The sequence below is a fragment of the Pseudomonas sp. Sample_23 genome, assembly GCF_004307595.1.
GTDB lineage: Bacteria > Pseudomonadota > Gammaproteobacteria > Pseudomonadales > Pseudomonadaceae > Aquipseudomonas > Aquipseudomonas atacamensis.
In genome coordinates this window covers 527,804-585,243 of sequence record NZ_RCNX01000083.1, presented here as the reverse complement: position 1 = coordinate 585,243, position 57,440 = coordinate 527,804, and the positions used below count along the sequence as shown (strand labels likewise).

50 protein-coding genes and 1 tRNA gene (2 of these 51 running past the window's edge) are annotated in these 57,440 nt (G+C 61.2%); 40 read left to right on the top strand and 11 right to left on the bottom strand.

Translation table 11 applies throughout. The features are described from left to right. The 11 genes from D8U82_RS22635 to D8U82_RS22585 all read left to right on the top strand — a co-directional run. A protein-coding gene (locus D8U82_RS22635; RefSeq protein ID WP_071174002.1) for a TolC family outer membrane protein crosses the window boundary here: on the top strand, positions 1–1,061 show its 3' portion. The gene continues 292 nt to the left of window position 1, outside the view; 1,061 of the gene's 1,353 nt are visible here — the last part of the coding sequence; its start codon lies beyond the left edge, outside the window; its stop codon occupies positions 1,059–1,061. 33 nt (positions 1,062–1,094) lie between these two features. After that, positions 1,095–3,251: a type I secretion system permease/ATPase gene (locus D8U82_RS22630; RefSeq protein WP_125925871.1), complete on the top strand. Its 2,157-nt coding sequence runs from the start codon at positions 1,095–1,097 to the stop codon at positions 3,249–3,251. Then, a complete protein-coding gene (locus D8U82_RS22625; protein ID WP_024011116.1) occupies positions 3,241–4,608 on the top strand; it encodes an HlyD family type I secretion periplasmic adaptor subunit in 1,368 nt (455 codons plus the stop codon). Before D8U82_RS22630 ends, D8U82_RS22625 begins: the two co-directional genes overlap by 11 nt. Before the next feature lie 333 nt (positions 4,609–4,941). Then, positions 4,942–5,838 (top strand): TauD/TfdA family dioxygenase, encoded by an 897-nt coding sequence (locus tag D8U82_RS22620; protein WP_130902982.1) that lies wholly within the window; start codon positions 4,942–4,944, stop codon positions 5,836–5,838. A 17-nt stretch (positions 5,839–5,855) separates the two neighbouring features. After that, on the top strand, positions 5,856–6,716 hold the full coding sequence (locus tag D8U82_RS22615; protein ID WP_125925869.1) for an ABC transporter ATP-binding protein: 861 nt from the start codon (positions 5,856–5,858) through the stop codon (positions 6,714–6,716). A 20-nt stretch (positions 6,717–6,736) separates the two neighbouring features. Further along, positions 6,737–7,603, top strand: a complete 867-nt coding sequence (locus D8U82_RS22610) for an ABC transporter permease (RefSeq protein WP_041477414.1) — start codon at positions 6,737–6,739, stop codon at positions 7,601–7,603. 132 nt (positions 7,604–7,735) lie between these two features. Further along, the gene (locus D8U82_RS22605; RefSeq protein ID WP_016772273.1) at positions 7,736–8,653 is read left to right on the top strand and encodes a LysR family transcriptional regulator; all 918 of its coding nucleotides are present in this window, start codon (positions 7,736–7,738) and stop codon (positions 8,651–8,653) included. Positions 8,654–8,876: 223 nt separating this feature from the next. Further along, complete coding sequence (locus D8U82_RS22600) at positions 8,877–10,415, top strand: MFS transporter (protein WP_125925866.1); 1,539 nt, start codon at positions 8,877–8,879, stop codon at positions 10,413–10,415. Positions 10,416–10,442: 27 nt separating this feature from the next. Further along, complete coding sequence (locus tag D8U82_RS22595) at positions 10,443–11,510, top strand: HlyD family secretion protein (RefSeq protein WP_076564925.1); 1,068 nt, start codon at positions 10,443–10,445, stop codon at positions 11,508–11,510. Positions 11,511–11,650: 140 nt separating this feature from the next. After that, on the top strand, positions 11,651–13,102 hold the full coding sequence (locus D8U82_RS22590) for an efflux transporter outer membrane subunit (protein ID WP_130902981.1): 1,452 nt from the start codon (positions 11,651–11,653) through the stop codon (positions 13,100–13,102). Positions 13,103–13,180: 78 nt separating this feature from the next. After that, positions 13,181–13,435, top strand: a complete 255-nt coding sequence (locus D8U82_RS22585; protein ID WP_130887562.1) for a DUF2789 domain-containing protein — start codon at positions 13,181–13,183, stop codon at positions 13,433–13,435. On the opposite strand, the gene D8U82_RS22580 is transcribed toward D8U82_RS22585, so the two are convergent. Both D8U82_RS22580 and D8U82_RS22575 read right to left on the bottom strand, forming a co-directional pair. Beyond that, complete coding sequence (locus tag D8U82_RS22580) at positions 13,423–13,704, bottom strand: type II toxin-antitoxin system RelE/ParE family toxin (protein ID WP_016772268.1); 282 nt, start codon at positions 13,702–13,704, stop codon at positions 13,423–13,425. The genes D8U82_RS22585 and D8U82_RS22580 overlap by 13 nt on opposite strands. After that, entirely contained in the window at positions 13,701–13,979 is a 279-nt protein-coding gene (locus D8U82_RS22575; protein WP_016772267.1) for a hypothetical protein, read from the bottom strand. The genes D8U82_RS22580 and D8U82_RS22575 overlap by 4 nt, the downstream gene beginning before the upstream one ends. A gap of 195 nt (positions 13,980–14,174) precedes the next feature. On the opposite strand from D8U82_RS22575, the gene D8U82_RS22570 reads away from it, so the two are divergent. The 12 genes from D8U82_RS22570 (at position 14,175) to pgaD (ending at position 31,765) form a co-directional block, all read left to right on the top strand. Continuing rightward, positions 14,175–14,603: a MarR family transcriptional regulator gene (locus tag D8U82_RS22570; protein ID WP_016772266.1), complete on the top strand. Its 429-nt coding sequence runs from the start codon at positions 14,175–14,177 to the stop codon at positions 14,601–14,603. Continuing rightward, entirely contained in the window at positions 14,600–16,663 is a 2,064-nt protein-coding gene (locus D8U82_RS22565) for an FUSC family protein (RefSeq protein ID WP_016772265.1), read from the top strand. The genes D8U82_RS22570 and D8U82_RS22565 overlap by 4 nt, the downstream gene beginning before the upstream one ends. Further along, entirely contained in the window at positions 16,660–16,869 is a 210-nt protein-coding gene (locus tag D8U82_RS22560) for a DUF1656 domain-containing protein (protein ID WP_016772264.1), read from the top strand. Before D8U82_RS22565 ends, D8U82_RS22560 begins: the two co-directional genes overlap by 4 nt. Beyond that, positions 16,866–17,753, top strand: coding sequence for an HlyD family secretion protein (locus D8U82_RS22555; protein WP_076564936.1), 888 nt, complete (start codon positions 16,866–16,868; stop codon positions 17,751–17,753). Before D8U82_RS22560 ends, D8U82_RS22555 begins: the two co-directional genes overlap by 4 nt. Beyond that, positions 17,750–19,192, top strand: coding sequence for a TolC family protein (locus tag D8U82_RS22550; RefSeq protein ID WP_130902980.1), 1,443 nt, complete (start codon positions 17,750–17,752; stop codon positions 19,190–19,192). Before D8U82_RS22555 ends, D8U82_RS22550 begins: the two co-directional genes overlap by 4 nt. 93 nt (positions 19,193–19,285) lie before the next feature. Further along, on the top strand, positions 19,286–19,921 hold the full coding sequence (locus tag D8U82_RS22545; RefSeq protein ID WP_024011125.1) for a hypothetical protein: 636 nt from the start codon (positions 19,286–19,288) through the stop codon (positions 19,919–19,921). Positions 19,922–19,977: 56 nt separating this feature from the next. Next, a complete protein-coding gene (locus D8U82_RS22540; RefSeq protein ID WP_130902979.1) occupies positions 19,978–23,496 on the top strand; it encodes an AAA domain-containing protein in 3,519 nt (1,172 codons plus the stop codon). A gap of 152 nt (positions 23,497–23,648) precedes the next feature. Next, positions 23,649–25,154 (top strand): YdgA family protein, encoded by a 1,506-nt coding sequence (locus tag D8U82_RS22535; protein ID WP_130902978.1) that lies wholly within the window; start codon positions 23,649–23,651, stop codon positions 25,152–25,154. Between the two features lie 236 nt (positions 25,155–25,390). After that, positions 25,391–27,871, top strand: a complete 2,481-nt coding sequence (pgaA, locus tag D8U82_RS22530) for a poly-beta-1,6 N-acetyl-D-glucosamine export porin PgaA (RefSeq protein WP_130902977.1) — start codon at positions 25,391–25,393, stop codon at positions 27,869–27,871. A gap of 12 nt (positions 27,872–27,883) precedes the next feature. After that, the gene (gene pgaB, locus D8U82_RS22525) at positions 27,884–29,881 is read left to right on the top strand and encodes a poly-beta-1,6-N-acetyl-D-glucosamine N-deacetylase PgaB (protein ID WP_110644743.1); all 1,998 of its coding nucleotides are present in this window, start codon (positions 27,884–27,886) and stop codon (positions 29,879–29,881) included. A gap of 1 nt (position 29,882) precedes the next feature. After that, positions 29,883–31,238 (top strand): poly-beta-1,6-N-acetyl-D-glucosamine synthase, encoded by a 1,356-nt coding sequence (gene pgaC, locus D8U82_RS22520; protein ID WP_056786973.1) that lies wholly within the window; start codon positions 29,883–29,885, stop codon positions 31,236–31,238. Next, positions 31,235–31,765, top strand: a complete 531-nt coding sequence (pgaD, locus tag D8U82_RS22515) for a poly-beta-1,6-N-acetyl-D-glucosamine biosynthesis protein PgaD (protein ID WP_016772255.1) — start codon at positions 31,235–31,237, stop codon at positions 31,763–31,765. Before pgaC ends, pgaD begins: the two co-directional genes overlap by 4 nt. Positions 31,766–31,783: 18 nt before the next feature. Here the strand turns inward: pgaD and D8U82_RS22510 are convergent, their stop codons facing one another. Next, positions 31,784–33,307 carry an FAD-dependent oxidoreductase gene (locus D8U82_RS22510; protein WP_130902976.1) on the bottom strand — a complete coding sequence of 508 codons (1,524 nt, stop codon included), beginning with the start codon at positions 33,305–33,307 and terminating at the stop codon, positions 31,784–31,786. A gap of 139 nt (positions 33,308–33,446) precedes the next feature. Here D8U82_RS22510 and D8U82_RS22505 point away from each other — a divergent pair, with 139 nt between their 5' ends. Together D8U82_RS22505 and D8U82_RS28170 are read left to right on the top strand one after the other, a co-directional pair. Further along, on the top strand, positions 33,447–34,007 hold the full coding sequence (locus D8U82_RS22505; RefSeq protein WP_130887566.1) for a YbhB/YbcL family Raf kinase inhibitor-like protein: 561 nt from the start codon (positions 33,447–33,449) through the stop codon (positions 34,005–34,007). Positions 34,008–34,053: 46 nt separating this feature from the next. Continuing rightward, positions 34,054–34,323 (top strand): hypothetical protein, encoded by a 270-nt coding sequence (locus D8U82_RS28170; protein WP_177434151.1) that lies wholly within the window; start codon positions 34,054–34,056, stop codon positions 34,321–34,323. Positions 34,324–34,400: 77 nt separating this feature from the next. Here D8U82_RS28170 and D8U82_RS22500 read toward each other — a convergent pair. Further along, positions 34,401–34,477, bottom strand: a tRNA-Arg gene (locus tag D8U82_RS22500). A gap of 431 nt (positions 34,478–34,908) precedes the next feature. Between D8U82_RS22500 and gabD the strand changes: the two genes are divergently transcribed. The 3 genes from gabD (at position 34,909) to D8U82_RS22485 (ending at position 39,160) form a co-directional block, all read left to right on the top strand. Next, complete coding sequence (gabD, locus tag D8U82_RS22495) at positions 34,909–36,351, top strand: NADP-dependent succinate-semialdehyde dehydrogenase (RefSeq protein WP_024011131.1); 1,443 nt, start codon at positions 34,909–34,911, stop codon at positions 36,349–36,351. 185 nt (positions 36,352–36,536) lie between these two features. Continuing rightward, positions 36,537–37,814: a 4-aminobutyrate--2-oxoglutarate transaminase gene (gene gabT, locus D8U82_RS22490; RefSeq protein ID WP_130902975.1), complete on the top strand. Its 1,278-nt coding sequence runs from the start codon at positions 36,537–36,539 to the stop codon at positions 37,812–37,814. A 134-nt stretch (positions 37,815–37,948) separates the two neighbouring features. After that, on the top strand, positions 37,949–39,160 hold the full coding sequence (locus tag D8U82_RS22485) for a response regulator (protein WP_130902974.1): 1,212 nt from the start codon (positions 37,949–37,951) through the stop codon (positions 39,158–39,160). Between the two features lie 135 nt (positions 39,161–39,295). Here D8U82_RS22485 and D8U82_RS22480 read toward each other — a convergent pair whose 3' ends face one another. Together D8U82_RS22480 and desA are read right to left on the bottom strand one after the other, a co-directional pair. After that, positions 39,296–40,285 (bottom strand): sensor domain-containing diguanylate cyclase, encoded by a 990-nt coding sequence (locus tag D8U82_RS22480; protein WP_130902991.1) that lies wholly within the window; start codon positions 40,283–40,285, stop codon positions 39,296–39,298. Between the two features lie 195 nt (positions 40,286–40,480). Next, positions 40,481–41,665 (bottom strand): delta-9 fatty acid desaturase DesA, encoded by a 1,185-nt coding sequence (gene desA, locus D8U82_RS22475; protein ID WP_071174023.1) that lies wholly within the window; start codon positions 41,663–41,665, stop codon positions 40,481–40,483. Positions 41,666–41,812: 147 nt separating this feature from the next. Here desA and dibA point away from each other — a divergent pair, with 147 nt between their 5' ends. The 6 genes from dibA (at position 41,813) to D8U82_RS22445 (ending at position 48,235) form a co-directional block, all read left to right on the top strand. Beyond that, positions 41,813–43,732, top strand: a complete 1,920-nt coding sequence (dibA, locus tag D8U82_RS22470; RefSeq protein WP_130902973.1) for a phosphodiesterase DibA — start codon at positions 41,813–41,815, stop codon at positions 43,730–43,732. 298 nt (positions 43,733–44,030) lie between these two features. Further along, positions 44,031–44,213 (top strand): sulfur starvation response protein OscA, encoded by a 183-nt coding sequence (gene oscA, locus D8U82_RS22465; protein ID WP_007917682.1) that lies wholly within the window; start codon positions 44,031–44,033, stop codon positions 44,211–44,213. Between the two features lie 139 nt (positions 44,214–44,352). Next, positions 44,353–45,366: a sulfate ABC transporter substrate-binding protein gene (locus D8U82_RS22460; protein WP_130902972.1), complete on the top strand. Its 1,014-nt coding sequence runs from the start codon at positions 44,353–44,355 to the stop codon at positions 45,364–45,366. 172 nt (positions 45,367–45,538) lie between these two features. Further along, entirely contained in the window at positions 45,539–46,357 is an 819-nt protein-coding gene (cysT, locus tag D8U82_RS22455; protein WP_016772245.1) for a sulfate ABC transporter permease subunit CysT, read from the top strand. A 12-nt stretch (positions 46,358–46,369) separates the two neighbouring features. Continuing rightward, on the top strand, positions 46,370–47,242 hold the full coding sequence (gene cysW / locus D8U82_RS22450; protein WP_007917679.1) for a sulfate ABC transporter permease subunit CysW: 873 nt from the start codon (positions 46,370–46,372) through the stop codon (positions 47,240–47,242). Positions 47,243–47,245: 3 nt separating this feature from the next. Continuing rightward, a complete protein-coding gene (locus D8U82_RS22445; protein ID WP_122747893.1) occupies positions 47,246–48,235 on the top strand; it encodes a sulfate ABC transporter ATP-binding protein in 990 nt (329 codons plus the stop codon). 81 nt (positions 48,236–48,316) lie between these two features. Here D8U82_RS22445 and D8U82_RS22440 read toward each other — a convergent pair whose 3' ends face one another. Beyond that, on the bottom strand, positions 48,317–48,841 hold the full coding sequence (locus D8U82_RS22440) for an Mpo1-like protein (RefSeq protein WP_125925855.1): 525 nt from the start codon (positions 48,839–48,841) through the stop codon (positions 48,317–48,319). An 84-nt stretch (positions 48,842–48,925) separates the two neighbouring features. Here D8U82_RS22440 and D8U82_RS22435 point away from each other — a divergent pair, with 84 nt between their 5' ends. Next, the gene (locus tag D8U82_RS22435; protein ID WP_024011137.1) at positions 48,926–49,603 is read left to right on the top strand and encodes a Crp/Fnr family transcriptional regulator; all 678 of its coding nucleotides are present in this window, start codon (positions 48,926–48,928) and stop codon (positions 49,601–49,603) included. Positions 49,604–49,763: 160 nt separating this feature from the next. Here D8U82_RS22435 and uraH read toward each other — a convergent pair whose 3' ends face one another. Next, on the bottom strand, positions 49,764–50,174 hold the full coding sequence (gene uraH, locus D8U82_RS22430) for a hydroxyisourate hydrolase (protein WP_042610175.1): 411 nt from the start codon (positions 50,172–50,174) through the stop codon (positions 49,764–49,766). A gap of 11 nt (positions 50,175–50,185) precedes the next feature. Further along, positions 50,186–50,671 (bottom strand): heme-binding protein, encoded by a 486-nt coding sequence (locus D8U82_RS22425; protein ID WP_130887573.1) that lies wholly within the window; start codon positions 50,669–50,671, stop codon positions 50,186–50,188. A 136-nt stretch (positions 50,672–50,807) separates the two neighbouring features. Here D8U82_RS22425 and D8U82_RS22420 point away from each other — a divergent pair, with 136 nt between their 5' ends. The 4 genes from D8U82_RS22420 to D8U82_RS22405 all read left to right on the top strand — a co-directional run bounded on the left by D8U82_RS22420 (position 50,808) and on the right by D8U82_RS22405 (position 54,443). After that, the gene (locus D8U82_RS22420) at positions 50,808–51,488 is read left to right on the top strand and encodes a heavy metal response regulator transcription factor (RefSeq protein ID WP_041477440.1); all 681 of its coding nucleotides are present in this window, start codon (positions 50,808–50,810) and stop codon (positions 51,486–51,488) included. After that, positions 51,478–52,866 (top strand): heavy metal sensor histidine kinase, encoded by a 1,389-nt coding sequence (locus tag D8U82_RS22415; protein ID WP_130902971.1) that lies wholly within the window; start codon positions 51,478–51,480, stop codon positions 52,864–52,866. Before D8U82_RS22420 ends, D8U82_RS22415 begins: the two co-directional genes overlap by 11 nt. Before the next feature lie 112 nt (positions 52,867–52,978). Further along, positions 52,979–53,227 (top strand): helix-turn-helix transcriptional regulator, encoded by a 249-nt coding sequence (locus tag D8U82_RS22410; RefSeq protein WP_016772238.1) that lies wholly within the window; start codon positions 52,979–52,981, stop codon positions 53,225–53,227. Continuing rightward, positions 53,220–54,443: a type II toxin-antitoxin system HipA family toxin gene (locus D8U82_RS22405; RefSeq protein ID WP_016772237.1), complete on the top strand. Its 1,224-nt coding sequence runs from the start codon at positions 53,220–53,222 to the stop codon at positions 54,441–54,443. Before D8U82_RS22410 ends, D8U82_RS22405 begins: the two co-directional genes overlap by 8 nt. Positions 54,444–54,446: 3 nt before the next feature. On the opposite strand, the gene D8U82_RS22400 is transcribed toward D8U82_RS22405, so the two are convergent. After that, positions 54,447–55,451 (bottom strand): AraC family transcriptional regulator, encoded by a 1,005-nt coding sequence (locus D8U82_RS22400; protein WP_125918259.1) that lies wholly within the window; start codon positions 55,449–55,451, stop codon positions 54,447–54,449. Positions 55,452–55,551: 100 nt separating this feature from the next. Here D8U82_RS22400 and D8U82_RS22395 point away from each other — a divergent pair, with 100 nt between their 5' ends. Then, positions 55,552–56,622 carry a fatty acid desaturase gene (locus D8U82_RS22395; protein ID WP_130902970.1) on the top strand — a complete coding sequence of 357 codons (1,071 nt, stop codon included), beginning with the start codon at positions 55,552–55,554 and terminating at the stop codon, positions 56,620–56,622. A gap of 178 nt (positions 56,623–56,800) precedes the next feature. On the opposite strand, the gene D8U82_RS22390 is transcribed toward D8U82_RS22395, so the two are convergent. Further along, positions 56,801–57,440, bottom strand: partial view of an arylsulfatase gene (locus tag D8U82_RS22390; protein WP_130887577.1) — the final stretch only. It continues 971 nt past the right edge of the window; the window shows 640 of its 1,611 coding nt (coding positions 972–1,611); its start codon lies beyond the right edge, outside the window; it ends in the stop codon at positions 56,801–56,803.

Sequence of the window (57,440 nt, the reverse complement as noted above, 5' to 3'; positions counted from 1 at the left end):
GTCTCTCGCAAATGGTTTTTGACGGTTTCGCGACGTCCAACGAAGTTGCGCGTCAACAAGCCAACGTCAGCTCCCGTGCTTACTCGTTGCTGGGCACTTCCGAACGCACTGCGCTGACCGTCGCCCAGGTTTATCTGGACGTGCTGACCCGTCGCGAATTCGTCCGTCTGGCCGAGGAAAACCTCAAGAGCCACCAGCGCATCTACGATCAGATCCAGCTGCGCACCCAGCGCGGCGTCGGCAGCGGTGCCGACCTTGATCAGGCCGAAGCGCGTATGGCCCAGGCCCGCAACAATCTGATCACCGAACAGACCAACCTCGCCGACGCGGAAACCAACTTCCTCAGCGCCGTCGGCCAGATGCCCGACCAGCTCGAGCGCCCGGCGCCGTTCATGGCGATGATGCCGGCCAACCTCAATGAAGCCCGCGCGCAGATGCTGGAAAACAGCCCGATCCTGCGTTCCGCCGAGTCGGATATTGCCGCTGCCGAGAAGCAGTTCGCCACCGCCAAATCGACCTTTTACCCGCGCTTCGACGCCGAACTGGGCCGTACCGCCGACAACGATCTCGACGGCCAGAACGGCCACAACAATGAATGGCAGGCCATGCTGCGCATGCGTTTCAACCTGTATTCCGGTGGCAGCAACAAGGCCGATCTGGAATCCAAGTCGTACCTGGCCAACCAGGCGCTGGACATCCGCAACAACGCCCTGCGTCAGTTGAACGAAGAGCTCGGCCTGGCCTGGAACGCCCTGAACAACGCCAACGCTCAGGTGCCGATCGCTCAGCAATACGTCGATCGCAGCACTTCGGTGCGTACTGCCTACCAGCGTCAATTCAGCCTCGGCGAACGCACCCTGCTGGATTTGCTCGACAGCGAAAACGAGCTGTTCACCGCCTCGCGGCGTCTGGCGGAAATCAAGAACATTCAGTTATTTACTCAGTATCGAATCAAGGCGACCATGGGCCAATTGCTCAAAAGCCAGGGAGTGGTCGCGCCGTTGGCATCCGTTGTGCAGAACGACGTGAAGCCCAAGGTCCAGCTGCCTGGGATGAACTGAGTTATCCCTTTCAACTGTTAAAGAGTGTCGAGCGTGGAATCAGAAGTCAGTCGAGTTCAACTCAGCCATGATCCACGCGCGTTGCATGACGATCCGTTGCTGGATGGTCTGCTCGCCCTGTGCATGCTGCACCAGAAGCCTGCCAGCGCGGCGATGCTGACCACCGGCCTGCCGCTGCCCAAACAACGTTTGAGTGTCGAGTTGCTGCCGCGCGCAGCGGCCCGCGCCGGGCTGCAGGGGCGGGTGTTGCAGCGCAAGCTCGAAGAAATTCCGGCGATCGCCATGCCCGCGTTGTTGCTGCTCAAGGATGGCCGCAGTGCCGTCCTGCTCGGCTGGCAGGGCAACAACGAAGCACGAGTGCTGCTCAGCGAAAGCGACGGCGGCGAATCGGTGGTCAGCCGCGAACTGCTGAGCGACGATTACACCGGCAAAGTGTTCTTCGCCCAGCCGCAGCACAAATTCGACGTCAACCACGGCACGCTGATCCCGCGTGCACGCTCGTGGTTTCGCGACACCCTCAAGCGTTCGCGCTGGCTGTACGCCGATGCGATCGCCGCCAGTTTCCTGATCAACATCATCGCCATGGCCGCGCCGCTGTTCGTGATGAACGTCTACGACCGCGTGGTGCCAAACCAGGCCGAAGCAACCCTTTGGGTGCTGGCGCTGGGCATCACCGGCGCTTACATCTTCGACTTGATCCTCAAGAGCCTGCGCAGCCTGTGCCTGGATCTGGCCGGGAAGAAAACCGACCTGATCATCTCCGCCACGCTGTTCGAGCGCATTGTCGGCATGGCGATGAAATACCGCCCGGCGCGGGTCGGCAGTTTTGCCCAGAACATCCATGAGTTTCAGAGTCTGCGCGACTTTCTCGCCTCGCTGACCCTGACCAGTCTGATCGACCTGCCGTTTACCATCCTGATTTTCATCGTCATCGCCATTCTCGGCGGGCATCTGGTGTGGATCCCGGTCCTGGCGTTCCCGATTGCCCTGTTGATCGGCTACGCCTTGCAGAAGCCGTTGATCGCGACCATGGAGCGCACCATGGCGCTGGGCGCTGAGCGCCAGTCGAGCCTGATCGAAACCCTCGCCGGGCTGGACGCGGTCAAGGTCAACAACGCTGAAAGCGAGCGCCAGTATCAGTGGGAGCAGACCATCGGCACCCTCAGTCGCCTCGAGCTGCGAGTGAAAATGCTCTCCGGTCTGGCGATGAACATCACCTTGCTGATCCAGCAACTGGCCGGGGTGATCATGATCGTCTTCGGCGTGTACCAGATCATCGCCGGCAACCTGAGCATGGGCGGGCTGATTGCCTGCTACATGCTCAGTGGCCGCGCGCTGAGCCCGCTGGCGTCGCTGTCCGGCCTGCTCACGCGCTATCAACAGGCGCGGGTGACCATGACCTCGGTCGACCAGATGATGGAGCTGCCGCAGGAGCGCAACTTCGAGGAGCGCCCGCTGAGCCGCAAGGTGCTGCAGGGTGCGATCGAATGCCGTCAGCTCAGCTTCACCTACCCGGACCAGCAGAACCCGGCGCTGAAGAACATCAACCTGGTGATCCGTCCCGGCGAGAAGATCGGCATCATCGGCCGCAGCGGTTCGGGCAAGAGTTCGCTGGCGAAACTGCTGGTGGGCCTGTACCAACCGGACGACGGTGCCTTGCTGGTCGACGGCGTGGACATCCGCCAGATCGACGTCAGCGAACTGCGCTACAACATCGGTTACGTGCCGCAGGACATTCAGCTGCTGTCCGGCACCCTGCGTGACAACCTGGTGTCCGGCGCGCGTTACGTCGAAGACGAGCTGGTGCTGCAAGCCGCCGAACTGGCCGGCGTCCACGAATTCGCCCGTCTGCACCCGCAAGGCTACGAGCTGCAAGTCGGCGAGCGCGGGCAGAACCTCTCCGGCGGCCAGCGGCAGAACGTCGCCCTGGCCCGGGCGCTGTTGCTCAATCCACCGATTCTGCTGATGGATGAGCCAACCAGTGCGATGGACAACACCGGCGAAGAACGCCTCAAGCAACGCCTCGCAGCAGTGATTGAAAACAAGACCGTGGTGCTGGTCACGCACCGGGCATCGCTGTTGTCGCTGGTCGATCGCCTGCTGGTGATCGATCGCGGGCAGATTCTCGCCGACGGCCCGAAAGCCGCCGTGATGGAAGCGTTGAAGAAGGGGCAGATCAGTGTTGCTTAAGTCCGGTGTCAAGGAGTCGATCCGTCGCTACTTCAAGGGCTCTGCCTCGCTGCAGGGCCAGCCGCTGCCAGAGGTCAACAAGGCGCTGATAGAAGACGCCCCGCGCGTCGTGCGCCTGACCATCTGGGCGATCATCGGCTTCTTCGTGTTCCTCATGCTCTGGGCCAACTTCGCCGTGATCGACGAAGTAACCAAGGGCGACGGCAAGGCGATTCCGTCTTCCAAGATCCAGAAAATCCAGAACCTGGAGGGCGGTATCGTCTCCGAGCTGTTCGTCAAGGAAGGCCAGATCGTCGAGGCCGGCGCGCCGCTGATTCGTCTCGATGACACGCGTTTTGCCTCCAACGTCGGCGAAACCGAGGCTGATCGCCTGTCGATGCTGCTGCGGGTCGAGCGCCTGAGCGCGGAAGTCGATGATCGTCCGCTGAATTTCCCCGAGGACGTGCTCAAAGCCGTGCCGGGCCAGGCAAAAAGCGAAGAGTCGCTGTACATCAGCCGCCGTCAGCAGTTGCACGATGAAATCGGCGGCTTGCAGGAGCAGTTGATCCAGCGTCAGCAAGAGCTGCGTGAGTTCAGCTCCAAGCAGGCGCAGTACCGTCAGCAACTCGGCTTGCAGCGTCAGGAAATCAACATGTCCGAGCCGCTGGTGGCGCAGGGCGCGGTCTCGCCGGTGGAAGTGTTGCGCCTCAAGCGTGCCGAAGTGGAAACCCGTGGCCAGCTCGATGCGACCACGCTGGCCATTCCGCGCGCGGAATCGGCGATCAAGGAAGTGCAGCGCAAGATCGACGAAACCCGCGGCAAATTCCGCAGCGAAGCGCTGACCCAGCTCAACGAAGCGCGCACCGATCTGAACAAGGCCCAGGCCACCGGCAAGGCGCTGGAAGACCGCGTCAGCCGTACGCTGGTTACCTCACCTGTGCGGGGTATCGTCAACAAGTTGCTGGTCAACACCATCGGCGGCGTAATCCAGCCGGGCAGCGACATGGTTGAAATCGTGCCGCTGGACGACACCCTACTGGTCGAAGCCAAGATCCGCCCGCAGGACATCGCGTTCCTGCATCCGGGTCAGGAAGCGATCGTCAAATTCACCGCCTATGACTACACCATTTACGGCGGACTGAAGGCACAGCTGGAGCAGATCGGTGCGGATACCATCACCGACGAAGACAAGAAAACCACCTACTACGTGATCAAAGTGCGCACTGAGCGCAGTCATTTGGGCACGGATGAAAAGCCACTGCTGATCATTCCGGGGATGGTCGCTTCGGTGGATATCATCACTGGCAAGAAGTCGGTGTTGAGCTATTTGCTCAAGCCGATCATCCGCGCGCGGGCTGAGGCGTTGCACGAGCGCTAGATTTTCGGCGCTGGTGACGACCTATTCGCGAGCAGGCTCGCTCCCACAGGAGATTGCATTCCAACTGTGGGAGCGAGCCTGCTCGCGAAGGCGTCCTCCGAAGCGCTACATATTCGTCGGTAAGTGACGCAAATGGTCACCCACCCCCTCACCATTCGCCATATCGTTATTCATTAACGGTATTTAGTTTCCAATTCTTATAGCTATAAAGTCATCTCCCTGCGTACCTGCCGACCAATCGGCGCGCCGCACGACCTGAACCGACACGCAATCCAGCGTGAGTGTCTGATCGACGAGCGCGTCCATGAACGCGCCGTGCGTGGGAGATGATTGATGTCCGCCGCTACTGCCACCGAAAGCGCCGCAACTGCCGCGCCACAAGTTTTTGAAATTCGCCCCTTCAGCGGTGCCGTCGGCGCCGAGATCGTTGGCCTCGACCTGCGCCGGCCGGTCAATGATCAGGACTTCGCGCGCATTCATCGCGCGCACTTGGATTACCACGTCTTGGTCTTTCGCGATCAGCAGATCACCCCGCAACAGCAAATCGATTTCAGCCGCCGCTTCGGCGTGTTGCAGATCCACGTGCTCAAGCAATTCCTCTTGGCCAATCACCCGGAAATCCTCATCGTTTCCAACATCATCGAGAACGGCCAGAACATCGGTCTCGGAGACGCCGGCAAGTTCTGGCATTCCGATCTCTCCTATAAAGAGCTGCCGAGTCTCGGCTCGATGCTGCACGCCCAAGAGCTGCCCGCCGAGGGCGGCGACACGCTGTTCGCCGACATGCACAAAGCCTGGGACGACTTGCCCGCTGCGTTGCGCACTGCGGTCGAAGGACGTTGCGCTGCGCATTCCTATACCGCGCGCTACAGCGAAACCAAGTTCGAGGGTAACTGGCGCCCGACCCTGACCCCTGAACAGTTGGCTCAGGTCGCCGAAGTGGTGCATCCGGTGGTGCGCACCCATCCGGAAAACGGCCGCAAAGCCTTGTTCGTCAGCGAAGGCTTCACCACGCGCATCGTCGGTCTGCCGGAAGACGAAAGTCGTCAGTTGCTCGGCGAACTCTTCGCCCACAGCGTGCTGCCGCAAAACATCTACCGCCATCAGTGGGAACCGCATGACCTGGTGTTCTGGGACAACCGCTCGCTGATCCACCTTGCCGCCGGCTGCCCTGCGCATCTGCGCCGCAAGCTGTATCGCACGACCATTCAGGGCGACGCGCCTTTCTGATTTGCCGGAGATAGATCATGAACGCCCCTTTGCCAGGCCACGCGGCCAGCAACCCGATCGCCCGCAGCGAAGCGTTGCTGGCCGTCGATCACGTCAGCCTCGAATACCGCACGCCGCAACGGGTGGTGCGCGCTACCCATCAAGTCAGTTTCGCCGTCGACCCGGCTGATCGTTTCGTCCTGCTCGGCCCGTCCGGTTGCGGGAAATCGACCCTGCTCAAGGCGGTCGCCGGGTTCATCCAGCCTTGCGAAGGCGAGATCCGCTTGCAAGGCCAGCGCGTCGATGCGCCGGGGCCGGACCGCATTGTCGTGTTTCAGGAATTCGACCAGTTGCCGCCGTGGAAAACCGTTAAGCAAAACGTGATGTTCCCGCTGCTGGCCTCGCGCACCTTGAGCAAGAAAGACGCCGAAGAGCGTGCGCTGCACTACCTGGAAAAGGTCGGTCTGGCAGCGTTTGCCGACGCCTATCCACACACCTTGTCCGGCGGCATGAAGGCGCGGGTGGCGATCGCCCGGGCGTTGGCCATGCAACCAAAAATTCTTTTGATGGACGAACCCTTCGCTGCACTCGATGCGTTGACCCGCCGCAAGATGCAGGAGGAGTTGCTGCTGCTCTGGGAAGAGGTGCGCTTCACCCTGCTGTTCGTCACCCATTCGATCGAAGAAGCCTTGGTGGTCGGCAATCGCATCCTCTTGCTGTCGCCGCATCCGGGGCGGGTGCGCGCCGAAGTGCACAGCCATCAATACGACCTGCACAGCCTCGGCGGCGTGGCGTTTCAGGAGTCGGCGCGGCGCATTCATCGTCTGCTGTTCGATGAGGGCCAAGCGCCGGAGACCGAACGTGATCACGACTTCAACGATATTCGCATCGCTTATTGAGCGGTCAGGAGGACTACCCGATGAGCCATTCATCATCCGTGCGTGAAGAATTCGAAACCGTGCTCGAGCCGCTGACCGCAGTGCCGGTCGAGCGCGAATTGCCGCTTGGCACGCGCCTGTGGCAACAGGGCTGGTTGCGCAAAAGCCTGATCCTGATCGTGCTGGCGATCATCTGGGAAGTGGTCGCGCGGATTCAGAACAACGACCTGATGCTGCCGAGTTTTTTGCAAACCGCGCAGGCCCTGTTCGACGGTCTGCTCAGTGGCGAGTTGCTGGCCAAGGTGTGGATATCCCTGGTGGTGCTGATCAAGGGTTACCTGATCGGCATTGTCCTCGCGTTCGCTCTGACGACATTGGCGGTTTCGACCCAGTTGGGACGTGATCTGCTCAGTACGATGACTTCGATGTTCAACCCGTTGCCGGCGATCGCCCTGTTGCCGCTGGCGCTGCTCTGGTTCGGATTGGGGCAGAACAGTCTGATTTTCGTGCTGGTGCATTCGGTGCTGTGGGCGCTGGCGCTGAACACCTATGCCGGATTTCTCGGCGTCTCCGAAACGCTGCGTATGGCCGGGCGCAATTATGGTCTCAAGGGGTTGCGCCTTGTGTTGTTCATACTGATCCCGGCGGCACTGCCGTCGATTCTCGCCGGTTTGAAGATTGGCTGGGCGTTTGCCTGGCGCACCTTGATCGCAGCCGAATTGGTGTTTGGCGCAACCAGTGGCAAGGGCGGGCTGGGCTGGTACATCTTCCAGAATCGCAATGAGCTGTACACCGACAAGGTGTTCGCCGGGTTGGCGGTGGTGATCCTGATTGGTCTGCTGGTGGAGAATCTGGTGTTTGCCACCCTTGAGCGGGTGACGGTGAAGCGCTGGGGTATGCAGCGCTGACCTGAAAAGATCGCAGCCTTCGGCAGCTCCCACATGGGAAAACCATCCTCTGTAGGAGCTGCCGCAGGCTGCGATCTTTTGATCTGCTAGCATTGCGCCCGGATCAATCCAGATCAGCCAAGAGTGCTCAGCATGCAACTCCCGGACATGAACCTTCTGGTCGCTCTCGATGCCTTGCTCGACGAGGGCAGTGTGGTCGGCGCGGCGCGGCGGATGAACCTCAGCCCGGCGGCCATGAGCCGCACGCTGACGCGGATTCGCGAAGCCATCGGCGATCCGATTCTGGTGCGCGCCGGGCGTGGCCTGGTACCGACCCCCAAAGCCCTCGAACTGCGCGAACAGGTGCGCGATGTGGTCGAGCAGGCGGCGCTGCTGTTTCGCTCCGCCGATAGCGTCGAGCTGGGCACCTTGCGTCGACGTTTCAGCATCCGCGCCAATGATTTCTTCGTCGGCGTTTACGGCGGCAAGCTGTTCGACACCCTCGACCAGCTCGCCCCGCATTGCGAATTGCGCTTCGTCCCGGAAGGCGATGGCGACGATGAGGCGCTGCGCGAAGGACGCATCGATCTGAGCGTCAGCAACACCCGTCCGCTCACGCCGGAGGTTAAGGTACAGAACCTGTTCTCCACGCATTTCGTCGGCCTGGTGCGCGAGAACCATCCGCTGCTCGACGGCGAAATCACCGCTGAGCGCTACGCCGGTTTTTCCCACATCAGCATGTCGCGGCGTGGCATCGCTCGCGGCCCGATCGACACGGCGTTGAATGCGTTGGGGCTGGAGCGCCGGGTGGCGGTGATCGCGCCGAGCTTCCACGCGGCGATGTTTGCCTTGCCCGACTCCGACCTGATCCTGCCGGTGCCCAAAGAAGCACTGCTCAGCGTACGGCGGTTGGGCCTGAAACTGCGTTCATTCGATCTGCCGATTCCGCTGCCTATGCTGATGCTGACCCAGGCCTGGCACCCGCGCTTCGACAAGGACCCGGCCCACCGCTGGCTGCGTGAAACCCTCAAGACCTGCTGCGATGAAACGTGGCTGGCGGCACAGCCGTAAATCATCAGGCACCATCGAATCCCTGTGGGAGCGAGCCTGCTCGCGAAAGCGGTGGATCAGTCACCTCAATGGCGACTGGTCCACCGCTTTCGCGAGCAAGCTCGCTCCCACATAGGCATTCACCGTTGTGTCTGATGCACTTATAACCTGCCAATAAGTCAATTTTCGTCAGCATCAAGCCTCACTAAAATGCTCCGGTATTTCACCCCCGGAGCTTTCATTCATGACATCCCTGACGGTCCCGGCGCCTCTCGCCGCGACCAGCCCGGCGACGGCGGCTGCGCCACCGGTGTTCGGGGCGCGGATCATCATTGGTCTGGTCGGCGTGCTGTTGGCCGTGCTGGTCTCGGGCCTCAACGAGATGGTCACCAAAGTCGCACTCGCCGACATTCGCGGCGCGCTGCACATCGGTTACGACGAAGGCACCTGGCTGGTCGCCAGCTACACGGCCACGTCGGTCGCGGCCATGGCCTTCGCGCCGTGGTGCTCGGTGACCTTCTCGCTGCGTCGCTTCACACTGTGCGCCATCGGTCTGTTTACCCTGCTCGGCGTGCTGTGCCCGTTCGCCCCGAACTACGAAAGTCTGCTGCTGATGCGCATCCTCCAAGGCCTCGCCGGCGGTGCATTGCCGCCGATGCTGATGACCGTCGCGCTGCGCTTTCTCCCGGCGAACATCAAACTGTACGGACTGGCCGGCTACGCACTGACCGCGACTTTCGGCCCGGGACTCGGCACGCCGCTGGCCGGTCTGTGGACCGAATACGTCGGCTGGCAATGGACCTTCTGGCAGATCATCGTGCCGTGCCTGATCGCGATGGCCGCAGTGGCTTACGGATTGCCCCAGGATCCGCTGCGGCTGGAACGTCTCAGGGCGTTCAACTGGAAGGGCCTGCTGTTGGGCTTTCCGGCGATCTGCATGCTGGTGATCGGTCTGTTGCAGGGCAATCGACTGGACTGGTTCGAGTCGAATCTGATCTGTGGATTGCTTGGTGCCGGTTCGCTGCTGCTGGTGGCGTTTCTGATCAATGAGTGGTCGCAGCCGATTCCGTTTTTCAAACTGCAGATGCTCGGCATCCGCAACCTGTTGTTTGCGTTGATCACCCTCGCCGGGGTGCTGATCGTGCTGCTGGCGGTGGTGCTGATTCCGTCGAGTTATCTGGCCCAGGTGCAGGGTTATCGTCCGGCGCAAACCGCGCCGATCATGCTCATTGCCGCGCTGCCGCAGTTGATCGCGCTGCCGCTGGTGGCAGCGCTGTGCAATTTGCGCTGGGTCGATTGCCGCTGGGTGCTCGGCATTGGTCTGAGCATGCTCGCGCTGTCCTGCCTGGGCGGTTCGCACCTGACTTCGGCGTGGATTCGCGACGATTTCTACGTCCTGCAATGGCTGCAGATTTTCGGCCAGCCGATGGCGGTGTTGCCGCTGCTGATGTTGTCGACCGGCAGTATCACGCCGATGGAAGGGCCTTTCGCGTCGGCGTGGTTCAACACCGTCAAAGGCCTGGCTGCCGTGGTTGCCACCGGCGTCATCGAAGCGCTGACCACCGCGCGCCTGCATTTCCATTCGACCATGTTGGTCGACAGCCTCGGCAATTCGCCGCTGGCCGATCACAGCGATCCGGGTCTCGCTCACCGCGTGCATGAGCAGGCGGTGGTGCTGACTTCGTCCGATTTGTACCTGTGCATGGCCGGCGTTGCCGTGGCGTTGATCCTGCTGATTTTCTGGCTGCCGACGCGGATTTATCCGCCGCGCGCGCCGACCTGATCGCTGTACTGAAACTGAAGGTTTTTTATGACTCAATCCAAGCAAAAACTCGCGGTGGCCGTGGCTGCCGCGCTGGCGGTAGGCGTGCTGGTGTATCTGGCAATGCCCGGCCTGTTCGGCCAACGCACCGAGCAAACCACCAATGACGCCTTCGTCTCCGCCGACTACACGCTGGTGGTGCCGCGCGTGGCCGGGTTCATCAAGCAGGTGCTGGTCGAAGACAACCAACAGGTCAAGGCCGGGCAGTTGCTGGCGTTGATCGATGACCGTGATTTGCGCGCAGCGGCGGAGGCGGCGGATGCGCAAACCCTGGTCGCGCGGGCGCAGTTGCAGAACGCCAACGCAACCCTGGAGCGGCAGGCTTCGCTGATCGCTCAGGCGCAGGCCACCGTGGTCTCGGCCAAAGCGGAAATGGCTTTTGCGCAGCAGGAACTGAACCGCTACAACCATCTCGCCGGTGTCGGCGCTGGCACCGTGCAGAACGCGCAGCAGGCGCGCACGCGCATTGATCAGGCCTCGGCGCGCCTCGACACCGCGACCGCGAAGCTGGCGGCCGAACGCAAGCAGGTCGAGATTCTCACCGCCCAGCGCAACGCCGCCGAAGGCAATCTGAAACATGCGCAGGCGGCGCTGGAGATCGCCAGTTTCAACCTGTCCTATACGCGCATCACCGCGCCGCAGGACGGCATGATCGGCGAGCGTGCGGTGCGTGTCGGGGCTTACGTCACGCCGGGCAGCAAGCTGTTGGCGGTGGTGCCGTTGCAACAGGCCTACGTGGTCGCCAACTTTCAGGAAACCCAGTTGACCGATGTGCAGCCCGGGCAAGATGTGCAAGTGCGGGTCGACAGCCTCGGCGGCGAAGCCCTGACTGGCCGCGTCGAGAGCATTGCGCCGGCAACGGGCGTGACCTTCGCGGCGGTGAAACCGGATAACGCCACCGGTAATTTCACCAAGGTTGTGCAGCGGATTCCGGTGAAGATCGTGCTGGAACCGGGCCAGCCACTGGCCGAGCGGTTGCGGGTGGGGATGTCGGTCGAGGCGAGTATTGATACCGCCAGCTCAAAGGCGTCCGGGCGCGAGGTGACGCAGCGATGATCGGTGTTGAATCGGCTGGCCTCATCGCTGGCAAGCCAGCTCCCACAGGATTCATTGGCAGGCTGAACCATTTTGCACAGCCTGCACATTCCTTGTGGGAGCTGGCTTGCCAGCGATGGGGGCATTGGCAGCGACTCACCATGAGTGCCCTACTTGCAGTCAGCCTCAGCGCTTGCACCGTTGGCCCAGACTTCCAGAAACCCGAAGCCCCTCAGCCTGCCGACTGGGCCAAACCCGCCCGGTCCGCCCCAAGCCAGGCCGTCAGCGAACCCCTGAACGAACGCTGGTGGGAAACCTTCCACGACCCGCAACTTTCCGCGCTCACCCAACGCGCGCTGAACAGCAACCTCGACCTGCAACTGGCCAGCAGCCGCCTGCAACAAAGCCGCGCCGCGCGTCAGGTGATCACCGCCGAGCGCTATCCGCACAGCTCTGCCACCGGCAGCTACGGGCGCAAACGCAACAGTGGCGAAGGCTTGAACGATCCATCGGGAAATAACGGCGACGAGGCGTTCAACCTCTGGGATGCCGGTTTCTCCGCCTCATGGGAACTGGACTTCTGGGGCCGCGTGCGTCGTGAAACCGAAGCCGCTGATGCCAATCTCGAAGTGGCAGAAAATGATCGTCGCGGCGTGCTGCTGACCGTGCTTGCCGACACCGCGCAAAACTACATTCAGCTGCGCGGGGTGCAGAACACCCGCGCCGTCACCGAGCAGAACCTCGACGTCGCTCGCCACAGCCTGAAACTCTCGCAGTTGCGGCTGGCCGATGGCGTGGCCACCGACCTGGACGTCGCCGAAGCTGCCGCGCAAGTCGCCGCCATCGAGGCACGGCTGCCGGCGCTCGAGCAGCGTCAGGCGCAACTGATCAACGCGATCAGTCTGCTGATGGGCGAACCGCCGCAGGCCCTCGCTCAAGCGTTATCCACAGACGCGGCAGTGCCGCAGTCGCCACTGCAAGTCGCCATCGGCCTGCCATCGCAATTGGCCGAACGCCGCCCGGATATCCGCCAGGCCGAAGCGCGTCTGCACGCCGCCACCGCCAACATCGGTGTGGCCAAGGGCGATTTCTATCCGCGCATCACCCTGTCCGGCAACTTCGGTTCACAGGCCATGCAACTGAGCGATTTCGGTTCATGGGGCTCGCGTGCCTTTGCCATCGGCCCGCAATTCAGCTTGCCGTTGTTCGACGGCGGTCGCTTGCGCGGCATGCTGCAACTGCGTGAAGCCCAACAGCAGGAAGCGGCCATCGCCTACCAGCAAACCGTGCTGCGCGCCTGGCATGAAATCGATGATCAACTGACCGCCTACAACGCCAGCCAGCGCCGGCGCGACAGCCTCGCCGAAGCCGTGCATCAGAACCAGATCGCCCTGCGTACTGCGCAACAGCAATACGTCGAAGGCGTGGTCGATTTCGTCAACGTCCTCACCGTGCAAAGCGCCTTGCTCGCCACGCAGGAACAATGGGTAGAAAGCTCGACCGGCGTTTCCCTGGCGATGGTCGGTTTGTACAAGGCGCTCGGCGGCGGATGGCAGTCGGTCTATCCGGCAGCGCAACTGGCCGCAGGCTCACTTGACGTCGCCAGACCCTGAACCCGCCGCGACAGCTATGATCAACTCCACTGCAGCGAACGGCGCAACGCCGGACCTGAATTGCAGAGGAGTTGCATCATGGAAAATCCGCAGCACAGTCTACCGGCCCTGTTCAAACAACTCGGCCTCGATGACGATCCGACCGGCATCGACAAATTCATCGCCAGCCATTCGCCGCTCAAGCCGGAATTGCATCTGGCTGACGCGTTTTTCTGGACGGAAAGTCAGGCGCAGTTTCTGCGCGAGGAGATTCTGGATGATGCGGATTGGGCGGAGGTGGTGGATCAGTTGAATGTGATGTTGCGCAAGGGGCGGGCTGATTACTTCGGCTGAGGCCAAGTCCGTGCCGTATGCACCAGCGCCATGATCCAGACGGCATCTCTCTCCGTTTGATAGACAAGACGGTAACTGGGATGCGGAATCAGCTCACGCGTACCGGCAATGATGCCGGCACGGCCAATCAACGGATTGTCGGAAAGGCGATGAACCGCTTCGCTGAAGCGCAGATCCATTTCGATGGCCGCTCTTGGGTTGGCGGCCTGCAAGTAGTCCCAAATGTCTGCACGATCCTGTGCGGCGGCTGGCGTCCATATGATTTTCATAGGTGATCTTCTGCCTGCCTGCGCTTTGCCGCGAACGCTGCTTCTACGTCTTCGTTGTTCAATCCGTCTCCGGCACGTACGGATTCCCGAGCGATTTCAACCTTGCGTTGCAGGAACGCTTCATATTCGCGGGCCTCTCGCTGGGTTTGAACATACTGACGCATCATGTCTCGCATGATTTGCGACGCCGGCCGGTGTGCCGCTTCGGCTTCCGCCATGAACTCCTCCCGCAGTTCCGGCTCCAGTTTCATGGTGAAAACGGCTTGTTTTGACATATCAGGCTCCTGAATTTGGTGATGACAACGTATATACCTTGTCAGTATCGATGGAGAAAGCTTTGAGTCAGATAGGGCGACTAACGGAGAGATTTGTTTCAAAACTTGACTGAAATTCCCCTCCAATGCGATATTGATAGTTAGCAAACTAACAGTGTCCGTTATCCCGTGTCCGATTCCCTCGACAGTCTCCAGATGAACATCAGCAGCGCCATGGTGGTGGCCGCCCGGCATTGGCGGAAGATCTGCCAGACCACGCTGGTCAACTATGGAATTTCCGAAGCCTGCGCCGTGCCCTTGTTGATGATCGGGCGTTTGGGCGAGGGCGTGCGTCAGGTGCAAGTCGCCCAGGCTGCGGGGATGGAGAGTCCTTCGCTGGTGCGCTTGCTCGATCAGCTGTGCCACGCCGGTTACGTCTGTCGCACCGAAGATGCTCAGGATCGCCGCGCCAAGTGCCTGAGCCTTACCGATACCGGCCGCGAGCTGGTGCAGGCGGTGGAGGCCGAGCTGGTGCGCTTGCGTCATGAGGTGCTGGAAGGCATCGAGCGCAGCGATCTGGAAGCTACGCTTCGGGTACTGAGGGCTTTTGAGGCGGCGAGTTCGCCTGTGGTGGTCAATTCTTGAACGGTTTTTTCACTGGCATGCCGCCGGCCCGTGACTGGTTTTACGGGGTCCGTACTTTTGCAGCGTCGATGATTGCGCTGTACATCGCCTTGCTCATGCAAATGCCGCGTCCGTATTGGGCGATGGCCACGGTGTACATTGTCTCCAGCCCGTTTCTCGGCCCGACCAGTTCAAAAGCGCTGTACCGCGCGGCGGGCACTTTCCTGGGCGCGGCGGCGGCGGTGCTCTTCGTGCCGATGTTCGTACAGAGCCCCTATGTGCTGGTGGTGGTGATCGCGTTGTGGACCGGCATTCTGCTGTTCATGTCCCTGCATCTGCGCACCGCCAACAGCTATGCGTTGATGCTGGCCGGCTACACCTTGCCGCTGATTGCCCTGCCCGTGGTCGATAATCCGCTGGCGGTGTGGGACGTGGCCGAGGCACGTACCGAAGAGATTTTCCTTGGCATCGCCGTCGCTGCGGTGGTCGGTGCGATGTTCTGGCCGCGACGGCTGGCGCCGGTGTTCAACGATGCCGTGAGCAAGTGGTTCGCCGATGCGACGAGCTACAGCCTGAAGTTTCTCAGCCGCGATGTGCAGCCGGAAGAAGTCACCGCGCTGCGCATGGCCATGGTCGCCAACTTCAACAGCCTCGAGTTGATGATCGGCCAGTTGCCCCACGAAGGCGCGCGGCCACAAACCGTGCGCAACACCAAGGAACTGCGCGGGCGGATGATTCACCTGTTGCCGGTGATCGATGCCCTTGAGGATTCGCTGTACGCCCTCGAACGCCGCACCCCGGAACTGGTGGAAAAATTCCAGCCGTTGCTGACCGCGACCCGGGAATGGCTGGCCTACGCGGACGCCAACCTTGAGCGCTGGCAAGCACTCAGAGATCAACTCGACGCGTTGCAACCGAGCGCCGAAGCGCTGGAGGAGCGCAAACAGTTGCTGTTCTCCAACGCGATCTACCGCCTCGGTGAATTCATCGATCTGTGGCAGGACTGTCGCAGCCTGCAGGATGCGATTCTGTGCGAGCGCCAGGACAGCTGGCGCGCGGTCTACCGGCATTGGCGCCTGGGCCGGTTGACGCCGTTCATCGATCGCGGACTGATGCTCTACTCGGTGACCTCGACCATTCTGGCGATCATCGTTGCTTCGGTGCTGTGGATCCTGCTCGGCTGGCCGGACGGCGGCAGCGCGGTGATCCTGGCAGCGGTGGCGTGCAGCTTCTTTGCCTCGATGGACGACCCGGCGCCGCAGATTTACCGGTTCTTTTTCTGGACCGGGATGTCGGTGCTGTTTGCCAGCCTTTATCTGTTTCTGATTCTGCCCAACCTGCACGACTTCCCGATGCTGGTGCTGGCGTTTGCCGTGCCGTTCATTTGCGTCGGCACGCTGACCGTGCAGCCGCGCTTCTACCTCGGCATGCTGCTGACGCTGGTCAATACCTCGTCGTTCATCAGTATTCAGGGTGCTTACGACGCGGACTTTTTCGCCTTTGCCAACTCCAACCTTGCCGGGCCGCTGGGGCTGTTGTTCGCTTTTATCTGGACGCTGGTGGCGCGACCGTTCGGCGCCGAGCTGGCGGCCAAGCGCCTGACCCGATTCAGTTGGAAAGACATTGTCAGCATGACCGAGCCAGCCAGCCTCGCCGAGCATCGGCATTTGGGCGTGCAGCTGCTCGATCGGCTGATGCAGCACCTGCCGCGTCTGGCCCTGACCGGTCAGGACACCGGCATCGCCATGCGCGAAGTGCGTGTCGGTCTGAATATGCTCGATCTGCTTGCCTACACCCCGCGCGTCACTGGCGTGCCAAACGCCCTGCTGCGACAAGTGGTGGGCGAGGTCGGCGAGTATTTCCGCGCGTGCCTCAAAGCCGACGAACGCCTGCCGGCACCGAGCGGTCTGCTGATGACCCTTGATCGTACCCGCCGTGCGCTGAACGGCCAGGGCGACGATGAAACCCGTCGACACCTGTTGCACGCCTTGAGCGGTCTGCGTCTGGCCTTGCTGCCCGGCGTCGAGTTCGTCTCCAGCGCCGAGCCCGAAGAACCGCTGCCCGATGGAGCGCCCCTATGATCGGTGATCTGGATATCAGCGGCATCTTCCTGCCGACCCTGCTGGTGCTGATGGGCATCACTTACGTGCTGTTTTTGTTGGTGCATGGCGTGCTGCAACGCCTGCACTTTTACCGTCTGGTCTGGCACCGGGCATTGTTCAACGTGGCGCTCTACGCCGTGCTGCTGTACGGCGTGGACTCACTCAGTCGATACCTGATGACATGAAAAAACCGTTTCTGACCATCGGTCGCGTGGTCCTGACCCTGCTGATCGTGACTTTTGCCGTTGTCCTCGTCTGGCGCATGGTGATGTATTACATGTTCGCGCCGTGGACGCGAGACGGCCACATTCGCGCCGACATCATCCAGATCGCCCCTGACGTTTCCGGGCTGATCCAGCAGGTCGAGGTAAAGGACAACCAGTTGATCAAACGTGGCCAGGTGCTGTTCAGCATCGACCAGGATCGCTTCAAACTGGCCCTGCGCCAGGCCAAGGCCGCCGTTGCCGATCGCCAGGAAACCCTCGCCCAGGCCCAGCGTGAAGCCAAGCGTAACCGTGGCCTCGGCAATCTGGTGCCGGCCGAACAGCTGGAAGAAAGCCAGTCGCGCGTCGCCCGTGCACAGTCGGCATTGGCCGAGGCGTTGGTGGCGGTCGACAGTGCGCAGCTCAACCTCGATCGCTCGGTGATCCGCAGCCCGGTCGACGGTTACGTCAACGACCGCGCGCCGCGTCCGCAGGAATTCGTCACCGCCGGGCGCCCGGTGTTGTCGGTGGTCGACAGCAACTCCTTTCACATCGACGGCTATTTTGAAGAAACCAAACTCGACGGCATTCACGTCGGGCAATCGGTGGATATTCGCGTGATCGGTGACCGCGCGCGGTTGCGCGGACATGTCGAGAGTATCGTCGCCGGCATCGAAGACCGCGACCGCACCAGCGGCAGCAACCTGCTGCCCAACGTCAACCCGGCGTTCAGTTGGGTTCGCCTGGCGCAGCGGATTCCGGTGCGCATCGCTTTTGATGAGGTGCCGGCCGACTTCCGCATGATCGCCGGGCGTACCGCCACTGTGTCGATCATCGACGATCAGCATGAGGAGCCGCAGCCATGAGCAGGGCCTGGTTGATCGCCGGGTTGGGCGTGATGCTCTCGGCCTGTCAGATGGTCGGCCCGGATTATCAGGTGCCCACCGACGCGGCGGTGCAGCGCAAGGATATTCAGGGTGAGCTGGCAGTCGCCGGCAAACCGGTTGTCTCGGCGCCGGTGCCGACCGACTGGTGGCGGCTGTATAAAGACCCGCGCCTCGATCAACTGGTGCAGCAGGCCATGGCTTCCAATACCGACCTGCGCGTGGCGGCGGCGAACCTGTCGCGGGCACGTGCTCAGGTGGATGAAGCCGAGGCCGCTGGTGGCTGGAGCGGCGGGGTGAAAATGGGCGCGCAACGTTTGCAGGAATCCGGTCAGGCGTTCCTGCTGCCGGAGAAAGTCCCGGTGGCCAACATTGCCGATATCGGCATCAGCGCTTCGTACCAGTTCGACCTGTGGGGCACCTTGCAGCGCGGCATCGAAGCGGCCAAAGCCAATGCCGATGCGACTCAGGCCGCAGCCGACACTGCGCGTATCACCTTGGTGGCGGACGTGGTTCGTGCTTACACCCAGGTCTGCGCAGCCAACGAAGAGCGGGAAATCGCCGAGCACTCTCTCGATCTGCAATCGCAGAGCACCACGCTGATCCAGCGTCTGCGTGACGCCGGGCGGGGCGACGAGACCCAGGTCACCCGTTCGCAGACCCAATTCAAATCCCTGCGCGCCGACTTGCCGCGCTATGAAGCAGCGCGTCAGGCCGGGCTGTTCCGTCTGTCGATGCTGCTGGCCAAACCGGTCGAACAGTTGCCGGCAGGTACCGCCAGTTGCGCTGAGTTGCCGAAGATCGCGCAACTGGTGCCGGTCGGTGACGGCGCTGCGCTGCTCAAGCGCCGTCCCGACATTCGTCAGGCCGAACGACGCCTCGCGGCGGCAACCGCCGGCATCGGCATTGCCACCGGCGAGCTGTACCCGGACATCAGCATCGGCGCGACCATCGGCACCGTCGGCATCATTGATGACCTTGGCGACCCGTCGACCAACCGCTGGGGCTTTGGCCCGTCGCTGAGCTGGAAAGTACCGACCAACGGCGCCCGTGCGCGCATTCGTGAAGCCGAGGCCAACACTCAAGGCGCGCTGGCGCATTTCGACGGCGTGGTGCTCAACGCCATCCGCGAGACCCAGACCGGTCTGGCCCAGTACAGCGCGCTGCTGCAACGCCGCGATGCGCTGGCCGAAGCCGAACAGTCGGCGAAGCTCGCGGCCGAGCAGACGCACCGCTTCTTCCAGGCCGGCCGCGAGTCGTTCCTTGCCGACCTGCAAGCAACCCGCACCTACACCGATGTCACCGCGCAACTGGCCGCCGCCAACACCCAGGTCGCGATGAGCCAGATCGATTTGTTCCTCGCCCTGGGCGGTGGCTGGGAAAGCGGACGAACGAACACCTCGAGCGCCAGCAAACCCTGAGGCCGTTGCTATGCTTTGAAGTGTTGGAGGGGCGCCCCATGCCAAGCGCTCCTGCAATGCACATTGCTCGTGCTGGCCCAGGGGAAACCAATAATGAAAAACCCTTACGCTCTCGGCTTCTGGTGCGCTCTGGTGGCACTGGTGCTGCTCTCGGCCACGTATTTCTACGGGATCATGCTGGCCCACCAGATCGATACGGCGATGATCTTCCTCGACAGCGCCGTTGCGCTGATCGCGGTGATGGCGATCGTCGTCGTCGCGTGGACCTCGATTCAGCTGCAACGGGTCAAGAAGCGCCAGCTCGAACGGGGCAAGATGCTCGTGCTGATCTGGGACACCAAAGTCGCCCTGCGCCGGGTCGAAACCGTGTTCGACCGCTACTTCTGGGGCAGCTACTGGCAGCCCGGGCGAACCTTCGCCGAAGTCATGGGCGAGCTCACCGGCACGCCGCTGGAAAAAAGCCTCGAAGCCCTGAAGAAGCAATGCCTGGAACTCGACAAGCAGATCGCCGATGACGGCTGGCACTGGCTGAACAACGCCCGCGAGCTGTCCGACGTCGCCACGGCCATGGCCCGCGAACGCTATCAGCTGGATTTCTGCGATGTGCGGGCGGATACCACCGGCGGAGCGGTGATCGATCGCGACTTTGAAGTGCTGGTGTATACCTGGACCGCTCGGCTGAAGAGCTTTGATCATCAGCTGGATGAAATCGAGGTTCAGTATTCCTGAAAATCCCAGGATGGGGTTTTTCTACCCTGCTGGCATAATGGCCGCAGACTTTTTTGATGGCTGCAAAACTGATGCAAGGGAATGTAAAGGTTCATCTCGACTACTTGAGCGCTGCGTTGGCCGACGCCTGTAATTTGATGCCTGAGCTTGATCAGGCCTCGCGCGCGCTCACGCTGGACGAAATCATACGCGGCGAGCTGTCCGACCATTGCTGCAAGAAGCTGTACGGGCAGAGACCCAAATCCAGCTCAACTGAGCGCGCGGTCAAGGTCGACGCCGATGAGGGCTGGCCACTACGAGTCATCGTCTGCCCTTTTCTCTTCGGCCTGCGACCGGAGCATGGCCATCCAAGCAGACTGCTGCCTGAATGCATCGCACCACTGTTCTTTTTCGGCCTGTTGCAACGCAACGGCAAGCTCAGCATTGATCCGGAAAACCTGCGACCCGTTGCGCCACGCAACTTCCTTGAGCCAAGTGCCTATCAGGTTACGGTCGGTACCGTGGAAGACGTCGACCGGGTGTATGCCCGGCTACCTCGTCCGACGGACTGGAACAGTCTTGTCTACAACGCCAGAACCTTTTGTCGTGAGGTCTGCGGGCAGGAGTGGGAAAATCTTCAGGTCGATCAGTACGAAAGGCTCAATCACCCGCTGATTCTGCTTGCAACCAGCGCCAATGGTGCAACGCAGCACATCCAGACCTTGCTCGATCATTTGCGTCACGACAGTGATGCCGCGCTGCATCTGCTCGAAACTCTCCTCAACCCTGTCACAGACAAGCCGTTGCTCACGGCCGAGCAGCAGTTGGCAGGTTCGATTGAACATCTGGGGCAAATGGAATGCCGCTATGGGCTGTCGCCATCGCAGCGTGAATCGCTGGTGCACTTTTTTTCCCTGCCGGACGCGGTGACAGCCGTCGATGGCCCTCCGGGTACCGGTAAAACCACGCTGTTGTTGAGCGTCATCGCTTCGCTGTGGATCAAACAGGCGAGGGCGCAAGAGGAGCCGCCGCTGATCGTCGCAACCTCGACGAACAATCAAGCTGTCGTCAACATCCTGGAAGCCTTCGCCAAGGTCAAGGAGCGAGATGGACCATTGACCGGTCGGTGGATCAAAGGGCTTGAGAGTTACGGTCTGTACCTGCCTGCCAAAAGCCGAGAAAACGACATGCACGGCTTCACCGTTCATGCCTTGAAAGGTATGGGCAAGAACTCGGTGCATGACTTTCAGTTGGTGGAAAAGGCCGAAGGTTTTGCGCTGGCCCTTGACCATTTTCTACAGTGCGCCCAAAACGCATTGGGACGCTTACGCGAGCCGTCGCTTGAAGGCGCAACCACCGAGCTTCATGCTCGACTCGAAGCTTGCTGCAGTCGTATCGAACGCGTCACTGAAGATCTGATCGCGCTCAATACGCTGTTCGGCGCAGTGAGTGTCTCGCAGGAAATGGCGGCACACGCACGCTCAGCGCTTGAGGGTTCGATCAACGGCGGCGTGAAAGACCTGCAGAGGGCTGCCGACGCGCTGGTGCAGGTTCAAAAGTTGAAGCTGGCCTGGAAGCTTCACGTAGAGCAGGAAAACATTTTCGTCACGTTCATGGCCTGGTGCGGGCGGAAGTCGCTGCGAAGCCGCCGCGACGATGTCTTCTTTGCTCGGGTCGCCATCGACCACAGCGAAACATTGGGAGCGCAGATCCATCATGTCGGCAGCCGCGAAGCCTTCGATGCGCTATTGGCCAAGCAAGCCGAAGCGCTCTCGAAAAACCACGAGCGGCTACAAACGCAGTTGACGACGACACGCCAGTCGCTCTCGACGCTCAACGAAACAATCGCTCGGCTGGAGAGCTTCGGCGACGCCAATGGGCAGCTTGAAACCGCAGTCATCCAGGACGCACTCGACAAAGGGCTGCGATTTGAAGCGTTCAAATGGGCGACCCATTACTGGGAAGCGCGTTATCTGCTGGAGGTCGAGCAAACGCTTGCGCGTTTTTCCAAAGTAGAGGACACCCTGTCGCCGGAGCGACTCGAGCGCCAATACCGCCGTCTGGCCAAGTTGTTTCCTTGCTCCGTGGTCACCCTTTATTCATTGCCAAACCGGTTCAGTGGCTGGAAAAGCCAGTACCTTCCCTTGCTCGATTGCATCGATCTGTTGATCGTCGACGAAGCCGGCCAGGTCGCCTCCCAGATCGGCGTTCCCGCCTTTGCGCTGGCCAAGCGGGCGATGGTTGTCGGTGACGTCGATCAAATTGCCCCGGTACATGGTTTGCCGTCCTCGATCGATCTGGCCAATGCTCGGCACTTCGGCCTGCTGGGCGATGGCTGGGAGGCGTTTTGCGAATCGGGCAGATCAGCTTCAAAAGGCAATCTGATGCGGGTCGCCCAACAGGCTACGCCTTACACCAAGCATGCCAGGCGTGGTCGTGGCATGTTCCTCAGTGAGCATCGTCGCTGTTGGCGCGAAATCATCGAGATCTGCAATGAGCTGGTTTACAAACAATTGTTGCAGCCTTGCCGCGAAGAAGGCCCTCGCCGTTTCAGTCCCAGTCTGGGCTACGTCCACCTGACGGGGCTGGACCAACGTGTCGGTAAAAGCCGACGCAATCAGGTCGAGGCACAGGTGATTGCTCATTGGTTGCAGGAACATCGAGCAGGCATCGAGGCTTCTTTCGCCGAAGACAAAAAAGCTTACAAGGATCTGGTGGCGGTCGTCACGCCGTTCGCGGCGCAGACCTCGGCAATTCGTCAGGCGCTGGATCACAGTCTCGGTGCCGGACATGGCATAACGGTAGGCACCGTTCACAGTCTGCAGGGCGCTGAGCGCCGGCTGATTATATTTTCACCGACCTATGGTCTGGATACCGAACCCGGGTCGCCTTTTTTCGACAAGGATGCAGGTTCTCTTTTGAACGTTGCTATCTCTCGGGCACAAGACGCGTTTCTGGTGTTTGGCAACATGAACCTCTTCAACCCGGTCGGAACAACCCCGTCGGCGATTCTCGGCCGGCATTTGTTCAAGGACGAGCGCAATGAACTCAAGGGAATCCCCCTGCAATGGCTGGTGCCGGCCTATAACCCGTATTTCACCGAGCAAATCAGCGATCTAGAAGGTCACAGGCAAACCCTGCGATCAGCCTTCGAAAGCGCCCGAGAGCGTCTGATCATCGTGTCTCCCTATCTTACGAAGGATGCAATCAGGCAGGATCAGGTACCGACGCTGATCCGCGAGGCATGCACCCGTGGCGTCAGCGTCGTGGTCATCAGCAGTCGTGAATTGTGCAGTGCCGAGCCGACAAAAGCGCAAGCTTTCGAAGAGTGTGTCCGGTTGCTTGAAGAGGCCGGAGCGAAGTTCAGAAACACGCAGGTGCGCAGTGTGCACAGCAAGATGCTTCTGGTGGATGACGCATGGCTCGCCGTGGGATCGTTCAACTGGCTTTCCTCGGTGCGTCAGTCATCCAGCGTTTACAGCTATTACGAATCGAGCATCCGCTATGACGGCCAGTCTGCGTCGGCAATGATTCAGGACAGCATGAAGGACCTGCGGCACCTTTTAGGGGCAAAACCGTCTCAGGTTTCGGTATGACCGGCACAGCCGTATGGCCGGATTAAAAAGCCAACCACTCCGAGTGGCGGATGCTAACCTTCCCGTCACTTTTGCACAGTCGAGCCGTGACCCGATCCCGGGTTCAAGGAAGACGACTTCATCCACAGCCACGGAAACCGATCAGGTCATTCATGAATAAATCAGCAGGCGTGCTTCTCGGAATTGTTGTTGCCATCGGCGCGATCAGCGCAGGCGGGGCCTGGTACACCGGGACCAAGATCGAAGGCGTGCTGAACAACGCCGTGACCAACGCCAACAAAGAGTTGCAGACCGCCATGGCCGGCTCCAACGGCACCGCGTCGCTGGAACTGGTGTCGCTGGAACGCCACACCTTCACCAGCACCGCGCACTATCGCCTCAAGGGCGAGGGCGAGATGTTCGGCGATGCGCCGGTCGAGCTGCTGTTCGTCGACCACATCGAACACGGCCCGCTGCCGTTCTCGCGTCTGGTTTCGCTGAAGTGGCTGCCGGTCATGGCCACCAGCAACTATGAGCTGGAAAAGAGCCCGTCCACGGAAAAATGGTTCGCCGCCACCAACGGCGCCGCGCCGCTCAAGGGCGTGACCAACATCGGTTACGACGAATCGACCACCAGCACTCTGAATCTGGTGCCGTTCGAAACTGCGCTGGATGAGCAGTCGAGCCTGAAGTTTTCCGGTCTGAGCATGGACATCGCCGCCAGCGCCCAGGCGCAGAAGGTCAAGGCCGACGGCTACATGGATAACCTGAAACTGGTCACCGTGTCGGAAGACCAGGCGCCGGTGCAGGTCGAGCTCAACGGCCTGACCCTGGCCAGCAACCTCGCCAAGAGCAGCTACGGCTACTACACCGGGGAAAACACCCTGGAAGTGACCAGCAGCAAAACCACCTTCGGCGCCAAGCCGATGATGCTGGGCGTGAAGAACTTCGAAATGAAGAACCGCACCGAAGAAAGCGGCAGCAACGCCTCGGGGCGTGCCGACTACAAAATCGGCGAAGTGACGCTCAACGACAAAAAAGTCGGTTCGGCGGCCATGGCCATGAGCCTGAAGAACCTCGACATTCCGTCGACCATGTCGCTGATGCAGATCTACCAGACCAAACTGCAGCCGTATGAAAAAGCTGCCGCCGAAGCTGCCGCACAGGGGGTGCCGGCACCGGAGCTGAATCTGACCGAAGCGGAAAACGCCCAGGTCAAAGCCGATCTGCAGAAGTTGCTGGCGGCCGGCCCGCAATTGGCGCTGGAGAATCTGTCGTTCAACACCGCCAACGGTGAAAGCCGCGCCAATCTGGTGATCGACCTGACCAAGCCGCAATCGATGGACCTGCCGCCGGATCAACTCGGCAAGCAACTGATCGCGCTGCTCGACCTGAACATTCAGGTGTCCAAGCCGATGCTCGTCGATTTGCTCAGCGTGCAGGCGCAACTCGATGGCCAGACTGACGCCAAAGCCATCGTCGATCAGTCCAAGGAAGCGGCGGACATGTTCGCCGGCATGGCGGTCGGCTCGCAATTGGCTGTCGCCGACGGCACCAACGTGGTGACCAAACTGCATTACGCGGCCAATCAGGTCGAATTCAACGGCCAGAAGATGACCGTCGAGCAGTTCATCGGCTTCCTTATGGGCAAGTTTGCCGGCGTCACCCAAGAGCAATAAGCCCACCGCGCGCCCTCCAGACGCCCGGCCCCTGTGTAAACAGGCGCCGGGCGTTTTGCTGTACGGGTTTTGTACAGACAGGCCGATTCTGAACAATTATTGCGTTGTGAAAATTCGACTACGCTTGCGTGCAGACTGCCTCACCAAGCTTGGCCGAGGGCTGTCATCGTCGGCCACCGTTACGAATGGGCAAGGAGGGCATTGCGACCCGGCTGGCCATGTAAGGATGCTGACAAATGCCGCGTATTGATGGCCCTGTATTACATCGTGGTTTGCGCCCTTTGTTCCGATTCGCCCTGTGCAGCCAGTTGCTCTGGCCAGTGCTGGCGTTGGCCGACACACCCTACGACGAGATGGTGCGCGATGCCCGCGCCGGGCACTACACGCCTGCGCTGACGGTTTTGCGTCAGGTGCCGCCGGGCCAGGCCAGCGACGGCCAGGTCAGCGATCACCTGCAAATCGCCAGTTGGGCCGGGCTCGATGCCGAAGTGGTCAAGGTCTATGAAACCCAGGGTCGCGACCGCGTCCTGCCGGTGCAGGCACTGACCGCCGCCGCGCGTGCCTATCGCAACCTCAAGCGCTGGGATCAGGCCACCCAGGTCTACAACAAAGCGCTGGCGCTGGAGCCGGACAACGCTGACCTGCAACTGGGCCTCGCGCTGACTCAGGCCGATGCCGGCAAGCCCGATCAGGCCGTCACCCGCGCCCAGGCGCTGGTCGCCGCCAAACCCGACGATCCGTCACGCCGCCTGGCCTTGGGCTATGCCCTCGGCCGCGCCGGCAAACAATACGATGCGCTGTTTGAATTCGATCAAGCCTTCATCCGCGCCGGCAACAAACCGGAAGTCGCCCGCGAGTACGTGGTCGCGCTGCAAAAGGCCCGTCTGCCTGAACCGGCGCTGCGTCTGGCCAGTCAACGTCCCGGCCTGATTGATCCGGTGACCTTGCGCCGGCTCGAAGGCGATCTCGCCGCCGAACGCGTGCGCCTTGCCGAACTGGCCACCCGCAGCGAAAAGGAACGCTATGTCATCGCCGACCGCGCGCTGGCCGATTACGACAAACTGCTCGCAACCTGGACCCCTGACGCCACTGCCCACGATGACGTGACGCGCTGGCGCATCGACCGCATGGGCGCGCTCAAGGCCCGCGCGCGCACTGCCGACGTCATCAGTGAATACCAGAAACTGCAAGCCGAGGGCGTGGAGATTCCGACTTACGCCCTGCGTTGGGTGGCGGCGTCTTATCTGGATCAACGCGAGCCTGAGATTGCCACCGATCTGTATCGCCAGGTGCTTTCGGCGCCGGACGCCGATGTCGGTGATCGTCTCGAAGACACCACTGCGCTGTACTACGCCCTGCTGGAAAGCGACCGCGCCGACGAAGCACGCAAGGTCGCCGAGGACGCAGCGAAAGCCCAGCGTCCGCGCGTCGAACTCAAGGGTTTGCCGGTCGGCAACCCCAACGACGAATGGATGGACGCCCAGCAACTCGCCGCCCAGGCCGGCACCTACGGTTCCGATCTTCCGCACGGCGAAGAGCGTTTGCAGACGCTGGTCGATCAAGCGCCGGGTAACCTTGGCTTGCGTCTGGCCCAGGCCGATCTCTACCTCGCCCGCCAGATGCCGCGCCGCGCGGAAAGCCAGCTCAAGGAAACCGAGAGCATGGCGCCGCGCGATGCCGGCCTGGAAGTCGCTCAGGCGCGCACCGCGATGGAGTTGCAGGAGTGGCGGCAGAACGGTGCGCTGGTCGACGACGTGGTTGCGCGCTATCCGGACAACCGCCAGGTGCAGCGCCTGGCTCGCGAACGGGAAGTGCATGACATGGCCGAACTGCGTGTCGAAGCCTACGGCGGCAAGGCCAACGGTGGCGGCAGCGGCGATGCCGGTGCGGTCAGCGGCAGCCGAGATTTCGGTATCCAGAGCACCCTTTACAGCCCACCGATCAACGAAGACTGGCGGGTGTTTGCCGGCGCCGGTTATGCCACCGGTGATTTCGCGGAAGGCACTGGCCACCATCGTTTCCAGCGTGTCGGCCTGGAACGGCGCACCCGTGACATGACCCTCGAAGCCGAGGTGTCGAATCACGATTACGGCTTCGGTGACAAACAGGGCGCGCGCCTGGCGATTGCCCGCGACATCAATGATCACTGGCAATACGGCGGCAGCCTCGAATACCTCTCGGCGGAAACCCCGCTGCGCGCGCTCAACAGCGATATCAAGGCCAACGGCGGCAGTGCGTTCCTGCGCTGGCGCGCCAACGAAAGCCGCGAGTGGCGCGTGTCGGTCAGCCCGTCGCACTTCAGCGATGGCAACAACCGCGTCGAAGCCTTGGTGACCGGGCGCGAGGGCATCTACACCGCGCCGAACATTCAGGTCGACGCCGGCCTGGAAGTCGGCACCAGCCACAACTCGAAATCCGACGACGTGCCGTACTTCAACCCCAAGTCGGACTTCAGCGTGATGCCGCTGGTCAACGTCAATCACGTGCTCTACCACCGCTACGAGACTTCCTGGAGCCAGCAATTCCAGGCCGGCGCGGGCACCTATAGCCAGCGCGACCACGGCACCGGCGGCATGGCATTGCTCGGTTATGGCCAACGGTACGCCTGGAACGACGTGTTCGATGTGGGCGGCATGTTCAGTGTGATCAACCGGCCTTACGACGGTGATCGGGAAACTGATCTGCGTCTGCTCGTCGACCTCACTTTCCGCTTCTAGAAGAGTTTGAAGATGCCTTTTATCTCGCGTTTCATCCTTCTGCTGGGAGCGCTGCTGATCAGCGCCTGCGCCCAGCAAGCCCCGGCCTTCGCGCCGCCCTCCGAGCGCCCGGTCGCGGCCAGTGAACAACCGTGGCCAAAAAACCATGTGCTTGGCATCGCCTATCACGATGTCGAAGACCGTGATCCCGATCAGGCCGTGGTGGCGGTGCGCACCGAGCGCATGATCGAGCAACTCGCCTGGCTGCGCGAGAACGGCTACAAACCAGTGACCGTCGACCAGATCATGGCCGCGCGCAAGGGTGGCCCGGAGCTTCCGGCGAGAGCGGTGCTGCTCAGTTTCGACGACGGTTATGCCAGCTTCTATACCCGCGTGCTGCCGGTGCTGCGCGCCTACAACTGGCCAGCCTTGCTGGCGCCGGTGGGCACCTGGATCGACACGCCGCTCAATCAACCGGTGGATTTCGCCGGCACGCCGCGTAACCGTGACAACTTCCTGACCTGGCAGCAGATCCGCGAAATTTCCAAGTCCGGTCTGGTAGAGATCGCCGCTCACACCGATGCCAACCACAAAGGCATCCTTGGCAACCCGCAGGGCAACCTGCAGCCGGCCGCCGCGACCCGGCGTTATGACCCGGTCACCAAACGCTATGAATCCGAAGCCGATTTCCAGGCACGCATTCGTACCGACGTGAAGAACATTTCCGAGAAGATCCGCAAGGCCACCGGTTACAAACCACGGGTCTGGGTCTGGCCGTACGGCACCGCCGACGGCACCTCGCTGACCGTGGTCGGTGAGGAGGGCTATGAAATGGCCCTGACCCTGGACGATGGCCTCGACACCCTCGATAACCTGATGAGCGGGCCGCGCTTTCTCGTCGCGTCCGATCCTGACGGCGAGCATTTCGCCAACAGCATCGTTTCGGTGCAGGCCGAAGCGCCGATGCGCGTGGTGCATGTCGATCTCGACAACGTCTACGACCCGGACCCGGCCCAGCAGGACATCAACCTCGGCAAACTGGTGCAGCGCATGGCTGACCTGGGCGCCAGCACGGTGTTTCTGCAAGCCTTCGCCGATCCCAAGGGCGATGGTCTGGTGCATTCGCTGTACTTCCCCAACCGCCACCTGCCGATGCGCGCCGACCTGTTCGACCGCGTCGCTTGGCAACTGCGCACCCGTGCCCACGTGAAGGTCTTTGCGTGGATGCCGGTGCTGAGTTTCGAGCTGGATTCGAAGCTGCCGCGTGTAACCCGCTGGGACCCGAAAACCGCCATCACCTCGGTCGACCCGAAGCAGTACAAACGCCTGTCACCGTTCAATCCCGAAGTGCGCAAGATCATCGGTGAAATCTATGAAGACGTGGCGCGGCTGACCTCGGTCGACGGCATTCTCTACCACGACGATGCGGTGCTTTCGGATTTCGAAGACGCCAGCCCGGATGCTTTGAAGGCCTACGCCGCTCAAGGTCTGCCGGGTTCGATTGCCGCGCTGCGCGACGATCCGGCGGCGATGCAACGCTGGACGCGTTTCAAGAGCCGCTACCTGATCGACTTCACCAACGAACTGACCGCCAAGGTCCGTGCGATTCGCGGCCCGCAAGTGCTGACCGCACGCAACATCTTCGCCGAGCCGATGCTCAATCCTGAAAGCGAAGCGTGGTTCGCGCAGAACCTCGATGACTTCCTCGCCACCTACGACTGGACGGCGCCGATGGCCATGCCATTGATGGAAAAACAGACGCTGGCCGAGTCCGGCCCGTGGCTGGAAGAACTGGTTGCCACGGTGAAGAAACGTCCCGGCGCGCTCAACCGCACCGTGTTCGAATTGCAGGCGCGTGACTGGAACCAGAAGGATCAGGCCGATATCGACGCCGTGCATCTGGCGGACTGGATGGGCCGGCTCAAGCGCCAGGGCGCAACCAGTTTCGGTTACTACCCGGACAACTTCCTCGACAACCTGCCAGACCTGAAAACCGTAAGGCCTGCACTCTCCAACAAATGGAATCCATAACATGCTGGATAGACTGTTAGCCCTGCTTGTTCTGGCGATTGTCCTTGGCGTTCCGCTGGGGCTGATCTTCCTCGTGACCGGCCAGTTCCTGATGTCGTTCGTGTTCTTCTACCCATTGTTCATGTCCGGGTTGTGGATCGCCGGCGGCCTGTATTTCTGGCTGCACTGGGAGCGCCACTGGCCATGGCAGGACGACACGCTGCCGCCGCCGCTGGAAGGCGAGCCGCTGATTTCGATCCTGATTCCTTGCTACAACGAAGGCGATAACGCTGCCGATACCATTTACGCGGCGCTGGCCCAGCACTACCCGAACATCGAAGTCATCGCGATCAACGACGGCTCCAAGGACAACACCGCCGAAGTGCTCGATGCGCTGGCCAAGGAAGATCCGCGACTGCGGGTTCTGCATCTGGCGGAAAACCAGGGCAAGGCTGTGGCTCTGCGCATGGGCGCGATCGCTGCGCGCAGCGAGTATCTGGTGTGCATCGATGGCGACGCCTTGCTGGCGCCGAACACGGCGGCGTACCTGGTCGCGCCGATGCTGGATAACGCACGTCTTGGCGCAGTGACCGGCAACCCGCGGATCCGCACGCGTTCGACCTTGATCGGGCGGGTGCAGGTCGGCGAGTTCTCCTCGATCATCGGGCTGATCAAACGTACGCAACGGGTGTTCGGGCGCATCTTCACCGTCTCCGGCGTGATCGTCGCGTTCCGTCGTACTGCGCTGAACCGGGTCGGCTACTGGAGCCCGGACATGATCACCGAAGACATCGACATCAGCTGGAAGCTGCAACTAGATCACTGGAGCATCTTCTACGAACCGCGTGCGCTGTGCTGGATTCTCATGCCGGAAACCCTCGGCGGCCTGTGGAAGCAGCGTCTGCGCTGGGCTCAGGGCGGCGCCGAAGTGCTGTTCAAGAACATTCGCGGCATCTGGCAGTACCGCCATCGCTACCTGTGGCCGCTGCTGTTCGAATACTGCCTGTCCACCGGTTGGGCGTTCACTTTCCTGCTGTCGGTGATTTTCTGGGGCATGGGCAAGTTCATGGTCATGCCCGACGCGATCGCCGTCGATCACCTGATGCCGCCGGCCTTCACCGGTCTGTTGCTGGCGTTTGTCTGCCTGGTGCAGTTCGCTGTCAGCATCATCATCGATCGGCGCTATGAACCGGGTCTGGGCAAGACCATGTTCTGGGTGGTCTGGTATCCGCTGGTGTTCTGGCTCGTCAGTCTGCTGACCACCCTGGTCAGCTTCCCCAAGGTGTTGTTCAGCCAACACAAAAAACGCGCGCGCTGGGTCAGTCCTGATCGGGGTATCAAACCGCTGGGCGACGACCAGGAGGAAGTCATCAAATGAAAATTATCCGGACTCGCCAACGGCCCTTTCTGGTGGTGATCGACGTGATCCTCACCGTCCTGGCCTGGGTTGGCCTGCTGTTCCTGCTGGTACGCGGGTTATGGCCATTGATCGAAACCAGCGGCGGCCCGCGCATCGATCATTCGGCGTTCGATGCCTTGGGGACTCTGCAGGTTTATATGTGGGTGGCGCTGGTCAACGCGGTGATCCTGATCGGCTGGGCGCGTTACCAGCAACGCAAAAGCCGCAGCTTCGCCCAGCGCCGTTTGCCGTCACCGGTGATTGGCGATGAAGGTCTGAGCAAGAGTTTCAAGCTGTGCGACGAGCGTTTCCAGAAACTGCGCACGCCGGGGGTGATGACCATTCACAACGATCAGGACGGCGACATCAGCCATGTAGAAACGCATTTGTGGCCGCTTCAGCAGCAAGCACTGCCGGCGCCGCTGGCACCTTTGGAGCATCCACGGGTGATCTTTCTGCATGCCGAAGAAGACGACAGTCGCGAGCCGGTGAAACGCCTGACCTGACCTCGTATGGCGCCGGTGTCAGGCCTGGATCAGCGTCCAGGCCTCTTTCATCCGCAAAGGTTGCTTCATTCGCTCGGCCAGCAGCGCCATTGCGCGTTGCTTGTCGCAGGCCACCGCCGCAACGACGATGCCGTCTTTTGCAAACAGGCCAATGAACGGCGGCTGTTCCGGCTCACCGCTGAACTCGACCTCGTCCCATTCCTGCGCGTGACCGAGATAGTCGTAGTTCTTGCCAAAGTGGTAGGTCCAGAAAAACGGCACATCCAGATAATGTTCCTCGCCACCGAGCATATTGGCCGCAGCGATGCGCGCGTGTTGCTGGGCCAGGCGCCAATGCTCAATGCGGGTTGGCTGGCCATTCAACGGAAACGTGGCGATATCGCCGATGGCCCACAGGCCATCGCTGACGCGCATGCCGTCATCAACACGCAACGATTGGTCTTCTTCCTTGGGCAATGATTCGAAAGGTTCAGTGGCCGGGTGAACGCCGACGCCGGCGAGAACCAGATCCGCCGCCAGGCGTAGACCGTTGTCGAGCAGCACGCCCTCGACCTTGTCCTCGCCAAGGATCTGCGTAGCCTCGTGTTCGCTGATGAACTTCACCCCGTGCTCTTCGTGCAACCCGCGAATCGCCTTGCCCACGGCCTCGCCGAATTGCTTGGCAAACGGGACTGCGTGGCGTGCCAGCACGGTGACGTCGAGGCCGAACTCGCGCAGGGCTGACGCGCATTCGAGAGCAATAAAACTGTCGCCGATGATCACCGCGCGCTGGCCCGGTTGAGCGGCGTTGATGATCTGTTCAGCCTGGGCTTTCGAACGCAGGACGAAGACGTTGGCCAACTCGGCACCAGGCAGCTTCAACGGATTGGGCGCGCCACCGGTGGCGAGTACAGCGGCGTCGTAGCGCAGGATGCCGCCGTTGTTCAGATGGAGTGCTTTGCCTGGGGCGTCGAGTGAAGTCACTTCGCTTTGTACGCGTTCAATGCGTTGCGCTTGATAGAACGCCTCATCGCGCAGCGGCGGCACTTCTTTCGACGACATCTCCCGCGCGAGGACAAATTTGCTCAACACCGTGCGGTCGTATCCGGCACCCGGTTCGCCATCGACCAGCACGATGCGCCCGCCAAAACCCTTCTCCCGCAATGCCGCCGCGCAAGCCGTGCCCGCCGCCCCGGCGCCGACCACCACGAATGTTCTTGGGTCGTCAGCGGGCGGGGTGTGCGGATCGGGCAGGGGCTGGTCATCGACCCAGACTTCATCGCCGCGCAACTCCAGCGGATAGCGTTTGAGACTGTCCAGTGATGGCGGCTCGCACAGGCCGCCGTCCTCGGCACGGTACGCGGCTTTGTGCCAGGGGCAGATCAACCTGCCGTGACACAACCCCCCCTCGGCCAACGGTGCGCCGGCGTGTGGACACAGGCCCTGAAACGCCCGCAACTCGCCGTTGGCACGCAGCAGGACGATCTTGCAGTCGCCGATTTCGACTTGCAGGCCACGGTCTTGCGGGACATCGGCGAAACGGGCGACACGGTGCAGGGACATTTTCGGCTTCCTCGCAGGCGTTTCTCTTGTGAGTTGGCGGCGCCGCGCGAGGTTCAGCCATTTGCTACTGCCAAGGCACGAACGGTACAGCTATAGTTTGCGGGCCGACGACGGCCTCACTGCACAAGGTGCTCCCGGAATGACCCGATTGACCTCTCTCAACCCATGGCTGGCGGCCATCGCCGTGACCCTTTGCATGCAGTTCCCGGCACAGGCCCAGGAGCGCTTCACCCTGAGCATCCCCGGCGTGTCGGATAACCGTCTGTTCACCTCAGCCGCCGCCAGCGACGCACCCGGTTGCGGCGGCAAGAACCAGTCGCCGGCGCTGAGCTGGAACGCCGGCCCGGCCGGAACCCAGAGCTACGCCATCGTCATGCACGACCCGGATGGCCAGAAAGGCCTGGGCGTGGATCACTGGATTCACTACGGCATCAAACCCACCACCCACCAGATCGCGGCCGGCGTCGGTGCCAAATCCGCCCTCGAAGGCGTCGGCGGCACCAACAGCAAAGGCAACACCCATTACATGGGGCCATGCCCGCCAGTGGGCGACAGCGCCCATCACTACATCATCCAGATCTACGCCCTCGACCTCGCCCCGGACGCCCTGCCGGCTGGCCTGACCCGCGCCGAGCTGATGGAAAAAATCAAAGGCCATGTGCTGCGCAACAGCAGCGCGGTGCGGCGTTATCACCGCTGAGGTTCGGCCGCTCACGGGCGGCTGACTGCCCTGATTCCCCAGCCATTTGGCATTGCCCCGCGAAAACGCGCACTATCGAGCCATTGCCAATACGCTGGAGGACACCGTGGCAGCAAAAATCGACCGCATCGCCCAGCTACTCAACTGCCCGGAAAAGGGCGAACAAATGCGGCGTGCAGTAACCGAGACACGTAAGGAATTTCTGCTGAATCAACCGGAAGAGGACCTCGTTGAAGAAGACGAGGTATTTGACGAGGCTGAGGAGGAGGGGGATGACGACGATGAATATGACGAGTTTGACTGGACGACGGAGTGACGGCGTTCCAGCGATCTTGTCATCGCCCACAAAAAAGCCCCGGACCATCACAGTCCGGGGCTTTCTCGTTTGATTCATGGTGCACCAGGCGGGATTCGAACCCACGACCCCTGCCTTCGGAGGGCAGTACTCTATCCAGCTGAGCTACTGGTGCAGCGGGCGACATCATACCTAGGTCGGCTCGGGGCGTCCATGCCGGGTTTGGCGGGTTTTGTCAGTGTGCGTGTCGGTGCAAATCGCTGCATTCCTTAAAGCGGTAACGTCCTGCAAAACCCTCGCTTGGCGCTTTGCCGGGGTTGATCTAAGGTTTTTCCTGCGGCACGGGTTTTCAGTACGTTGATCTGAAAAGCGGCATTTTTGTTCTTTTTTTCGAACGACCTATTGTCCTTTACCCCCTTTGAACCTACGATCCGTTTGAGATTTCAAACGCTATTTGGCGGGTGTTGCAGCGCAAGTGCGCCCGGTCGTGCACTGTTGATGCGCCACAATCCGCTCACTGATTTCCCTGACGGCAGCCTTGCGAGGCGCCTTTCTACAATCATAATTTGCTCCGCGCAGGCCGCGGTGCTGTTAAGGAAAGCCGACATGCAGCTTAAAGATACCCAGTTGTTCCGCCAGCAAGCCTTCATCGATGGCGCTTGGGTCGATGCCGACAACGGTCAGACGATCAAGGTCAACAACCCGGCCACCGGCGAAATCCTCGGCACCGTGCCGAAGATGGGCGCCGCTGAAACCCGCCGTGCCATTGAAGCCGCTGACAAAGCGCTGCCGGCCTGGCGTGCGCTGACCGCCAAAGAGCGTGCCGGCAAGCTGCGTCGCTGGTTCGAACTGATGATCGAGAACCAGGACGACCTCGCGCGCCTGATGACCCTCGAGCAAGGCAAGCCGCTGGCCGAAGCCAAGGGCGAAATCGTTTACGCCGCATCGTTCATCGAGTGGTTCGCCGAAGAAGCCAAGCGCATCTACGGTGATGTGATTCCAGGCCACCAGCCGGACAAGCGCCTGATCGTGATCAAGCAGCCGATCGGCGTCACCGCTGCGATCACCCCGTGGAACTTCCCGGCGGCAATGATCACCCGCAAGGCCGGCCCGGCGCTGGCCGCCGGTTGCACCATGGTGCTCAAGCCAGCATCGCAAACTCCATTTTCCGCTTTCGCCCTCGCCGAACTGGCTCAGCGCGCGGGCATTCCGGCGGGTGTGTTCAGCGTGGTGTCCGGCAGCGCCGGTGACATCGGCAGCGAGCTGACCAGCAACCCGATCGTGCGCAAACTGTCCTTCACCGGCTCGACCGAAATCGGTCGCCAGTTGATGGCCGAATGCGCCAAGGACATCAAGAAAGTCTCGCTGGAACTGGGCGGCAACGCGCCGTTCATCGTGTTCGACGACGCCGATCTGGATAAGGCCGTCGAAGGCGCGATCATTTCCAAGTACCGCAACAACGGTCAGACCTGCGTCTGCGCCAACCGCTTGTACATTCAGGACGCGGTCTACGATGCGTTCGCCGAGAAGCTGAAAGTGGCTGTGGCCAAACTGAAGATCGGCAACGGTCTGGAAGACGGCACCACCACCGGCCCGCTGATCGACGAAAAAGCGGTGGCCAAGGTTCAGGAACACATCGCTGATGCCGTAAGCAAAGGCGCCACCGTACTGGCGGGCGGCAAGGCGATGGAAGGCAACTTCTTCGAGCCGACCATTCTGACCAACGTGCCGAAAAACGCGGCCGTGGCCAAGGAAGAAACCTTTGGTCCGCTGGCGCCGCTGTTCCGCTTCAAAGACGAAGCCGAAGTGATCGCCATGTCCAACGACACCGAATTCGGTCTGGCTTCTTACTTCTACGCGCGTGACCTTGGCCGTGTGTTCCGTGTCGCCGAAGCGCTGGAGTACGGCATGGTCGGCGTCAACACCGGGCTGATCTCCAACGAAGTCGCGCCCTTCGGCGGCATCAAGGCCTCGGGCCTGGGCCGTGAAGGCTCCAAGTACGGCATCGAAGACTACCTGGAAATCAAATACCTCTGCCTGGGCATCTAAGCCGGGAAAGGGATCGCTGCAAACGCAAAGGGCACGAGAGCGCTGTCCCTTTGCGTCGTTTCAAACAGGAATTTTCTCTGCGGCCAGGAACGCCGTGGCAGTCGATCATCGCATGCTGCTACCGCCGATTTCTCCCGCTTCATCCTTGAACCACGCCGCCCGATGAGCGGCGAATGAGGACTGTAATGAGCAAGACTAACGCTGAACTGATGGCCCGCCGCACCAATGCCGTACCTCGTGGTGTTGGCCAGATTCACCCGATCTTCGCCGAGTCGGCAAAGAACGCCACCGTGACCGACGTTGAAGGTCGTGAGTTCATCGACTTCGCCGGCGGTATCGCTGTACTGAACACCGGCCACGTGCACCCGAAAATCATCGCCGCCGTGACTGAACAGCTGAACAAGCTGACCCACACCTGCTTCCAGGTACTGGCCTACGAGCCGTACGTTGAGCTGTGCGAAAAAATCAACGCCAAGGTGCCGGGTAATTTCGCCAAGAAAACCCTGCTGGTCACCACCGGTTCCGAAGCCGTCGAAAACGCCGTGAAGATCGCCCGTGCCGCCACTGGCCGCGCTGGCGTGATCGCTTTCACCGGCGCTTACCACGGTCGCACCATGATGACCCTCGGCCTGACCGGTAAAGTCGTGCCGTACTCGGCCGGCATGGGCCTGATGCCAGGCGGCATCTTCCGCGCGCTGTACCCGAACGAACTGCATGGTGTGAGCATCGACGATTCGATCGCTTCCATCGAACGCATCTTCAAGAACGACGCCGAGCCGAAAGACATCGCTGCGATCATCATCGAGCCAGTGCAGGGCGAAGGCGGTTTCTACGTCGCGCCGAAGGAATTCATGAAGCGTCTGCGTGCGCTGTGCGACCAGCACGGCATCCTGCTGATCGCTGACGAAGTGCAGACCGGCGCTGGCCGTACCGGCACCTTCTTCGCCATGGAACAGATGGGCGTTGCCGCCGACCTGACCACTTTCGCCAAGTCCATCGCTGGCGGCTTCCCGCTGGCCGGCGTGTGCGGCAAGGCCGAATACATGGACGCCATTGCTCCGGGCGGCCTGGGCGGCACTTACGCCGGTAGCCCGATCGCTTGCGCCGCTGCGCTGGCAGTCATGGAAGTGTTTGAAGAAGAGCAATTGCTGGACCGCTGCAAGGCTGTCGGCGAGCGCCTGGTCACCGGTTTGAAGGCGATTCAGGCCAAGTACCCGGTCATCGGTGAAGTGCGTGCGCTGGGCGCAATGATCGCGGTCGAGCTGTTCGAAAACGGCGACAGCCACAAGCCGAACCCGACTGCCGTGGCTGCCGTGGTGGCCAAGGCGCGTGACAAGGGCCTGATCCTGCTGTCCTGCGGCACTTACGGTAACGTGCTGCGTGTGCTGGTTCCGCTGACGTCGCCAGACGAGCAACTGGACAAAGGCCTGGCGATCATCGAAGAGTGCTTCTCCGAACTCTGATCCGCTCGTGTGACCCGCTCGACAAAAACCCGCTTCGGCGGGTTTTTTTCGTCCCTTGAAACACATCGGACCTGTTTGCGCTGTATCGAATCGCCAGCATTGGCTAAGGTTCAGGCATTGCAAGGAGAGCGCGCATGACTGCCGTTGATTTACCCGCCGTACCCCGGGTGCTGATTGCCGAGGCTGATCCCTGGTCCCGTGACCTGCTCAAACAAGTGCTGCTCAATGTGCGCTGCGATGCGCGCCTGGATTTGTGTGCCGATGGCCAGCAGGCGATGTCGTTGCTCAGCGAGGTGCCCTATGACTTGGCCATCGTCGATTGGGAGCTGCCTGGCATCGACGGATTGCATGTGCTGCGCAGCGTCCGCCAGCGCAAACGCAATCCGCCGTTGCCGTTCATTCTGATGAGCAGCCGCAACGACAGCGCCAGCGTGCGCGAAGCGATTCCGCTGGCGCCGACGGCGTACCTGACCAAACCGTTGAACATGGAGGGCCTGACCGAGCGCTTGCAGGGCTTGCTGGTCAACGCTGGCGAAGCGGTGGTTTGCGAAGTGCCGGCACTGGCGCCGGGCATGACCCTGTCGGTGTTCCTTGAGCGGCGTCGCGAGCAGGCCGATGGCGCGCCGCTGATGACCGACGTGCAAGTGGCGGTCAAGCGCAGCCTCAATCCCGAGGGGCTGGACCTCAAGTTGCTGGAGGAAGAGGTCCGCACCGATCCGCAAATTACCGCCGTGCTGATCGCAGCCGCCAACAGTGCCGCGCAACACTACGGCGCGCCGGTGCAAACCCTGGCCCAGGCGCTGCACCGACTCGGCACCGGGCAGAGCATGAACCTGATTCTCGGGCTGGCGCTCAAACGCAGCGCGCGGCTCAGCGATCCATGCCTGGCGGATTACGCCGAGCGCTATTGGGGACTGTCACTGCACACGGCGGAATACGCCCGCACGCTGGCGCGCCTGCTCGATCTGGATCAGGAGCGCTGCTATTGCGCGGGCATGCTGCATCGGCTCGGCGATCTGGCGCTGCTGCGCTGCCTGCAGGAATGGCAGCAGGCCGGCGGCGAGCTGGACGAGTTGGAGGAGGTCGGTGAAGCGTTGGCGAAGTTTGGCGCTTCTTATGGCTCGGCATTGCGCGCCCGCTGGCGTCTGCCGCTGGAGTTGCGCGAGTTGATTGCTTCGGCCTACCAGCTCGGTGGTGGCGTTTACAGTCGCGAGGCGCTGGTGATGCACATGGCCGCGCAGATGGCGCGGCTGACCGAGCATGAAGGTGTCGAGGAGCTGGCGAAGAGCCGGACGGCGCGGTTGCTCAAGATCGGGCTGCCGGAGTTGATGCGGATGCGCAAATGACAGATCACCACATTCCAATGTGGGAGCGAGCCTGCTCGCGAAGGCGCCAGCGCAGGCAACATTTTTGTTGAAGGTGCAGGCCTCATCGCGGGCAAGCCCGCTGTCACAGGAATTGCGGCAGCCACAAAATACGGGTCAGGCCGCAATGATCCGGTTCTTGCCTTGCCGTTTCGCCTCGTACATCGCCGCATCCGCGCGGGCGAACAGGCTGTCCAGGCTCTTGTCTTCGTCGGTGAGGTTGGTCAGGCCCTGGCTTACGGTGATGCTGAATGCTTGGCCGTCGTGGTTGAAGCGCAGTCGCTGGATCTCCTGCTGCAGGCGCTCCGCCACTTGCACCGCCATCTCCGGCGCACAGCCGGGGAACACCGCGGCGAACTCCTCACCGCCAATCCGTCCGAACAGGTCGCCACGGCGCAGTGAGCCGCGCCCGCATTCGGCGATCCGTTGCAGCACATTGTCGCCTTCGGGGTGGCCGTAGCTGTCGTTGATCACTTTGAAATCGTCGATGTCCAGCAGCAGGAAGGCCAGCGGTGTGCCTTGGCGGCGGGCCTCGGCGAACTCGCGGTGGGCGCATTCGAAGAAGTGGCGGCGGTTGCTGCTTTGCGTCAGCACATCGGTGGTGGCCAAGCGTTGCAGCTCGGTTTCCATGTGTTTTTTGTCGGTGATGTCTTCGGCGATGCCGACGATGATCACCGGCTGCCCGGGCTCGTCCTGGCGATTGATAAAGCATTTGTCGCTGAGCCAGCGCACCTGGCCATCGGCCGCGATGATGCGGTACTCGCGATCTTCCACCGCACCTCGGTGCAGGACTTCGGCGAGGCTCTGCTCGGCGTACTCCAGATCATCGGGGTAAATGCTGTCGCGCCATTGGTTGTAGTCCGCCAGCAGAAGCGCGGCGGAACGGCCGAAGATCCGTTCATAGGCCGGACTGACGTACAAAACCTGGCGGGTTTCCCAGTTGAAAGCCCAGAGCACGGCGTTGACGCTAACCAGCAGCGAACTGATCAATTGTTCGCGCTCGCTCAGGCGCGCGACTTCGCCCTGCGCATGCATCAGCGCCATCAGCGTTTGCGCGGCCTCTGGCCATTGGGTGTAGGTTGTGTCTTTCTGGTTGTTGTTGACCATCGGCACAAATCTCAAAGGGCGCGCCGCAATGTCGACAACGGCCACAGGACAGCCCGCCGGGATGGCGAAGTGTCTTTGAGATAGAGGATTTTCGGCGAAGTTCCCGGCCATTACCGAGTCCCGCCGGGCGGCGGGGTTAAGGAGGCGACGTGTGCAACGAGGCTGCGATCTTCGAGATCGCAGCCTCATTGCCGGTCAGGCAGTCGCAGGACGCAGCGAGTAGGTTTTCAGCTGGTCAGCAAAGTCACGCAACGACTGAATGCCACTGGCCTCCGCCTCGTGAATCCATTCCTTGATGGCGGCCAGCATGTCGTGGCCATTGGAACTGGTCTTGACCCAGATCTGCTGCAAAGCCAGGCGTTTCTCGTAGATCACTTTCAGCGCATGGCTGTGTTCGAGCATGGTCTGGATGCGCAAGTGATGACGGTCTTCCAGCAGGCTGGTTTCCCGCGACAGCAGGCGTTTGGCCCGGTGGAACTGGTGGCGCACCGAATGATCGACCTTGGCCAGCTCTTGCTTGACCAGCGGGCCGATCACCAATTTGCGGTACTGGGCCATGATCTGGAAGCGGTTGTTAAGGATCGCCATGGCGGTGTCCATGTCCAGGCTGCCCTTGCCTTCGACGCGGTGGGCAATCGGTGCGACCCGCTGCACCTTGGCCAGACGCAGGAAGCAGAAGACCTTGATCCACGCCCAGCCGAGGTCGAATTCCCACTTCTTCACCGACAGCTTGGCCGAGTTGGGGTAGGTGTGATGGTTGTTGTGCAGCTCTTCGCCGCCGATCAGGATGCCCCACGGCACCAGATTGGTGGCCGCGTCACGGCATTCGAAGTTGCGGTAGCCGACGGCATGGCCGAGGCCGTTGATCACGCCAGCGGCCCACACCGGAATCCACATCATCTGGATCGCCCAGATGGTGATGCCGATGGTGCCGAACAGCAGCAGGTCGATCACGCCCATGATCGCCACACCCAGCAGTGGATAACGGCTGTAGAGGTTGCGTTCGATCCAGTCTTCCGGGCAGTTCTTGCCGTAGATGCGCAGGGTTTCCGGGTTCTGCGCTTCGCTGCGGTACAGCTCGGCGCCGGTGCGCAGTACGGTGGACAGACCCTTGATGACCGGGCTGTGCGGGTCATCCTCGGTTTCGCATTTGGCGTGGTGTTTGCGGTGGATGGCGGTCCACTCGCGGGTGTTCTGCGCCGTGGTCAGCCACAGCCAGAAACGGAAAAAGTGCTTGAGGCCCGCATTCAGCTCGAGCGAGCGATGGGCCGAGTAACGGTGCAGATAGACCGTGACGGCAACAATCGTCACATGGGTCATCAGCAGGGTGACCGCGACCAGTGACCAGGCCGACAAGCCAAGAAAACCTTCGTACCACATAGGCTATAGGGCCCTCGATAAAGATAAAAACAGCCGTTGCATTATCACTAAGCACACAGATAAAACCAGTCGCCCTTTCAGATAAGAAGTCGCTGAATGTTTCTTCACCTATAATTCCAACCTTTTTGTAGGGACATGGACGACCGAATGTCTGCGACTTACCGCGATGCCTTGCGTGCAGCGCTGCTCTACCTCGTACTCGCCGCCGTGTGGCTGCAGGTTTCCGATCATTTATTAAGCAGATTCTTCGATGACTCCAGTGCGCTGGCCCGCTGGCAACTGATCAACGGTTATTTGCTGGCAGCGCTCAGTGCCGGGCTGATTTTTCTCGCGCGGGCGCGGCTGTGTCGGTTTCTCGGCATCGGTGCCCGCCTGCGCGAGCGCCACAGCGACCGTGAACGTCTGCGTCAGGCGGCCGCTGTGTTCGATTGTACCCGCGAAGGCGTGCTGGTTACCGATCAGCGGGGCCTGATCGTTCACGTCAACCGCGCCTTTATCGAGATCACCGGTTATCGGCGCGATGAAGTCATCGGCCAGCAGCCGAGTCTGTTCAAGTCCGGCCATCATCCGCCGGGCTTCTATCAGGCGATGTTCGCCACCCTTGAGGCTGAAGGTGAATGGAGCGGCGAGATCTGGAACCGGCGCAAGACCGGCGAGATTTATCCACAGTGGCAGACCATTCGGGTGATTAACGATGATTTCGGCCGGCTCAGCCATTACGTGGCGGTGTTCTCCGACATCAGTGCGATCAAGGATTCCGAGTCCGAACTCAAACACCTGGCGCATCACGATCCGTTGACCGATCTGCCCAATCGCCTGCTGTTCAGCGACCGCGCCGAGCAGGCGTTGGCTTCCGCGCAGACACACAAGCGTGGCTGCGCGCTGCTGATGCTTGATCTGGATCATTTCAAGCTGATCAACGACAGCCTCGGCCATAACGTCGGCGACCGATTGCTCAAAGCGGTGGCGACGCGGTTGCAGGCATTGTTCGGCCCCGGCATCACCCTCGCACGGCTCGGCGGTGACGAGTTCGCGGTACTCGCGGAAAGTTGTCCACAGCCGGCCCAGGCCGCCGCGCTGGCGCAACGGACTCTGGACGCGTTGAAGGAGCCGGTGCTGGTAGATGGCAATCAACTGTTCATCAACGCAAGCATCGGTATCAGCCTGTTCCCCAGCGACGCCTTGAGCGCCGAGCAGTTGTTACGCAATGCCGACAGTGCGCTGTTCAAGGCCAAAAGCAGCGGACGCAATGGCTACGCGCTGTATACCGAAGAGCTGACCGCCCATGCCCAGCAACGGGTCGAAATCGCCTTCGAGCTGCGCCGTGCACTGGAGCAGGAGGAGTTGCGCGTCTACTACCAACCGGTGCATGACCTGCACAGCAGCCGTCTGATCGGCGTCGAGGCACTGGTGCGCTGGCAGCATCCGCAGCGCGGGCTGGTGTCGCCGGCAGAATTCATTCCGATTGCCGAGCGCACCGGGCTGATCGCCGAGATCGATGCCTGGGTGATGCAGCAGGCCTGCCGACAGATGTGCCAATGGCAGCAGAGCGGTGTGGTGCTGGCGTTCGTCGCGGTGAATGTTTCGTCGCGGCTGTTTGCCCGGCGTGAGCTTTACCAGCAGGTGGCGCAGGTGCTGCACGACACCGGGCTGGATCCGGCGTATCTGGAACTGGAAGTTACCGAAAGCGCGGTGATGGATGATCCCGAAGTGGCGCTGGAACAGATGCATCGCTTGCGCGAGCTGGGTGTGCGTCTGGCCATCGATGATTTCGGCACCGGCTATTCGTCGTTGCTGCGGCTCAAGCGCCTGCCGGTGCAGAAACTCAAGATCGATCAGGGCTTCGTCGCCGGGTTGCCGTGGGATGAGGATGACGTGGCGATTGTCCGGGTGATCATCGCGCTGGCGCGGAGCATGGGTATGCAGGTGCATGCCGAGGGGATCGAGCAGGCTGAGCAGGCGGCATTTCTGTTGGCGCAGGAATGCGATCTGGGGCAGGGCTACTGGTTTGGGCGGCCGGTGTCTGCGGATCGGCTTGATTGGGCGAAAACGCCATTGATTGGCTGAAAAGACCTATCTGGCTATCACCGACCTTGTGGTGAGGGGATTTATCCCCGTTGGGTCGCGTAGCGGCCCCAAGAAATGGGACTGCTACGCAGTCCAACGGGGATGAATCCCCTCGCCACAAGTTCTCTTGACGAGTTCAAATCAGCGCAAACCCCTTGCCCTCGCTCATAATGTTTTCTAGTTATATAAACATTCTTAAATAGTCTTTTTAAGAATATCCATGCCTCTCTTATATTGCTCCCACGCCGAACGCAGTGCCGCCCACTGCCAGGCAAATCCCCTTCAAAGGAGCAGCACCATGAGCGCATCCCTTCGCAGTGTTGACGGTCAGGACGAAAGCACCATCTTGCGGGAAATCCAGAGCGCCCTGCGCGATCTGCGGTTCGGCGCGGTCGAGATCACTGTGCACAACGCGCAAGTCGTACAGATCGAACGTAAAGAGAAATTCCGTTTGCAGCAACCCGGTAAGCAACCGGGCTGAGATCAAAAGATCGCAGCCTTCGGCGGCTCCTACAGGGGGCTGTGCGTAGGAGCTGGCCAAGGCGGCGATCTTTGAAACGGGACCGATTCCAGCAATACATAAGAACAAGCCACCACCAGGAATTCCAGGAGCTTTCACCATGTCGTCGATTCGCCGTTATGCTTTGGCCGCGCTGGCCAGTGCCGTGTTTGCCGGTTCCGCCGTTGCCAAGGATTACGAGCTGCTCAACGTGTCGTATGACCCGACGCGCGAGCTGTATCAGGAATACAACGCCGAATTCATCAAATTCTGGCAGCAGGATCATGCCGGCGACACGGTGAAAATCCAGCAGTCCCATGGCGGTTCGGGCAAGCAGGGCCGTGCGGTGATCGACGGTCTGCGGGCTGACGTGGTGACCCTGGCCCTGGCCGGTGACATCGATGAAATCGCCAAGCTCGGCAAGAGCCTGCCCGCCGACTGGCAGAAGCGTTTGCCGGAAGCGAGCACGCCGTACACCTCGACCATCGTGTTCCTGGTGCGCAAGGGCAACCCGAAAGGCATCAAGGACTGGGGCGATCTGGTCAAGAACGATGTCTCGGTGATCACGCCGAACCCGAAAACTTCGGGTGGCGCGCGCTGGAACTTCCTCGCCGCGTGGGCCTATGGCCTGAAAGCCAACGGGGGTGATGAGGCCAAGGCCAAGGAATATGTACAAACCCTGTTCAAGCATGTGCCGATCCTTGACACCGGCGCCCGTGGTTCGACCATCACCTTCGTCAACAACGGTCAGGGTGACGTATTGCTAGCCTGGGAAAACGAAGCGTTCCTGGCGCTGAAAGAAGATGGCGGCGCAGACAAGTTCGACATCGTCGTGCCGTCGCTGTCGATCCTCGCCGAACCACCCGTGGCGGTGGTCGACAAGAATGCCGAGAAGAAGGGCAACGCGCAGATCGCCGAAGCCTACCTCAAGCATCTGTACAGCCCGGCCGGCCAGGAAATCGCCGCGAAAAACTTCTATCGTCCACGTGACAAGGAAGTAGCGGCCAAGTACGCACAGCAGTTCCCGAAACTGGAACTGGTGACCATCGACAAGGACTTCGGCGGCTGGAAATCCGCGCAGCCGAAATTCTTCAACGACGGCGGCGTGTTCGACCAGATCTATCAGGCGCAGTAATCTGACTTCAGCCACACAGCAAGCCTGAAGCCAGGCGCGGCAAATGTGGGAGCGAGCCTGCTCGCGAAAGCGGAGTGTCAGACGACCTAGAGTTGATTGATACTCCCTCTTCGCGAGCAAGCTCGCTCTCACATTGATGCGTTCAGCGGAATGCTTTTAACCAGGGACTCTTATGTCGCGTCGTATCTCCCCCGTCATACCCGGCTTCGGGCTGACGCTGGGTTACACCTTGGTGTACCTCAGCCTGATTGTGCTTATCCCGCTGGCGGCGATGTTCGTCCACGCCGCCCAGCTGACCTGGGATCAGTTCTGGACGATCATCTCCGCACCGCGGGTGCTGGCGGCGTTGAAGCTGAGCTTCGGCACCGCGCTGTGTGCGGCGATCATCAACGGCATCATCGGTACATTGCTGGCCTGGGTGCTGGTGCGCTACACCTTCCCCGGGCGCAAGGTGATCGACGCGATGATCGATCTGCCGTTCGCCCTGCCGACCGCTGTGGCCGGTATCGCGCTGACCGCGCTGTACGCGCCGGCCGGGCTGGTCGGGCAATTTGCCGCTGACCTCGGTTTCAAGATCGCCTACACCCCGCTGGGCATCACCCTCGCGCTGACCTTCGTCACGCTGCCGTTCGTGGTGCGCACGGTGCAACCGGTGCTGGCCGATATTCCCCGTGAGGTCGAAGAAGCAGCCGCTTGCCTGGGTGCGAAGCCATGGCAGGTATTTCGCCACATTCTGGTTCCGGCGCTGCTGCCCGCCTGGCTGACCGGTTTTGCGCTGGCGTTCGCGCGTGGCGTCGGTGAGTACGGTTCGGTGATTTTCATTGCCGGCAACATGCCGATGAAAACCGAGATCCTGCCGCTGCTGATCATGGTCAAACTCGACCAGTACGATTACACCGGCGCTACCGCCATTGGCGTACTGATGCTGGTGGTTTCCTTCATCCTGTTGCTGCTGATCAACTTGCTGCAGCGGCGCATCGAAACGCCATAAGGAGGCGCGAACATGTCCCAATCGTCCATTGCGGCCGCCTCTTCGGCCAACGCTGCGCGCCGTGGCAGTGCCACTTCGCGCAGAATCCTGATCGGTCTTGGCTGGCTGATTTTTTTCCTGTTTCTGCTGCTGCCGTTGTTCATCGTGGTGTCGCAGGGTTTGAAGAATGGCCTCGGTGCGTTCTTCACCGCAATCTTTGAGCCGGACGCGCTTTCGGCACTGAAACTCACCGTATTCGCGGTGCTGATTTCGGTGCCGCTGAACCTGGTATTCGGCGTCAGTGCGGCATGGTGCGTGAGCAAATACTCGTTCCGTGGCAAGAGCATGCTGGTGACGCTGATCGACCTGCCGTTCTCGGTGTCGCCGGTGATTGCCGGTCTGGTCTACGTGCTGATGTTCGGTGCGCAGGGCCTGTTCGGGCCGTGGTTGCAGGATCACGACATCCAGATCGTCTTCGCCCTGCCGGGCATCGTGCTGGCGACGATTTTTGTCACCGTGCCGTTCGTGGCCCGTGAACTGATCCCGCTAATGCAGGAACAAGGCACCCAAGAGGAAGAAGCCGCGCGTCTGCTCGGCGCCAATGGCTGGCAGATGTTCTGGCACGTCACCGTGCCCAACATCAAGTGGGGCCTGATTTACGGCGTGGTGCTGTGTACCGCGCGGGCTATGGGCGAGTTCGGTGCGGTGTCGGTGGTTTCCGGGCACATTCGCGGGGTGACCAACACCTTGCCGCTGCACGTCGAGATCCTCTACAACGAATACAACCACGTTGCCGCGTTCGCCGTGGCGAGCCTGTTGCTGATCCTGGCGCTCTTCATCCTGCTGCTCAAGCAGTGGAGCGAAAACCGTATCAACCGCCTGCGCGCCAGCGCCGCGGAGGAATAATTCATGTCGATCGAAGTGCGTAACGTCAGCAAGAATTTCAACGCGTTCAAGGCGCTGGACAACATCAGCCTGGATATCCACAGCGGTGAGCTGGTCGCGCTGCTTGGTCCGTCGGGCTGCGGCAAAACCACCTTGCTGCGCATTATTGCCGGTCTGGAAACCCCGGATCAGGGCAACATCGTTTTTCACGGCGAAGACGTTTCCGGCCACGACGTGCGTGATCGCAACGTCGGTTTCGTGTTCCAGCATTACGCCTTGTTCCGCCACATGACGGTGTTCGACAACGTCGCGTTCGGCCTGCGCATGAAACCGAAAAACCAGCGCCCGAGCGAAAGCCAGATCGCCACCAAGGTTCACGAACTGCTGAACATGGTGCAACTGGACTGGTTGTCGGATCGCTACCCGGAGCAGTTGTCCGGAGGCCAGCGTCAGCGTATCGCGTTGGCCCGTGCTTTGGCGGTGGAGCCGAAAGTGCTGCTGCTCGACGAGCCGTTCGGCGCCCTCGACGCCAAGGTGCGCAAGGAACTGCGGCGCTGGCTGGCGCGGCTGCACGAAGACATCAACCTGACCTCGGTATTCGTGACCCACGACCAGGAAGAGGCGATGGAAGTCGCCGACCGTATCGTGGTGATGAACAAGGGTGTGATCGAGCAGATCGGCTCACCGGGCGACGTCTACGAAAACCCGGCCAGCGATTTCGTTTATCACTTCCTTGGCGACTCGAACCGCCTGCTGCTGAGCGACGACAACCATGTGCTGTTCCGCCCGCACGAAGTGTCATTGTCCAGGCATGAGCTGGAAGATCACCATGCCGCTGAAGTGCGCGATATCCGCCCATTGGGTGCGACGACGCGGGTGACACTGAAGGTGGAAGGCCAGACGGATCTGATCGAAGCGGAAGTGGTCAAGGATCACGACAGCCTGATTGGCTTGGCCAAGGGTGAGACCTTGTTCTTCAAGCCCAAGGTCTGGCAGAAAGTCGCTAACCTCTAAAAGCAAAAGCTTCGCGAGCAGGCTCGCTCCCACATTTGGAATGCGTTTTTCTGTGGGAGCGAGCCTGCTCGCGAAAGCGGTCTAAACAGCCGCACGATTCGGATTGACCCTCACCACCCCCGCCCGCGCCTCGATCTGCGCTTTCAACTCCTGGCGCATCCCCAGCAGAAACCCCAACTCGGCCACGACAAACAACGGCCCGACAATCAGCCCGCTGATGTCATCGACAAACGCCGGTTTGCGCCCTTCATAGTGATGCCCGACAAACTGGATCACCCAGCCGATCACGAACATCGCCAAGCCGCTGCTCAGCCAGACCAGGGTGCTCTGCAGCGCCAGTGCATGCCCGGCCCACACCGACAGGCCCATCAGTAGGGTCATCAACACGCCGAGCTTCAACTCCAGGCGCAGGTAAAACCACGCCGACGCCAGCGACACGACAACGGCTGGAGATATCCACAGCCCGCCCAGCGACCATTGCGGCCGCGACAGCAGCACAGCCACCGCCACCACGATCAGCGGAATGCCGATAAAGTGGCTGGCAATGTTGCGCGGGTCGCGGTGGTAGGCGGCGTATTGACTGAGGTGGTCGACGAGGCTTTTCATTGTTGTTCCTCCAGTGGGGTTGAATGCATCATCCCTCGGGATCCGCGTTCGCTCTGTCGGGCAGGCGACACTCCAGGAGTGGTTATGCAAATTCGTGCACGGTTGCTCAGCGGCCAGTGGTTCAGTCATCTGCCTGCATCTTTTCAGGATAGCCTGCTGGCGTTGGCCCGGGAGCGCCGGCTGACGGCGGGACAACGACTGTTCCAGCGTGGCGATGCGCCGTGCGGTCTGTACGCGGTGCTCGATGGCGCAGTGCGTATCGGCGCGGTGAGCGAGCAAGGCAAGGAGGCGTTGTTGAGTCTGGTTGAGGCGCCGCACTGGTTCGGCGAAATCTGCCTGTTCGATGGTCAGCCACGCACCCATGACGCCTATGCGGTCGGGCCGTGTACCTTGCTGAATATTCCCCAGGCGACGATGCTCAAATTGCTCGACGAACAGCCGCAGTACTGGCGGCATCTGGCGCTGTTGATGAGCCACAAATTGCGCCTGGCCTTCATCAACCTCGAACAGCTGAGCCTGCTGCCCGCCCCGGCACGTCTGGCCCATCGCTTGCTGATGATCGCCGAAGGCTACGGCGAACTCGACGCGCCGCGTCGGGTGCTGCAACTGCCGCAGGAGCAATTGGCCGCAATGCTGTCACTGTCGCGGCAGACCACCAATCAGATCCTCAAGGATCTGCAGGGGCAGGGGATTATCGGGTTGGCTTACGGCGAAATCGAAATCCTCGATGCCGCAAGACTGCGTGCCCTGGCCACGATCTAAAAACTCACGCCGATCCAATGTCGGAACTGGCACCTGTGGCGAGGGGATTTATCCCCGCTGGGGCGCGAAGCGGCCCTGAAAAATGGCACCGCTGCGCAGTCCAACGGGGATAAATCCGCTCGCCACAGAGACCAGTTCCAACAAAGGATCTGTGTTTATTTTACGAACCGCGATAGGTCGAGAAACCGTACGGGCTCAGCAGCAGCGGGATGTGGTAGTGCTGATCGGTCTGCTTGACCTGAAAGATCACCGGAATTTCCGGGAAGAACGTCTCATGCTTGATCTTCTGGTAATACTCGCCGGTCTTGAACACCACGCGGTATTCACCGGCTTCGAATGGCTGTTTGGCCGGGAACAGCTCGGCGATCCGCCCTTGTTCGTTGGTGGTGCCTTGGGCCAGTGGCTGCCAGTTTTCGCCGACGTGTTTTTCCAGGGTGACGTTGATGCCTGGTGACGGCAGGCCGTTTTCCAGGTTGAGCACGTGCACGCTCAACGGATTGCCGGCGGCCAGCGCCAGGCTGGAAACAGCACTCAGGCCGAGGGCGGCGAGAGTCATGCGCAGGGTGGTCATGGTGGATCTCCTTAATGGGAACGGGTGATGGTCAGGCCGGCTTTGTCGGCGGCGGCGCGGGCGCAGTTTTCGTCTTGTTCACCGCCGCCGGAACCGGCCACGCCCATGGCGCCGACCAGTTCGCTGCCGGCGAACAGCGGAATGCCGCCGCCGAGCAAGAGCAATTCATCGAGGGTGTTGAGGTTGGCGGTTTCCGGATTGCTGCGGGCGCGCTCGGCGAACAGCCGCGTCGGCGTCTTGGTCGACAGCGCGGTGTAGGCCTTGCGCTGGCTGGCGGCGGTGTTGTGCGGGCCAACGCCGTCACCACGCAGAGTCACCAGCAGGCTGCCGCCACGGTCGAGTACCGACACCGTGCCGGTGCAACTGCTCATCGCCTTGTCCGCCAGCCAGCGTGCGGTTTTCAGGTCGAGATCGGCGTGGCGCGGCAGTTCTGGTGTGGCGCTCGCGGCGCCGCTGAGGCCGAGGATCAGGCTGGCGACAAGGTATTTGACGGTCATGTGCAGGCTCCGGTTGGGAAGGTCAGCACCTTAACCGGCGCACTTCGTCAGAACCCCGTCAGGCGGATTACAAGTTTGTAATGGGCAACGGCGGCGAACACGCCTAGCCTGTGTACCTGATCAATCGAGGTGTGCCATGCGTTTGCTGGTCGTAGAAGATGAAGCCAAAACCGCGAATTTCCTCGCCAAGGGCCTGGGCGAGTCGGGTTTCGCCGTGGATGTGGCGCTCAATGGCCTCGACGGCCGCTATTTTATCGAGCAGCAGGAATACGACCTGATCATCCTCGACGTGATGCTGCCCGGCCTCAACGGCTGGCAATTGCTGCAACTGATCCGCCAGCGCGGCGCCACACCGGTGCTGTTTCTCACCGCCAAGGACGCCATTGAAGACCGCGTCCGTGGTCTTGAGCTGGGCGCCGATGACTACCTGCTCAAACCCTTCGCCTTCGCCGAACTGCTCGCGCGCGTACGTACGCTGCTGCGACGTGGGCCGATGCGTGAAGCCGAGTCGTACAGCATCGCCGACCTGGAAATCGACGTGCTGCGCCGCCGGGTCAGTCGCGGTGGCCAGCGCATTGCCCTGACCAACAAGGAGTTCGCCCTGTTGCAGTTGCTCGCCAGCCGCCAGGGCGAAGTGCTTTCGCGCACGCTGATCGCCTCGCAGGTGTGGAACCTGAATTTTGACAGCGACACCAACATGGTCGAGGTCGCCGTGCGTCGCCTGCGTGCCAAGGTCGATGACCCGTACATGCCGAAACTTATCCACACCGTGCGTGGCGTCGGTTATCAACTGGAAGCGCCGGACGATGTGGAGTAAGTCGATCGCCTGGCGATTGGCGCTGGCCTTCGCCATGGTCTGCGCGCTGGTGCTGAGCGCAATCGGCGTGTTTCTCTACCGCTCGCTGGCCTCGGAATTGGCCTTTCGTGACGACATGGCCCTGCTCGGTCGCCTGGAGCAAGTACGCGCCTTGCTCGCCGACAGCGACAGCCTCGACGCCTTGCAGGCGCGGCCACGGTTGTATCAGAACATGCTCGGTAATCTCGACAGTCTGCTGCTGGTGCGCCGGGCCGACGGCTCCAGCGTGATCACAATCAACCCGCGCCAGCGTGAATTGCCGGCGCTCAATGCATTAGCGCGAGAGCAAATGCCGCAGCGCCGTGACGTGCTCACCTGGCAGGCCAGTGACGGCGCGGAGCTGGCCTTGCTGTCCGGCCAGGCCCAAGGCCCCAACGGTGAAACCCTGACGGTGATCGCCGGCAAAGTGCTCAGCGAGCGCGAGCAGATGCTCGGCAGTTATCGCCTGCGTCTGTACCTGTCCGTCGGCCTCGGCGCGGTGCTCGCGTTTGCTCTGGGCCTGTTATTGCTGCGGCGTGGCTTGCGGCCTTTGCATCAGTTGAGCGAAGCGGTGCGCAGCATCGATCTGCGCAGCCTCGATCGACGCCTGCCCACCGAGGGCACACCGACCGAACTGCGCGAGCCGGTGCACGCGCTCAACACCATGCTGGCGCGGCTGGACGACAGCGTGCAGCGCCTGTCGCAATTCTCCGCCGACCTCGCCCACGAAATCCGCACGCCGCTGCACACCTTGCTCGCCAGCAACGGCCAGGCCCTGAACCATCCGCGCAGCACGGCCGAATATCAGGAAGTGTTGGCCTCGAACATGGAAGAGTTCGAACGGCTCAAGCGCATGGCCGAGAACCTGATGTTCCTCGCCCGCGCCGAACAGGCCGAACGTGCGCTCAATCTGCACACGCTGGACTTGCGCAACGTCGGCGACGAACTCTGCGATTACTTCGAAGCCCTGGCCGATGATCGCGATCTTCAACTGCAAAACCGCATGCACGGCGAACTGCTCGCCGACCAGCAACTGCTGCAACGCGCCCTCGGCAACCTGCTGGCCAACGCCGTACGCCACGCCGACCCCGGCACCCTGATCAGCCTGCAACGGTTCGATGAACCGGGTATGTGCTGGCTGCAAGTGCACAACCACGGCCCGGTCATCGCGCCTGAGCATCTGGGCAAACTGTTCGACCGTTTCTACCGCGTCGATCCTTCACGTGCGGAACCGGGAGACTCGGGCGGGCTGGGGTTGGCGATCGTGCAGTCGATCATGCAATTGCATGGCGGGCGGGTGCGGGTGAGGAGTGACGCCGACGGCACTGTTTTTGAGCTGGGGTTTGTGGGGCGCTGTTAAGACGTTAGCGATGGCTGACCATCTACGCTAAGCTCATTTAATTGCATTGTTTATAATGCAATTAAATTCTTTCTGGTGGATTTGCATTGTAAAAAATGCATTTGGGGCGGTGATGGAGAAAATTGGCGAGTTGATCAGAAGCTTGCGTAAGGCTGAAAAGCTGTCCCAACAAGCTTTGGCGCAGCAATACGGCATGAGCCGCGCAACAATCTCGGGGATTGAAAACAACACAATCTCGGAAATCGGTTTGCGCAAAGTCGAAGCCATTCTTAACGGATTCGGCTACGAATTGGCCGCAATCCCCCGCGCCTCTCGACGTCCGACACTCGACACGCTGCGCAAGGTGAACTTCCATGACTGAGGTATTGGACCGCTTGCAAGTCTGCGTCGGCGGCCACGAGGTTGGAAGATTGGGGCGCGGGAACGCAGGTGTCGACAGCGTGTTCAGCTATCGGGACGATGCGATTGATGAAAATGCCGTTTCGCTGACCATGCCGACACGCCTGGAAAGTTATGGTTGTGAACGCGGCATCCATCCGATATTCGAGATGAACCTGCCTGAGGGTGCGTTGCGCGATGAGTTGATGCGGCGGTTCAGCAAAGCCGTGCGCGGCTTCGATGACTTCGCTTTGCTAGGTATCGTCGGCCCGCATCAACTCGGACGTCTTTCGATCACGAGCGCATCGACAATTGATCGTCCGCCTGAAACCTCGCTCGCTGAGTTATTGGTTCATGATGGTGCGCAAGGTTTGTTCGAAGATCTTTTGCAGACTTACGGGCAGTATTCCGGGGTTTCAGGCGTGCAGCCCAAAGTATTGGTGCGTGACAGTGCCGCTGCAATAGACCGACTGACGCACCGAGGCTCGACTCATCTGGTCAAAGCCTTTCGTGCCGAAGAGTATCCCGAGCTGGCAACCAACGAATTTTTCTGCATGCGCGCTGCGCAACTTTGTGGCCTCGACGTGCCGCATTTCGAACTCAGCGAGCATGGCAAATTTCTCGTCATCGAGCGTTTTGACTTGAGCGACACCGGATACCTCGGTTTCGAAGACTTTTGCGTGCTCAACGGCTGGCCGTCGAAGGCCAAATACGACGGCTCTTACGAAGGAGTCGCACGGCAGATCAAGGCGTTTGTTTCGCCCTCATTGCTCAAGCACGCACTGGAAGCTTTCTTCAAGATTGTCGCTTTATCGGCGGCATTGAAAAACGGCGATGCCCACCTGAAAAACTTTGGCGTGCTCTATGAGGATTGTGGCGAGCACTCATTGATCAGGCTGGCTCCGGCATACGACATCATCACCACGTCGGTGTACATCAAGAGCGATAGCATGGCACTGCTGTTGGGCGGTTCGAAGGCGTGGCCCAAGCATAAAATGCTTACCAGGTTTGGTCGTACGGCCTGCAATCTGAGTGAAGCGCGTTGTAACCAGTTACTGCATATGGTCGCGCACGGTGTGCAGGAAGCGATGGGCGAAATGGCGGAGTACAGCGCAAATCATCCTGCCTTCGCGGAGGTGGGCGCTGCAATGATCGAACAATGGTCGGCCGGTCTGGCGCGCAGCCTGCGCAACAGTTGAAACTCAGCGCAACTGATCCCGAAACTGCCCCGGCGTCATTCCTGTCCAGCGCTTGAACGCGCGGCTGAAGCTGCTGGTGTCGGCGAACCCCAGCAGATAGCTGACTTCACTCAACGAGCACTGCGGGTCACGCAGGTGCAGCAGCGCGAGGTTTTCACGGCTTTCGTTGAGCAGGGTGTCGAAGCGACAGCCCTCATCCGCCAGATGCCGCTGCAGGCTGCGCAGGCTCAGGTGCAAGGCCTGGGCGATGCGTTCGGCGCTCGGTTCGCCTTCGGGCAGTTGTTCTTCAATGGCATCGCGCACCTTGCGCTCCCAGGTCAGCGGTTTGAGCTGGGCGAGGGTGCGTTTGAGTACGGCTTCGTTGTGTTCGGCCAGTTCCGGGTTGGCGTCGTCGAGGTGGCTGTCGAAGTCGCCGAGGGCGAATTCCAGGCGGTCTTCGGCGGCGCAAAAATGCACCGGCGCGCGGAAGACTTTGTGCCATTGCTGGGCGTCGCTCGGTTCGGGGCGGCGCAAGTACACCGCCAATGGTGCGTAATCACGGCCGAGGCGATTGCGGCAGGTGCGCACGTAGATCGCCGCGAAGGCGTCGATGGCTTCGACGGCCGGCGCCGGGTTGCCGGGCGGGATTTTCAGGCGGAATTGATAGCGGTCTTCGCTGCGGCTCAGCTCCAGTTCCAGCGCATCGCTGACCACCGGGTGATAGCGCACGATGCGCTCGAACACCTCGCGCAAGCTGCCGCTGGCCACCAGTGCATAACCGAGCGCGTGGAAGGTGGTCGGGCTGACGAAACGCGACACGCGCAAGCCCAGCGCCGGGTCACCGCTGGCCTGCACGGCGAGTGCCCACAGGCGCGTGGTACCGGACAGCGGATAGCGTGCGTTGGGGTCGTCCATCAGCGCTGGGTCGAGCCCGGCCTGTTGGCACAAGGCAAGGCTGTCCAGCCCGAGCGCGTCGAGTTGTTTGCGCAAGGCGCGGGTCCAGCTGGCGAGGGAGGTCGGTTCCTTCATGCGGATTGGCGCGTCCGGTCAACAGGTTGGCGTTCTTGGCTAGCGCGGATCGAACCCCGGCAAGGCACGATGCATTCATCTTAGACCCGAGGATGGAAGCATGGACGGTACTTCTGCAAGCCCTGAACGACTGAATGCGGCGCAGCGCTCGGCACATATTCGCCAAGTGGTGTTGGCAAAAGGTGCGCAATTGCGTGAGCGCTACCCGATTCTTCAGCATCAGGATGCCCTTGGTGCGGGGATTCTGGCGTTCGCGCTGGCCGGGATGATCGGCTCGGCGGCGCTGTACATCACTGGCCATATGGCTTGGTGGGTGTGCCTGCTGCTCAATGCTTTTTTCGCCTCGCTGACCCATGAGCTGGAACACGACCTGATCCACAGCATGTACTTCCGCAAACAACGCGTGCCGCACAACCTGATGATGGGCCTGGTCTGGCTGGCGCGGCCGAGCACAATCAACCCGTGGATCCGTCGTCATCTGCACCTCAACCATCACAAGGTTTCCGGCACTGAAGCCGACATGGAAGAGCGCGCAATCACCAACGGCGAGCCGTGGGGATTTGCCCGTCTGCTGATGGTTGGCGATAACGTCATGTCGGCGTTTATCCGCCTGCTCCGCGCCAGGACCTGGGCACACAAGTGGAGCATCGGCAAACGCGTGCTCAAGGTCTACGCACCGCTGGCGCTGCTGCATTGGGGCGCGTGGTATGTGTTTCTCGGCTTTCACGCAGCCAATGGCATCGCGCATTTGCTCGGCTCGTCCATCGAATGGTCGGCCACCACGCTGTCGGTGATGCAGGTAATCGATATCGCCGCCGTGGTGATCATCGGCCCGAATGTGCTGCGCACTTTTTGCCTGCACTTCATCAGCTCGAACATGCATTACTACGGCGACGTCGAACCGGGCAATGTGCTGCAGCAATGCCAGGTGCTGAACCCTTGGTGGCTGTGGCCGTTGCAAGCGTTCTGCTTCAACTTCGGCAGCAGTCACGGGATTCATCATTTCGTGGTCAAGGAGCCGTTTTACATTCGTCAGATGACTGTGCCGGTGGCGCACAAGGTCATGCGCGAGATGGGTGTGCGGTTCAATGATTTCGGCACGTTTGGCCGGGCGAACCGGTTTGTGCGCGGAGATGAGGAAGTGGTGTCCGGGGAGGCGGTGGAGGCCTGACAGATGCCCCTCACCCTAACCCTCTCCCAGGGGAGAGGGGACTGATCTAGCTGTTTATGCTGGATACATCGACCTGAAATTTCGAGCCGACCTCAGGTTGGAAAAGCATGAAGATCTGCTCCCTTTCCCCCTCTCCCTCGGGGAGAGGGCTGGGGTGAGGGGGGCTTTTGATCTTGGTTCAATCCGGCTGAAACGGCGAAGCACTGAGGATCACCCCGGTCTCTTCCACATACCGCTGCCAATGCCCGATCAAGTCAGTGAGTTTCTGCGGCTGACTCAACGCCAGATCATGAATCTCCCCTGGATCGCTCGCCAGATCATAAAGCTGCCAGGTCGCTGGCCCGACCGGTCCGGGAATCCACACCGCCTTCCACGACCCTTGGCGAATCGCCCGGCGTCCGAACAATTCCCAACCGGTGACCGTATGCTCGTCATGCACCTGCGCGGTCTCGCCGGACAGGAAGCCCAGCCACGACTTGCCGCGCAGTGGCGCCACCGCTTTGCCTTTCCACTGTTTGCCCGGATGCCGCACGCCAGCCAGATCGAGAATGGTCGGGGTGATGTCCATCACCGTGCCGAAACCATGGCTGATCTGCCCTTTGAGCGGCAATTGTGGATAGTGCAGCAGCGCCGGCACGCGGATCCCGCCCTCGGTGGTGAAAGCCTTGAACAAGCGTGACGGCGCGGTTGCCACTTGCGCCCAGTTCGGCCCGTACCAGACGTAGGAATTGGCCCGGCCGATGTTGTCTAGGCTGTTGTCGTAATGCTGGTTGAGGTAGGTCATCAGCTCCGGGCCGAACTTGGGGAACGCTTCCAGC

Coding starts and splice junctions, on each gene's coding strand:
- D8U82_RS22620 (WP_130902982.1), top strand. CDS start 4,942: ATGTCCGCCGCTACTGCCACCGAAAGCGCCGCAACTGCCGCGCCACAA.
- D8U82_RS22615 (WP_125925869.1), top strand. CDS start 5,856: ATGAACGCCCCTTTGCCAGGCCACGCGGCCAGCAACCCGATCGCCCGC.
- D8U82_RS22610 (WP_041477414.1), top strand. CDS start 6,737: ATGAGCCATTCATCATCCGTGCGTGAAGAATTCGAAACCGTGCTCGAG.
- D8U82_RS22605 (WP_016772273.1), top strand. CDS start 7,736: ATGCAACTCCCGGACATGAACCTTCTGGTCGCTCTCGATGCCTTGCTC.
- D8U82_RS22600 (WP_125925866.1), top strand. CDS start 8,877: ATGACATCCCTGACGGTCCCGGCGCCTCTCGCCGCGACCAGCCCGGCG.
- D8U82_RS22595 (WP_076564925.1), top strand. CDS start 10,443: ATGACTCAATCCAAGCAAAAACTCGCGGTGGCCGTGGCTGCCGCGCTG.
- D8U82_RS22590 (WP_130902981.1), top strand. CDS start 11,651: ATGAGTGCCCTACTTGCAGTCAGCCTCAGCGCTTGCACCGTTGGCCCA.
- D8U82_RS22585 (WP_130887562.1), top strand. CDS start 13,181: ATGGAAAATCCGCAGCACAGTCTACCGGCCCTGTTCAAACAACTCGGC.
- D8U82_RS22580 (WP_016772268.1), bottom strand. CDS start 13,704: ATGAAAATCATATGGACGCCAGCCGCCGCACAGGATCGTGCAGACATT.
- D8U82_RS22575 (WP_016772267.1), bottom strand. CDS start 13,979: ATGTCAAAACAAGCCGTTTTCACCATGAAACTGGAGCCGGAACTGCGG.
- D8U82_RS22570 (WP_016772266.1), top strand. CDS start 14,175: ATGAACATCAGCAGCGCCATGGTGGTGGCCGCCCGGCATTGGCGGAAG.
- D8U82_RS22560 (WP_016772264.1), top strand. CDS start 16,660: ATGATCGGTGATCTGGATATCAGCGGCATCTTCCTGCCGACCCTGCTG.
- D8U82_RS22555 (WP_076564936.1), top strand. CDS start 16,866: ATGAAAAAACCGTTTCTGACCATCGGTCGCGTGGTCCTGACCCTGCTG.
- D8U82_RS22550 (WP_130902980.1), top strand. CDS start 17,750: ATGAGCAGGGCCTGGTTGATCGCCGGGTTGGGCGTGATGCTCTCGGCC.
- D8U82_RS22545 (WP_024011125.1), top strand. CDS start 19,286: ATGAAAAACCCTTACGCTCTCGGCTTCTGGTGCGCTCTGGTGGCACTG.
- D8U82_RS22540 (WP_130902979.1), top strand. CDS start 19,978: ATGGCTGCAAAACTGATGCAAGGGAATGTAAAGGTTCATCTCGACTAC.
- D8U82_RS22535 (WP_130902978.1), top strand. CDS start 23,649: ATGAATAAATCAGCAGGCGTGCTTCTCGGAATTGTTGTTGCCATCGGC.
- pgaA (WP_130902977.1), top strand. CDS start 25,391: ATGCCGCGTATTGATGGCCCTGTATTACATCGTGGTTTGCGCCCTTTG.
- pgaB (WP_110644743.1), top strand. CDS start 27,884: ATGCCTTTTATCTCGCGTTTCATCCTTCTGCTGGGAGCGCTGCTGATC.
- pgaC (WP_056786973.1), top strand. CDS start 29,883: ATGCTGGATAGACTGTTAGCCCTGCTTGTTCTGGCGATTGTCCTTGGC.
- pgaD (WP_016772255.1), top strand. CDS start 31,235: ATGAAAATTATCCGGACTCGCCAACGGCCCTTTCTGGTGGTGATCGAC.
- D8U82_RS22510 (WP_130902976.1), bottom strand. CDS start 33,307: ATGTCCCTGCACCGTGTCGCCCGTTTCGCCGATGTCCCGCAAGACCGT.
- D8U82_RS22505 (WP_130887566.1), top strand. CDS start 33,447: ATGACCCGATTGACCTCTCTCAACCCATGGCTGGCGGCCATCGCCGTG.
- gabD (WP_024011131.1), top strand. CDS start 34,909: ATGCAGCTTAAAGATACCCAGTTGTTCCGCCAGCAAGCCTTCATCGAT.
- gabT (WP_130902975.1), top strand. CDS start 36,537: ATGAGCAAGACTAACGCTGAACTGATGGCCCGCCGCACCAATGCCGTA.
- D8U82_RS22485 (WP_130902974.1), top strand. CDS start 37,949: ATGACTGCCGTTGATTTACCCGCCGTACCCCGGGTGCTGATTGCCGAG.
- D8U82_RS22480 (WP_130902991.1), bottom strand. CDS start 40,285: ATGGTCAACAACAACCAGAAAGACACAACCTACACCCAATGGCCAGAG.
- desA (WP_071174023.1), bottom strand. CDS start 41,665: ATGTGGTACGAAGGTTTTCTTGGCTTGTCGGCCTGGTCACTGGTCGCG.
- dibA (WP_130902973.1), top strand. CDS start 41,813: ATGTCTGCGACTTACCGCGATGCCTTGCGTGCAGCGCTGCTCTACCTC.
- oscA (WP_007917682.1), top strand. CDS start 44,031: ATGAGCGCATCCCTTCGCAGTGTTGACGGTCAGGACGAAAGCACCATC.
- D8U82_RS22460 (WP_130902972.1), top strand. CDS start 44,353: ATGTCGTCGATTCGCCGTTATGCTTTGGCCGCGCTGGCCAGTGCCGTG.
- cysT (WP_016772245.1), top strand. CDS start 45,539: ATGTCGCGTCGTATCTCCCCCGTCATACCCGGCTTCGGGCTGACGCTG.
- cysW (WP_007917679.1), top strand. CDS start 46,370: ATGTCCCAATCGTCCATTGCGGCCGCCTCTTCGGCCAACGCTGCGCGC.
- D8U82_RS22445 (WP_122747893.1), top strand. CDS start 47,246: ATGTCGATCGAAGTGCGTAACGTCAGCAAGAATTTCAACGCGTTCAAG.
- D8U82_RS22440 (WP_125925855.1), bottom strand. CDS start 48,841: ATGAAAAGCCTCGTCGACCACCTCAGTCAATACGCCGCCTACCACCGC.
- D8U82_RS22435 (WP_024011137.1), top strand. CDS start 48,926: ATGCAAATTCGTGCACGGTTGCTCAGCGGCCAGTGGTTCAGTCATCTG.
- uraH (WP_042610175.1), bottom strand. CDS start 50,174: ATGACCACCCTGCGCATGACTCTCGCCGCCCTCGGCCTGAGTGCTGTT.
- D8U82_RS22425 (WP_130887573.1), bottom strand. CDS start 50,671: ATGACCGTCAAATACCTTGTCGCCAGCCTGATCCTCGGCCTCAGCGGC.
- D8U82_RS22420 (WP_041477440.1), top strand. CDS start 50,808: ATGCGTTTGCTGGTCGTAGAAGATGAAGCCAAAACCGCGAATTTCCTC.
- D8U82_RS22415 (WP_130902971.1), top strand. CDS start 51,478: ATGTGGAGTAAGTCGATCGCCTGGCGATTGGCGCTGGCCTTCGCCATG.
- D8U82_RS22410 (WP_016772238.1), top strand. CDS start 52,979: ATGGAGAAAATTGGCGAGTTGATCAGAAGCTTGCGTAAGGCTGAAAAG.
- D8U82_RS22405 (WP_016772237.1), top strand. CDS start 53,220: ATGACTGAGGTATTGGACCGCTTGCAAGTCTGCGTCGGCGGCCACGAG.
- D8U82_RS22400 (WP_125918259.1), bottom strand. CDS start 55,451: ATGAAGGAACCGACCTCCCTCGCCAGCTGGACCCGCGCCTTGCGCAAA.
- D8U82_RS22395 (WP_130902970.1), top strand. CDS start 55,552: ATGGACGGTACTTCTGCAAGCCCTGAACGACTGAATGCGGCGCAGCGC.